At 35.1% G+C, this 42,413-nt stretch carries 39 protein-coding genes (1 of these 39 only partly in view); 13 read left to right on the plus strand and 26 right to left on the minus strand.

Annotation, left to right across the window (positions count from 1 at the left end; genetic code table 11):
• From BLT22_RS07015 to BLT22_RS07025, 3 genes are all read left to right on the plus strand, one after another.
• A protein-coding gene (locus tag BLT22_RS07015) for a helix-turn-helix domain-containing protein (RefSeq protein ID WP_091761963.1) crosses the window boundary here: on the plus strand, positions 1 to 187 show its 3' portion. It extends 113 nt beyond the left edge of the window; 187 of the gene's 300 nt are visible here — the last part of the coding sequence; its start codon lies off the left edge, out of view; the stop codon is at positions 185 to 187.
• Between the two features lie 256 nt (positions 188 to 443).
• Positions 444 to 3,089: a cation-translocating P-type ATPase gene (locus tag BLT22_RS07020; protein ID WP_091761965.1), complete on the plus strand. Its 2,646-nt coding sequence runs from the start codon at positions 444 to 446 to the stop codon at positions 3,087 to 3,089.
• 185 nt (positions 3,090 to 3,274) lie between these two features.
• Positions 3,275 to 3,889: a lysozyme inhibitor LprI family protein gene (locus tag BLT22_RS07025; RefSeq protein ID WP_091761967.1), complete on the plus strand. Its 615-nt coding sequence runs from the start codon at positions 3,275 to 3,277 to the stop codon at positions 3,887 to 3,889.
• Positions 3,890 to 3,952: 63 nt separating this feature from the next.
• Here BLT22_RS07025 and BLT22_RS07030 read toward each other — a convergent pair whose 3' ends face one another.
• Positions 3,953 to 5,368: a 6-phospho-beta-glucosidase gene (locus BLT22_RS07030; protein ID WP_087060268.1), complete on the minus strand. Its 1,416-nt coding sequence runs from the start codon at positions 5,366 to 5,368 to the stop codon at positions 3,953 to 3,955.
• A 206-nt stretch (positions 5,369 to 5,574) separates the two neighbouring features.
• Positions 5,575 to 6,798: a serine hydroxymethyltransferase gene (gene glyA / locus BLT22_RS07035; protein WP_371861793.1), complete on the minus strand. Its 1,224-nt coding sequence runs from the start codon at positions 6,796 to 6,798 to the stop codon at positions 5,575 to 5,577.
• A gap of 272 nt (positions 6,799 to 7,070) precedes the next feature.
• On the opposite strand from glyA, the gene BLT22_RS07040 reads away from it, so the two are divergent.
• On the plus strand, positions 7,071 to 7,601 hold the full coding sequence (locus BLT22_RS07040) for a 3'-5' exonuclease (RefSeq protein WP_091761971.1): 531 nt from the start codon (positions 7,071 to 7,073) through the stop codon (positions 7,599 to 7,601).
• A 288-nt stretch (positions 7,602 to 7,889) separates the two neighbouring features.
• Here BLT22_RS07040 and BLT22_RS07045 read toward each other — a convergent pair whose 3' ends face one another.
• Both BLT22_RS07045 and tsaE read right to left on the minus strand, forming a co-directional pair.
• A complete protein-coding gene (locus BLT22_RS07045) occupies positions 7,890 to 8,408 on the minus strand; it encodes a GNAT family N-acetyltransferase (protein ID WP_087060274.1) in 519 nt (172 codons plus the stop codon).
• A complete protein-coding gene (gene tsaE, locus BLT22_RS07050) occupies positions 8,392 to 8,868 on the minus strand; it encodes a tRNA (adenosine(37)-N6)-threonylcarbamoyltransferase complex ATPase subunit type 1 TsaE (protein WP_091761973.1) in 477 nt (158 codons plus the stop codon). Before tsaE ends, BLT22_RS07045 begins: the two co-directional genes overlap by 17 nt.
• A gap of 391 nt (positions 8,869 to 9,259) precedes the next feature.
• On the opposite strand from tsaE, the gene BLT22_RS07055 reads away from it, so the two are divergent.
• Positions 9,260 to 10,726: an amidase gene (locus tag BLT22_RS07055; RefSeq protein ID WP_091761975.1), complete on the plus strand. Its 1,467-nt coding sequence runs from the start codon at positions 9,260 to 9,262 to the stop codon at positions 10,724 to 10,726.
• Between the two features lie 73 nt (positions 10,727 to 10,799).
• On the opposite strand, the gene BLT22_RS07060 is transcribed toward BLT22_RS07055, so the two are convergent.
• Entirely contained in the window at positions 10,800 to 11,270 is a 471-nt protein-coding gene (locus BLT22_RS07060) for a Dps family protein (protein ID WP_087057827.1), read from the minus strand.
• Between the two features lie 174 nt (positions 11,271 to 11,444).
• On the opposite strand from BLT22_RS07060, the gene BLT22_RS07065 reads away from it, so the two are divergent.
• Together BLT22_RS07065 and BLT22_RS07070 are read left to right on the plus strand one after the other, a co-directional pair.
• Positions 11,445 to 12,065: an MBL fold metallo-hydrolase gene (locus tag BLT22_RS07065; protein WP_236048800.1), complete on the plus strand. Its 621-nt coding sequence runs from the start codon at positions 11,445 to 11,447 to the stop codon at positions 12,063 to 12,065.
• A gap of 15 nt (positions 12,066 to 12,080) precedes the next feature.
• Positions 12,081 to 13,055, plus strand: coding sequence for an asparaginase (locus BLT22_RS07070; protein ID WP_087057821.1), 975 nt, complete (start codon positions 12,081 to 12,083; stop codon positions 13,053 to 13,055).
• Positions 13,056 to 13,112: 57 nt separating this feature from the next.
• On the opposite strand, the gene BLT22_RS07075 is transcribed toward BLT22_RS07070, so the two are convergent.
• The 4 genes from BLT22_RS07075 to BLT22_RS07090 form a co-directional block, all read right to left on the minus strand.
• Positions 13,113 to 14,567 carry a glycoside hydrolase family 32 protein gene (locus BLT22_RS07075; RefSeq protein ID WP_091761979.1) on the minus strand — a complete coding sequence of 485 codons (1,455 nt, stop codon included), beginning with the start codon at positions 14,565 to 14,567 and terminating at the stop codon, positions 13,113 to 13,115.
• Between the two features lie 40 nt (positions 14,568 to 14,607).
• The gene (locus BLT22_RS07080) at positions 14,608 to 15,987 is read right to left on the minus strand and encodes a PTS transporter subunit EIIC (RefSeq protein ID WP_091761981.1); all 1,380 of its coding nucleotides are present in this window, start codon (positions 15,985 to 15,987) and stop codon (positions 14,608 to 14,610) included.
• A gap of 168 nt (positions 15,988 to 16,155) precedes the next feature.
• Positions 16,156 to 17,136 (minus strand): LacI family DNA-binding transcriptional regulator, encoded by a 981-nt coding sequence (locus BLT22_RS07085; protein ID WP_091761983.1) that lies wholly within the window; start codon positions 17,134 to 17,136, stop codon positions 16,156 to 16,158.
• Positions 17,137 to 17,155: 19 nt separating this feature from the next.
• The gene (locus tag BLT22_RS07090; protein WP_236048795.1) at positions 17,156 to 17,953 is read right to left on the minus strand and encodes an acyl-[acyl-carrier-protein] thioesterase; all 798 of its coding nucleotides are present in this window, start codon (positions 17,951 to 17,953) and stop codon (positions 17,156 to 17,158) included.
• Between the two features lie 244 nt (positions 17,954 to 18,197).
• Between BLT22_RS07090 and BLT22_RS07095 the strand changes: the two genes are divergently transcribed.
• Positions 18,198 to 19,733 carry an AbgT family transporter gene (locus tag BLT22_RS07095; RefSeq protein WP_091761985.1) on the plus strand — a complete coding sequence of 512 codons (1,536 nt, stop codon included), beginning with the start codon at positions 18,198 to 18,200 and terminating at the stop codon, positions 19,731 to 19,733.
• A gap of 51 nt (positions 19,734 to 19,784) precedes the next feature.
• Here the strand turns inward: BLT22_RS07095 and BLT22_RS07100 are convergent, their stop codons facing one another.
• The 6 genes from BLT22_RS07100 to BLT22_RS07120 all read right to left on the minus strand — a co-directional run bounded on the left by BLT22_RS07100 (position 19,785) and on the right by BLT22_RS07120 (position 25,350).
• A complete protein-coding gene (locus tag BLT22_RS07100; protein ID WP_091761987.1) occupies positions 19,785 to 21,266 on the minus strand; it encodes a DUF1538 domain-containing protein in 1,482 nt (493 codons plus the stop codon).
• 20 nt (positions 21,267 to 21,286) lie between these two features.
• On the minus strand, positions 21,287 to 21,955 hold the full coding sequence (locus tag BLT22_RS07105; RefSeq protein ID WP_176935375.1) for a P-II family nitrogen regulator: 669 nt from the start codon (positions 21,953 to 21,955) through the stop codon (positions 21,287 to 21,289).
• Positions 21,956 to 22,392: 437 nt separating this feature from the next.
• A complete protein-coding gene (abc-f, locus tag BLT22_RS07110; RefSeq protein WP_087057808.1) occupies positions 22,393 to 23,940 on the minus strand; it encodes a ribosomal protection-like ABC-F family protein in 1,548 nt (515 codons plus the stop codon).
• 350 nt (positions 23,941 to 24,290) lie between these two features.
• Positions 24,291 to 24,446 carry a hypothetical protein gene (locus BLT22_RS12345; protein ID WP_171034301.1) on the minus strand — a complete coding sequence of 52 codons (156 nt, stop codon included), beginning with the start codon at positions 24,444 to 24,446 and terminating at the stop codon, positions 24,291 to 24,293.
• Entirely contained in the window at positions 24,443 to 25,039 is a 597-nt protein-coding gene (locus tag BLT22_RS07115) for a DUF1700 domain-containing protein (protein WP_091761992.1), read from the minus strand. Before BLT22_RS07115 ends, BLT22_RS12345 begins: the two co-directional genes overlap by 4 nt.
• Positions 25,036 to 25,350 (minus strand): PadR family transcriptional regulator, encoded by a 315-nt coding sequence (locus tag BLT22_RS07120; RefSeq protein WP_091761994.1) that lies wholly within the window; start codon positions 25,348 to 25,350, stop codon positions 25,036 to 25,038. The genes BLT22_RS07115 and BLT22_RS07120 overlap by 4 nt, the downstream gene beginning before the upstream one ends.
• Positions 25,351 to 25,488: 138 nt before the next feature.
• On the opposite strand from BLT22_RS07120, the gene BLT22_RS07125 reads away from it, so the two are divergent.
• Positions 25,489 to 25,761 carry a hypothetical protein gene (locus BLT22_RS07125; protein WP_091761996.1) on the plus strand — a complete coding sequence of 91 codons (273 nt, stop codon included), beginning with the start codon at positions 25,489 to 25,491 and terminating at the stop codon, positions 25,759 to 25,761.
• Between the two features lie 1,130 nt (positions 25,762 to 26,891).
• On the opposite strand, the gene BLT22_RS07135 is transcribed toward BLT22_RS07125, so the two are convergent.
• Together BLT22_RS07135 and BLT22_RS07140 are read right to left on the minus strand one after the other, a co-directional pair.
• Positions 26,892 to 28,229, minus strand: coding sequence for a C1 family peptidase (locus BLT22_RS07135; RefSeq protein WP_087057982.1), 1,338 nt, complete (start codon positions 28,227 to 28,229; stop codon positions 26,892 to 26,894).
• A 114-nt stretch (positions 28,230 to 28,343) separates the two neighbouring features.
• Complete coding sequence (locus BLT22_RS07140; RefSeq protein WP_091762000.1) at positions 28,344 to 28,901, minus strand: hypothetical protein; 558 nt, start codon at positions 28,899 to 28,901, stop codon at positions 28,344 to 28,346.
• 146 nt (positions 28,902 to 29,047) lie between these two features.
• Here BLT22_RS07140 and alr point away from each other — a divergent pair, with 146 nt between their 5' ends.
• Positions 29,048 to 30,217 (plus strand): alanine racemase, encoded by a 1,170-nt coding sequence (gene alr / locus BLT22_RS07145; protein ID WP_091762002.1) that lies wholly within the window; start codon positions 29,048 to 29,050, stop codon positions 30,215 to 30,217.
• A 204-nt stretch (positions 30,218 to 30,421) separates the two neighbouring features.
• On the opposite strand, the gene BLT22_RS07150 is transcribed toward alr, so the two are convergent.
• From BLT22_RS07150 to BLT22_RS07180, 7 genes are all read right to left on the minus strand, one after another.
• Positions 30,422 to 31,252 carry a 3D domain-containing protein gene (locus BLT22_RS07150; RefSeq protein WP_087057989.1) on the minus strand — a complete coding sequence of 277 codons (831 nt, stop codon included), beginning with the start codon at positions 31,250 to 31,252 and terminating at the stop codon, positions 30,422 to 30,424.
• Positions 31,253 to 31,695: 443 nt separating this feature from the next.
• Positions 31,696 to 32,460, minus strand: a complete 765-nt coding sequence (locus BLT22_RS07155; protein ID WP_091762004.1) for an ABC transporter permease — start codon at positions 32,458 to 32,460, stop codon at positions 31,696 to 31,698.
• On the minus strand, positions 32,450 to 33,109 hold the full coding sequence (locus BLT22_RS07160; protein ID WP_091762006.1) for an ABC transporter ATP-binding protein: 660 nt from the start codon (positions 33,107 to 33,109) through the stop codon (positions 32,450 to 32,452). Before BLT22_RS07160 ends, BLT22_RS07155 begins: the two co-directional genes overlap by 11 nt.
• Positions 33,110 to 33,145: 36 nt before the next feature.
• Positions 33,146 to 34,045: a YitT family protein gene (locus tag BLT22_RS07165; protein ID WP_091762008.1), complete on the minus strand. Its 900-nt coding sequence runs from the start codon at positions 34,043 to 34,045 to the stop codon at positions 33,146 to 33,148.
• On the minus strand, positions 34,026 to 35,654 hold the full coding sequence (locus BLT22_RS07170; RefSeq protein WP_091762010.1) for an amidohydrolase: 1,629 nt from the start codon (positions 35,652 to 35,654) through the stop codon (positions 34,026 to 34,028). The genes BLT22_RS07165 and BLT22_RS07170 overlap by 20 nt, the downstream gene beginning before the upstream one ends.
• Positions 35,655 to 35,870: 216 nt before the next feature.
• Positions 35,871 to 36,497, minus strand: a complete 627-nt coding sequence (locus BLT22_RS07175) for a glycosyltransferase family 32 protein (protein WP_091762012.1) — start codon at positions 36,495 to 36,497, stop codon at positions 35,871 to 35,873.
• A gap of 166 nt (positions 36,498 to 36,663) precedes the next feature.
• On the minus strand, positions 36,664 to 38,061 hold the full coding sequence (locus BLT22_RS07180) for an MATE family efflux transporter (protein WP_091762014.1): 1,398 nt from the start codon (positions 38,059 to 38,061) through the stop codon (positions 36,664 to 36,666).
• 231 nt (positions 38,062 to 38,292) lie between these two features.
• On the opposite strand from BLT22_RS07180, the gene BLT22_RS07185 reads away from it, so the two are divergent.
• Positions 38,293 to 38,964: a CAP domain-containing protein gene (locus tag BLT22_RS07185; protein WP_091762016.1), complete on the plus strand. Its 672-nt coding sequence runs from the start codon at positions 38,293 to 38,295 to the stop codon at positions 38,962 to 38,964.
• A 122-nt stretch (positions 38,965 to 39,086) separates the two neighbouring features.
• On the opposite strand, the gene BLT22_RS07190 is transcribed toward BLT22_RS07185, so the two are convergent.
• Positions 39,087 to 39,890 (minus strand): carbon-nitrogen family hydrolase, encoded by an 804-nt coding sequence (locus BLT22_RS07190; RefSeq protein WP_218127251.1) that lies wholly within the window; start codon positions 39,888 to 39,890, stop codon positions 39,087 to 39,089.
• 595 nt (positions 39,891 to 40,485) lie between these two features.
• Between BLT22_RS07190 and BLT22_RS07195 the strand changes: the two genes are divergently transcribed.
• Positions 40,486 to 40,803, plus strand: coding sequence for a PTS sugar transporter subunit IIB (locus tag BLT22_RS07195; RefSeq protein WP_091762018.1), 318 nt, complete (start codon positions 40,486 to 40,488; stop codon positions 40,801 to 40,803).
• A 47-nt stretch (positions 40,804 to 40,850) separates the two neighbouring features.
• The gene (locus BLT22_RS07200; RefSeq protein ID WP_087058005.1) at positions 40,851 to 41,177 is read left to right on the plus strand and encodes a PTS sugar transporter subunit IIA; all 327 of its coding nucleotides are present in this window, start codon (positions 40,851 to 40,853) and stop codon (positions 41,175 to 41,177) included.
• Between the two features lie 53 nt (positions 41,178 to 41,230).
• On the opposite strand, the gene BLT22_RS07205 is transcribed toward BLT22_RS07200, so the two are convergent.
• Complete coding sequence (locus BLT22_RS07205) at positions 41,231 to 42,145, minus strand: ketopantoate reductase family protein (RefSeq protein ID WP_091762020.1); 915 nt, start codon at positions 42,143 to 42,145, stop codon at positions 41,231 to 41,233.
• Between the last annotated feature and the right edge of the window lie 268 nt (positions 42,146 to 42,413).

Here is a 42,413-nt window from a genome sequence, read left to right on the forward strand (position 1 = left end):
CTCTACTAAACTATCTTTAAAGACTCTAGAACATCTTTGTGAAGCATTAGATGTCAGTTTATCAGAATTTTTCAATGATGAAGTCAGCCCCATCGAGAAGAAATTAATTTCTTTAATTCAATCTTTACCAGAAGAGAAACAGTATGATCTATTGAAATTTTTAGATGGCTTAGTGATAAAAAAATAAATTTGTTTCATTTTAAAATATGTGTAACTTAAATACCTTGCTTTTAAACTTATACTTTTATATAATGAGTTCGACAATAAAATATGCTTACGGGAGTAACTTGCAGTGCAAACTGTTACAGTGCCACCAACCGTAGATATTTCATATCTGCTGGTGCTGTATTAAATAGTGAGACGTATGCGGAGAATTTCTAACTCCGCATACGTCTTTTTCTATCTATTAGAGACCCTGAAACATAAGAGAAAGGATTAAATGAATGAATTTTTATCAGCAATCCCCCGAAGATGTCTTATCTTCTTTAAACACGACCGACAAAGGTTTAACATCTGAAGAGGTCAAGAAGAAACAAGAGGAACATGGCTATAACGAATTAGAACAAAAAGATCGTCAATCCTTATTTTCTTTATTTATTGACAGCTTCAAAGATCCTATGGTTATCGTTTTACTGATTGTTGCCATTATACAAATCGTTTTAGGAGAGACAATCGAATCTATTATTATTCTTACGGTTCTGATTATCAATTCTATTTTAAGTGTCGTTCAAACTCGAAAAGCAGAGGATTCTTTAGCTTCACTGAGAGACATGGCAGCACCTTCAGCTACAGTGGTTCGTAACAATAGCACACAGAGTGTTCCTTCTAAGGAGATCGTAGTAGGTGATATCGTAATATTAGAGGCCGGAAACAATATTCCAGCTGACGGTCGTCTACTAGAAGCTGAATCCTTACAAGTTGAAGAAGGTGCTTTAACTGGTGAGTCTGTTCCTTCTGATAAAGAAGCGACTATACTTCAGGAAGAAACTGCTTTAGCTGATCGAAAAAATATGGTTTACAGTGGAACACTTGTAACTTATGGGCGTGCTCGTTACGTCGTTACTGGCATTGGTAAAGAGACCGAAATGGGAAAAGTTGCTGAACTAATACAAAACGTTTCTGCTAAGCAAACCCCACTCCAACGTAAGTTAGAATCCTTTAGCAAAAAGTTAGGATTTGTAATTCTCGGTTTATCCGTATTGATTTTTGCAATCCAAGCATTCAGGATTTTTTCTGGCAATGGTCCTCAAGATCTTCAAATTGAGTTGCTCAATGCTTTCATGTTTGCTATTGCTGTAGCTGTTGCCGCTATTCCAGAAGCATTACAATCTATCGTAACCATTGTATTATCTGTCGGAACTAACAAAATGGCTAAAAAACATGCCATTATACGTAAACTTCCTGCGGTAGAAACATTGGGATCAACAGGAGTCATTTGTACAGATAAAACGGGTACATTAACTCAGAATAAAATGACTGTGGTGGAAGCCTACCTTCCCAAACACGAACAGGAACTCTATTCATCTGAGCCAGCTGCTTGGTCTATTGGTGAAAATAGATTAAATCAGATTGCTGTCCTAGCTAATGACTCTTCTTTAAATGAAGAAGGTGAAGCAAGTGGTGATCCAACTGAAGTTGCTCTAATTAATTACAGTAATAAAATTGGACTGCCATTTTCTGATTTACGTAATAAATTTCCTAGAATTGAAGAACTTCCTTTTGATTCCAGCCGTAAATTGATGTCTACTTTACATGAAATTGATGGTGAGAAGCTTTTACTAACTAAAGGTGGCCCGGATGTCTTATTCAAACGCTGCTCAAAAATCTTAATCAATGGCGAAGTTGTAGAAATGACAGACGAGTATTCCAAAATACTTTATGAAAAAAATGAAGAGTATTCTAATCAAGCTTACCGCGTATTAGCGTTTGCCTATAAACCATTATCTAAAGAAACGTTAGATTTAGAAGATGAAAATGATCTTATTTTCGTAGGGCTGCTAGCTATGATTGATCCACCAAGAGAAGAAGTTGCTCAGGCAATTAAAGAAGCCGCAGAAGCTGGTATTCGTACAGTTATGATTACTGGTGACCACAAAACAACGGCTCGTGCCATTGCGCTTAATTTGAACTTATTCAAAGAGGATGATATTGCTCTAACTGGGCAAGAACTAGATGCTTTATCTGAAGAAGAGCTAATGGAAAAGTTAGAACATATTAGTGTCTATGCACGGGTTACACCAGAAAATAAAATCAGAATTGTTCAAGCTTGGCAAAACAAAGATCAAATTACTGCAATGACAGGAGATGGGGTAAATGATGCTCCTGCCCTTAAACAAGCAGACATCGGAATTGCAATGGGAAGCGGAACAGATGTGTCAAAAGATGCTTCTGCTATGATTTTGACAGATGATAACTTCGTTTCTATCGTTAGTGCTGTTGCTGTTGGTCGAAATGTTTTCAGTAATATCAAAAAAGCCATTGCTTACCTGTTCTCTGGTAACTTAGGGGCTGTTGTTGCGATCATTGCCGCTTTACTCATGAATTGGATCAACCCATTCACAGCTTTGCAATTATTGTTTATCAACTTGGTGAACGACTCCATTCCAGCTATTGCTTTAGGAATGGAAAAAGAAGAACCACATATTATGAAACAAAACCCAAGAGATCCTAACGAAGGGATTTTTACTGGTCAGACCTTACAGTCGGTTATCCTAAGAGGATTTACCATTGGTATTGCAGTTATCATATCTCAAGCTCTTGGAATTTACTATTTTGGTTCACCTGAAATCAGTGTTGCCATGGCCTTTACAACATTGATTTTATCAAGAACTTTACAAGTATTCCCAGCTCGTTCGAATACTCAGACTTCATTCCAAGCAGGGTTCTTCTCAAATAAATATGTAGTGGGCGCTTTTGCAGTCTGTATGACCCTTTACGGGATCACCATGCTGCCGGTTGTTCGTCCAATCTTTAATATACCAAATGCTTTTGGACTAACAGAATGGTCAATCGCTGCCGGTCTTGCATTAGCAACTACGATTATTCTAGAATTAAAAAAACTTGTCTTTCCATCAAAATTAGCTGATTAATTCTAACTATTAGCTACTACAGTTACTTTTAATAGCTATTGGAGAAATCACATTCTGATTTCTTCAATAGCTTTTTTTATTATACATCCTAGTAAAATGGACAGTACATGTTAAACTGTTAATAGAGACAATATTATATACATATAAACTCGTTAATAATAGATTACATACCTGGGAGAGAGTATATGAAACATTCTAAAGCATTTTTATTAAGTGTAGCAGTCCCCGCTTCCTTATTCCTTTCAGCTTGTCAACAGGATACCCAAACGATTGATTCCAAGAATCAGACAGACGAGACCCAACAGAAGGAGGAAAAAGACACAGTTGAACGAAAGCTTAATGCGACTGAAGCAGAAGCTATAAGTTCAAAAACATCTGATAATACAAAAAACAAATCAAGTTCGACGTCTCACGATGTAGCAGCTGATTCTAACCAAACTACTAGACTAAAAGATGATTATATGGCAAAACTTGAAGAGGAAAAAGAAAATACAAAAGAACTAAGGGCAAATCCTTCTGACTCTTCTACATATGCTATGAAAGGAATTGAAGGAACCCTTTTCGATACTTGGAACGGACTTTTGAATGAAATTTACGGTATCTTAGAAAATCAGCTTTCTACTGAAGCTATGGAATCCTTAAGAGTGGAACAGCGTGAATGGATTAAATATCGTGATCAAACTTCAAAAGAAGCTTCTTTAAAATACAAAGGGAGTACTCAAGAACAGCTTGAATACGTAGCTGTTGAAAATAACTTAACAATGGATAGATGCTTTGAATTAGTAAAAAAATATATGTAGTATTTTACTTGAAAACAACGAAAAGCCTGAAGATTTTAAAATCTTCAGGCTTTTCACAATTTTTTATACTTTTTCTTTAACGTTTGTTTTCATTAATTCATCAACATACTGAACTGTTTCAGGTTGATTTTCTTCAATATCTCTAATTTTTTCAGCGAATTGTGGAAGGTATTCTTTATGTGCGTAAAGCATTTCATCGAGAACCGTTTTAGCAATTGTTCCGCCTGGAATCAACGGATTGACAGTGAAGGCTTGCAGAGCAGCACCGTAGTTCCCTTCAATCGCAGCTCTAATGACTGTTTCTTCCATTCCTTTCATATTCTGGATGATCCCTCGTGCTCCAGCGTTAGGGAATTCACCCCAGTTGTATGGTTCAAATCCGTGAGCCGTTACAACACCTGATACTTCAACTGCACAGTCATATGGCAAATCAGTAATTGTTCCATTATTCTTAGTTGAAACAACCATCTCAGTATGTTTATCATTTTGGATTGAAGCAATAATTTCACATGCTGCATCACTATAATGAGTTCCGCCACGTTGGGATAGTTCTTCTGGTTTATGATCTAGTTTCGGATCTTTGTATAATTCAAACAAGCGAGCTTCTGTTTCCTTAACAACTTGTGCTCTTGTTTCTCCATTTTTAAATTCTTCAATTGAATGTTCCAACATTTCATCTTCAATATAATAGTAACGATGGTATCCACAAGGTAGCATATGCAAATCTTGAATTTGTTCATAGTGGAATAATGCACTGTGAATATTTTTCAAATGATTGTCATCTTCATTCTGATTCGGTCCATAAATCAAGTCAATCAATTCATCTGTACGCTCTTTCCCCGATTTATCCCAGACTTTATGCCAGTGGAAGTGGTTAATTCCTGCAAACTTGAAGAATAGATCTTCTTTTGGTAATCCTAATTTTTCTGAAGCTGTTTTAACATGACCGATCGGTACATTGCATAATCCGACTGTTTTTTCCCAACCACCTTGTTTAATAGCGGCTTCCGTTACCATACCAGCAGGATTCGTAAAATTGACTAGCCATGCATCCGGACACTGTACTTTCATATCTTCAATAATGTCCAGAATAACTGGAATAGTACGGAATGCTTTGAAAATTCCCCCAGCTCCATTTGTTTCTTGGCCTAAAATCCCGTGAGACAGTGGAATTCTTTCATCTTTCACACGCGCATTCAGCAAACCTACGCGAAATTGAGTTGTAACAAAGTCAGCATCTTTTAAAGCTGTCTTACGGTCTAATGTTAAGGTTACAGTCCAGTCAAGACCTGCCGCTTCTACCATTCGCTTAGCCATAGCCCCAACGATTTCAAGTTTTTCTTTACCATCTTCAATGTCTACCAGAACAATTTCTTTAATTGGAAGTTCTTCTTTACGTAAAATATATCCTTCAATTAATTCGGGTGTGTAACTTGATCCTCCACCAATTGTAACGATTTTTAATCCATCTTTTGCCATTTGAACTTTCCTCCCTAAAATATACAACGTTTTAGAAACGCTTTCAATTATTTACATCTATACTGTATTCTATGTAATGGTTTACATGCAAGCTTCTAAGAAAAATTTATTTATTTTTTCTTTTTACATATAAGACCTTCCTAATGAATAGATAAAAAGAACAAGCACAGTTTAAGTTCTACCAGCTTGTTCTTAATAGTCTTGAGTTATTTATATAGTGAGAATTGTTTAGTTAATTTACGTACAGCTGTTTTAATTTCGACTAATACTTCATCATTATCTTTATTTTCCAAGGTTTCGACTATTAATTCAGCAACTTTTCTACTTGCGGCTTCATCAAATCCTCTTGTAGTAATTGCTGGGGTTCCAATACGAATCCCACTGGTCTTGAATGGACTTAACGTTTCAAATGGTATTGTATTTTTATTAACGGTAATTCCTACTTTATCTAGTAATGTCTCTGCTTGTTTTCCATTCATATCAAAGTTAGTTACTTCTAATAAGAGCAAGTGATTATCTGTTCCACCACTGATTACGCGACCTTTAGACTCATTGAATACTTCAGCCATAGCTTTAGCATTTTTAATAATTTGTTGCGCGTATGTTTTAAATCCAGGTTGTAATGCTTCTTTGAACGCAACTGCCTTTGCGGCAATCACATGTTCAAGTGGGCCACCTTGGATACCTGGGAATATGGCACTGTTCAAGCGTTTAGCATATTCTTCTTTAGCCAAAATCAAGCCGCCTCGTGGACCTCTTAGTGTCTTATGCGTTGTACTTGTTACAACATCGGCATAAGGAACTGGATTTGGGTGTTCTCCAGTAGCCACTAATCCTGCTATATGAGCCATATCGACCATTAAAATTGCCCCTACTTCATCTGCAATTTCTCTGAATTTCTGGAAATTAATTTCTCTAGGATAAGCACTATAGCCTGTAATGATCAATTTCGGTTTGTGCTCCAAAGCCAGTTCACGAACTTGTTCGAAATCAATAGTTTCCGTTTCTTTATCCACACCATATGCCACAACGTTGTATAACTTTCCACTGAAATTCACTTTTGATCCATGGGTCAAGTGCCCACCGTGATTCAAGTCCATCCCCATATAAGTATCTCCAGGTTCTAAGAAAGTCTGGAAAATAGCCATATTTGCTTGAGATCCTGAATGTGGTTGGACATTTGCATATTCAGCACCAAACAACTCTTTTACTCGTTCAATAGCTAAGTTCTCAACGATATCTACAAATTCACATCCACCATAATATCTTTTACCTGGATATCCTTCTGCATACTTATTGGTCAATACGCTTCCTTGTGCCTTCATTACTTCTTCTGATACAAAGTTCTCGGAAGCAATCAGCTCAATATTTTCTTCTTGTCTCTTTTTTTCTTGTTCTATAGCGTCAAATATCTCTTGGTCAAAATTCAATGTACACAACTCCTTCTTGTGATATAAAAAGAGTATAGCATAGGTGAAACGATTCAGACTTATAATCTTGAAAATTTCTCATTGAAAAAACAAAATTATTCGGGTATAGAAATTAGAATTCCTATTTAAAAACAGAACCTTTAGTAGAATATTTTAAATTGTTTAACTATTGAAACCTGTCAAATTCATGGTATACTTTATAGGAATGCACGTTCGTTTAATTAAATATTTGAAAAACCTTAGCCCCTCATTCTAGAAAAGGTAGTGAACTCATGAATTTTACGGCAATTGATTTTGAAACAGCAAACCGACAGACTCACAGTGCTTGCTCCGTAGCCCTTACTATTGTTAGGAACAATCAAATCGTGGATGAATATTATTCCTTAATTAAACCTGATACGTGGTTTGATGCAACAAATATTCGCATACATGGTATTCGAGAACAAGATGTACTGCACTCTCCGTATTTTCCAGAAATTTGGGAAGACATGTCTTCCTACTTCACAGCAGAACAACTCGTGATTGCACATAATATGCCGTTTGATAAAAGAATCCTACAGGGAACCTTGAACTATTATGGTGTTGAACAACCAACTTTCCAAACACTATGTACGGTTCAATCATCAAGAAGATTATTGAAGCAGCTGCCTAATCATAAATTAAATACTGTTGCCGCTCATTATGGGATTCCATTAAATCACCATCATGCACTAGATGACGCCAGAGCTTGTGCTAAAATTTTAATCAATCAGGAAAAAGAATACGGTACAAAAGCATTGAAAAGTTTAGTGAAATATTCATGAAAATACCCCTCAATGAGATTCAGGATAATCTCATTGAGGGGTATTTTAAATCCTCTTTAAATATAATCTTCATACATACTGTGATTGTTTGTCAGCCTATTCTTTTATAGTATAAGAATATGGGGATATAGCTCAGGACTGGTTCTACTTGCGAGTGTGATGCAACCTGGATTTCCGTCTTGCTCATGGCGGGGTTCTACTTGCGAGTTCGATGCAACCTGGATTTTCGTATAGCTCACAAACTCAAGTGGGCTCGAATTACTATAAAATCCTCATTTCAAGGCTAAATCAAATTAATTTCGACATCATACAAACCGGCAAGAATTCTCCATCGTCTCTAACCCCTCTTTGCATGACACCCTCTAGTTCAAACCCATATTTTTCATATAAATGGATCGCCCGTTCATTTCTTTGCTGGACTTTTAATTCAATTCGATTAATTGTCTCTGAATCTTCAGCCCATCTTAGAACTTCCTCAAGCAGTTCTGTACCGATTTTAAATCCCCAGTACTCTTTATCCACTACTATACCCAGTTCTCCTATATGATTGATCTTAGGTTTATCTGATGCATGGATCGATGCCATTCCAATAATTTTATCATCTAATAAGGCAACAATTAGGCAATTATTTGGAGAATCATAGAGTTTAGCAATATAGCGACTTTCTTCCTCTACAGTTAATCCTGATCCTTCTTCTCCCATTGTCATAAATCCCGTTTGCAAAGCTGTTTTTTCTAGACAATTCAGTAAAGCTTTTGCATCTGTTGGAATAGCTTCTCTAATACCAATCTCAATCTTTTCTCTCATCTTCTAACTCCTTCAATACTTTTTCATAAACTTCTCCTACAGCAGACATTGTCAATGTCCGCTGATTAATATCTATTAAAGAGGTATCCATTTGAATCAATAGGTGATTTTGTGGTAATTCCTCTTCCACTACAGATCCCCATTCAACTATACAAATGCCTTCACCATCAAAGTATTCATCCAATCCCATTTCTTCCGCTCCAGTATTTTCCAGACGATATAAATCCATATGATAAAGTGGCAACCGGCCTTGTGTATACTCTCTAATAAGCGTATAAGTGGGGCTCTTAATAATTCTTTCAATTCCAAGGCCTTCAGCAAACCCTTTAGTAAAGGTAGTTTTTCCAGCACCCAATTCCCCTTCCAATAGAATGGTCATACCGGATTTTACAAGCTGAGCCAATCTAGAAGCTAATGCTTTTGTTTCAGCTTCTCCATTTGTTTCAAATACCTTAGTCATACGAATTCTTCCTTTACCTAATTTGAAATTATTTTACCATATCTGTATTTGAAATCCTATTACCTATGCATAACATCACTTATTCCAATATATATTAATCTATTTTATTCATAAACTTTATTTTATACTGTTAAAGTAAAAAAAAAATGAATAATCTTAGTTAAATTCTCAAACCTTATTATTGAAAAATCGAATAGTGAAATAGTAGACCCTTAAACAATTCTTTTAAAGAGGCACTACATCCCAAATACAATATTGTTTTTAAATAATGCTTTTTACTCTATAATTATTTTCTTTGTTAGAAAAAAGGAGGAATTTCAATATATTTCTTCTTATTTTCTCTTCTGCACAGTATCATAAAGTTATTATTATTCTAGAAAGAAGATGACTTATGCCGACATTATTCAATCGAAAGCATGATGGTTTATATTATGCCGAACTCATAAAAAACAAAGAAGCTTCTCCAGAAGAATTAATCACAGAAAGCTTTAAACAAATCGAAAAACATAATCCAACTTTAAACGCTGTAACCTCTACTAGAAAAACGGAGGCCTTGTATGAAGCAAACACTCGCCACTTTGATTCTCTTCCTTTCGGGGGAGTTCCTATACTTTTAAAAGGACTAGGTCAGAACCTAAAAGATGAGCCAGCAACTTCTGGCTCTCGTATCCTCAAAAACGTAAAGGCAAAACATACAGCACATTTTGTGAAGACTTTAGAACTGGCTGGCTTTATTCCGATCGGTCATACTAATGTACCAGAATTTGGATTTACCAATATTACCAATCCCGAATTATATGGTCCAGCTAAAAACCCTTGGAATAACCATTACAGTCCGGGAGGATCAAGCGGAGGAGCTGCTGCAGCCGTTGCCTCTAATATGGTCCCTCTAGCCGGTGCAAGTGATGGCGGAGGATCCATTCGAATCCCAGCTTCTTTTACAGGATTGATTGGCTTAAAACCGACTCGTGGACGAACACCTATAGGGCCGGGAAGTGGAAGAAACTGGCAAGGCGCAGCAATTAGCTTTGCATTGACTAAATCCATTCGTGATACGGCTGCGTTATTAGATGTCCTTCAAGTTGTCCAACCACAAGCTGCTTTTCAAACCCCCTTATTTAATCTCGGTTATCAAAATGTTTTTGCTAACCCATTAAACAGACCTTTAAAAATTGCATTTAATTTAAAGTCTCCTAGTCTCCATTCTATTTCAACAGATGCAATTCAATCTGTAAAACAAGCCGCTTCTTGGTTTGAGTCAAATGGTCATCACGTTGAGGAAGCTAAACCAAATATTGATACAATAAAGCTTATGGAAAGCTATTATGCAATGAACGCTGGAGAAACAGCAGCGCTTTTTGAGAATCTTGAACAAAGTTATAACAGACCGTTTACAATTGATGACATGGAATTATTGACCTGGACATTACTCCAAGCTGGGAAAAAACTACCAGCTGCAGCTTATTCTAACGCGCTTGCCAATTGGGATCATGCAGCTGAAGAGTATCATGCTTTCCACCAAGAGTATGACTTATTATTAGAACCTGCCACAGCAGACACCGCACCCGATTTAAACCGTAAATATTGGTCTAATAATCTTAAAGATAAAATGCGCCATACACAAGATTATACATCGAACGAAGCGCAAAACATTATCTGGGATATGTTCTCAAAAAGTTGGGATATTACGCCTTTCTCCCAACATGCCAATTTAACTGGACAACCTGCCATCAGCTTACCTACTTATTTGACTGAACAAGGATTACCCCTTGGTATACAGCTTACAGCACCTAAAGGACAAGAAGACCTTTTACTACAAATTGGTTATCAGATGGAACAAGACAACTTATTTATTTAGAATCCCTCGCTAAAAAAAGAACATTTCAAGGACTTATACCCTTGAAATGTTCTTTCTTATTACTTATTTATTTCTACTTTTTGTCTTCTAAGGCTGCATGTCCCATATATGCCTGTAGCATCCAAATCGTTTTATCTACTTCTGTTTTTTGGGAAATCAACATATCGTTTGATACACCATCATGTTCTTCGTCTGTTAATTTTATGCCACTTGAAAGCTCATCTCTCAATATTTCAAAGTCGGCAATTACACTATGAATCATTTCTTTTTCAGATAAGTTTTTATCATCAATAGATTCTTTAATCAATGAATGATCTATAAATTCTTTTAAGGTTGAATAAGGCTCTCCACCAATAGAAAGAAGTCTTTCTGCCATATCATCCATTTGAACAGTTAAATCATCATATAGTTCTTCTAGTTTAGGATGCAATGAGAAAAAATTTGGACCCTTAATATACCAATGAGCTTGATGAAGCTTCACATAAAACAATCCTTGAGTAGCGACTAATGTATTGAGATATTCTTTTACTTTTTCATTTGCCATTGTACTTCCTCCTATAAATATATTCTATTATTACTATATGCTTTATTAATCACAAAGTCTAATATTTTGTCTTCCTTCGACAGCTCAATCATTATTCGATATAATGTAAAGGATCAAAGAGATCACTTGGTCTTTTCTAACCCTTAAACTGTCTTTGTGGAGGAATTCTAAATGATACAAGTACGACAAATCGTTACTGGAACAATTGAAGAAAATTGTTATATCGTATATAAAGATACTATCGCACTCATTATCGACCCTGGCGATGAAACAAGTAAAATAAAAAATGAAATTGAAGAGTTAGGTGTACGGCCAATCGCTATCTTGTTAACACATGCACATTTTGATCATATCGGTTCTCTTGAGGATATTCGTGTCGACTATGATGTACCCGTGTATATTAGTCCTAAAGAAAAAGACTGGCTAGGGGATCCCGTTAAAAACTTATCTTTTAGCAATCCCTTTAGTGTAACTGCAAATCCTGCTGAAGAATTTTTTACCCCAAGTGAAAAATTGACGATCAACGGATTTACTTTTGAAGTTGTCCCTACTCCGGGGCATTCTCCAGGTGGTGTGAGCTTTATTTTTCATGATGATAGATTTGTTATCTCAGGAGATGCCTTATTCAAAGGGAGCGTGGGTAGAACAGACCTTCCCGGAAGTCAGCCTGAGATTTTACTGGATGGTATAAGAGAACACTTATTTTCTTTACCTGATGATTACGCCGTTTACCCTGGTCACGGGCGAGATACGACGATTGGTTATGAGAAACATACAAATCCTTATTTTAAATGATTGTGAGTGAGTAAATTGAAACACATTTTAATATTGCATACTGGCGGAACAATATCTATGAGTACAGATCAAAGTACTGGCGTTGTTAAACCTAGTTCAGAACACCCTTTAAATGAATATAGTTATATGTTCGATAAAGAAGTTCGTTTAACTGAAGAAGACATACTACAGCTTCCTTCTCCTCATATGACCCCAGAACATATGCTGATCGTAAAAAATCGAATTGATGAAGCCATTCAGTCGAAAGAAATTGATGGGGTTGTCATTACTCATGGTACTGATACGTTGGAAGAAACGGCTTATTTTTTAGATTTAACTGTTGCATCAGTGATTCCCATCGTATTAACAGGGGCAATGAGACCAACTAATGAAATTGGTTCTGATGGTGTTAGAAATCTTCAGAGTGCAGTTTGGACAGCTATGTCAGATGCTGCTGCTGAAAAGGGCGTATTAGTGGTAATGAATGAAGAAATTCATGCTGCTAGATATGTGACGAAAACCCATACCACTAATGTTGCTACTTTTAGAACGCCCACTTTTGGACCGATTGGAATTGTTTCAAAAAAAGAGGTCATGTTCTTCCAAAAACTGATTAAAACAGAATATTTCCCGATTAAAAAAGCTTCGAAAACTGTCCCGCTTTTAAAAGCATACGCTGGAATGGATGGCTCCTTTCTTAAAGCTTTAGCTCAGACTTCTATTGATGGTTTAGTCATTGAAGCTCTAGGTGCAGGAAATCTTCCTCCTGCTACTTTAAAGGGTATCCAGTCGCTCTTAGATAAGAAGATCCCTATCGTTTTAACTTCTCGTGCTTTTAATGGTATTGCACAAGATATTTATGATTATGAAGGTGGCGGGAAACAATTGAAAAATGCTGGAGTAATTTTTGCTCCTGGTTTGAGCGGACCAAAAGCACGATTAAAGTTGCTTATTGTATTAGAAAAGTCCTCTAGCTATGATTATATAACAGAAGTTTTCGAAATTATGTAACCATGTAAAAATCCCCACAGCAATCAGGTTTGCTACTCTGATTGCTGTGGGGTGCTTTTATTGTGTAGTCTTTAAATCCCATTTACGAACTTGAAACATTGATTTACCTTCAAATCGAATTTCTCTTAGATTACTAGTAGGATACATTCGACTTGTCATAACAAACTCTCCATCATTAATGAATATTTCCAGAGAAGATGAGTCAACAAATAATTGGATACTAGTCAAAGTGGATAATTCGATAGACCTGGTTTTCCTTCCGTATCCTGATTCTCCTAACTCAAGTGTGAATAAATCCCCATCAAAACTAACCTTTACATCCTGAGATAAGAAAATTTCCAGAGGTTCAGTCGGTTGTTTTATCTCAACGATCATTTCGTAGGCATCACTTGTTTCTGATACAGTATAATTCTTTTCTTTTAAATCAACATTTTGTGTCCATTCATTTTTTCTAAGAATACGATATTCTTCCAATGGCCTTTGTTTCAACTTGCCATTTTCGATATTTAATTCTCTTGGCATCGTCATAGCATGTTGCCATCCTCTTTCAATTGTCGGATTTGAATATTCAGGTTCAATATCCGGCAATCCCATCCATCCCCATAAAATTCTACGACCCTGTTCATCTTCAAATGTTTGAGGAGCATAAAAGTCAAATCCTCTATCTAATTCTTCAAAATCTTTACTCGGTAAAAATTTCAATGTGGTCCAATCTGTTTTACCCATTAAAAATCCGGATTGATAGACATTTTCAAACTTATAACCTTCTTTTAAGAGTCCTTGAGGAGACATCAAGAGAATATCTTGTCCGTCCAATATGAAAAAGTCCGGACACTCCCACATATACCCTAAGCCTGACTGATCTTCTAATAAATTTCCTTTATAGTTCCATTCATTTAAATTTTTTGATTCATATAATAAAATGGCACCTTTATCCTCGTTGGTACGTCCACCTAATACCATATAATACAAGTCATCTTTCATAATGATCTTGGGATCTCTGATATGTTGTGTAAATCCTTCAGGATATTCTTTTGCATCAATTGCAACTTCTCGGGTATCAATTGAAAACCCGTCTCTACTCGTCATGTGGACCGTGTTCTGTTCTCTGCCACTCGATATATAATCATATTGCTTTCCGGAAAGTTTAACATTTCCAGTATAAAAGAAATGAATAACACCTGACTCTTCAAAAGCACTTCCAGAATAGACTCCATGACAGTCAAATTTTTGATCAGGATAGAGGAAAATCTCCTCTTCTTTAAAATGTACTAGATCCTTCGAAGTTTTATGCCCCCAATATTTTAATCCACCAGAAGCATCTAAAGGCGAATATTGATAATATAAATGGTATATCCCGTCCTTTTGGTGGACACCGTTGGGATCATTTAACCATCCTGTTGGTGCTTGTTGGTGGTATTTTAGTCTCCATGGGTCTGCTTCCACTTGTTTTAGTAATTCTTTTTGTCTAGCTAGGATTCCATTCTGTAAATCTTTTTTTAATAACGACATTGTCTCATTCCTTTTTTTAAACATAAATTCACTGAATTATTTAGGCATTCAATTCAGCCTTGATTGCACGACTTTGAATTTTCACAAAAACAAATCCAATTACAAACGTTACAGCAGTAACTAAAATATATTGGAATAGCGCAGTCATATTTCCTGTGTATAATAGCATACCTGGAATAAAAGTTATCCCCATACCTGTAGCTGCAAGTCCAATGATATAAGTCAATAATCCACCGATAGCTCCTGCTGCTATCCCAGATCCAAATACTCTCATCGCTCTTAAGTTTACCCCAAAAAGCAATGGCTCAGTAATTCCAAATAATGTAGAAGCACTCGCACTTAATGCATTGGCACGTTTTACTTTATCTCTCATTAATAGTGCTGCACTCACTGCTGCACCAAATTGTCCAGCCATACTTACTGTAGTTAAAGTTTGAATGACATTTCTACCAGTATCGTTTAACAAACTAATCTCAATGATTCCAATAGAATGGTGTAATCCTGTAATTGTAATAACTTGCTGTAACCCTCCAAATAAAATGTATCCAATTCCTAATGGTGCTTCTAATAGATAGACAATTCCATTGATAACTCCAGACTCGGCAAATTGTAGAATCGGCCCCAATAAGAATAGCATGGTTGAAATCGTAATAACAATAGTAAGGAATGGTGTAACAATCAGATCCATCATTTGCGGCACAAAGCTTCTCAACCATCTTTCAAGCTTGGAGATCATCCAACCAACTATAATAGCTGGTATAACAGATCCTTGATATCCAACGATGTCTATACCAAATATCGTAAGCGGTTGAATATCCCCACTAGATACTGCATAAGCATTGGGGATCTGAGGAGCAACCATCATTAGCCCAACCACTATACCCAAAAGTGGATTTCCTCCGAATTTCTTAGTTGCGCTATAAGCAATTAAAACCGGTAAAAAAGCAAAAGCAGTATCTGTCAGCATCTCAAAGAGTGAAAGGACATCACCAGTCATATTAACGCCTAATTCAATAACTAATCCTCTAATTCCCATTAACAGACCAGTTGTTACAAGAGCAGGAATCAAAGGAACTAAAATATCCGCTAATGTTCTAACAACTTTCTGTACCGGACTCAAGTTTTGATACACATCATCTTTAAAATTACCTGAAGAGTCGCTTGAATTGCCGTCTCCTATTTTTTGTTCCATTTCGCTATATACGGCATTCACTTTTCCAGTTCCGAATATAAATTGATGTTGTCCAGTATTGAAAAAATATCCTTTACTTTCTGGAACTTCATCTACCCGTTCTTTATCTAATTTACTATCGTCTTTTAAAATAATACGAAGTCTCGTTGCGCAATGTTCAAAGTTTTTAATATTTTCTTTTCCACCGACGACCTCTAATATAGTATCAATCGTTTTATCGTATTTCATAAGTTAATCAAACTCCTTTTCTATATTTTTAGCAACCGGTTCCATTATAAAATAAAAAAATTTGCTTTAAGAAGAACCGGTTCCTTTAAAGTGCTTTCATTTTATCAGGAACCGGTTCTGTTTGCAACCCCTCCCATAAAAAAACAATATTTTTTAGCTTTTTCTTTTTCACCTTTTAATTGTAGAGTTTTTGACTATTAACTCATTCGGAAGCAACGTTTCATATGGAATATCAATACCATTCACTAATTTTGTTAAATTCTCAACAGCTTGAATCCCCATCTCTTTATAAGGGTAACTCATGGTAGTAATAGTGGGTTGAACATAATCTGTTTCTTCGTATCCACCAAAACCACTGATGGAAAATTTTTCTGGAACAGAATATTTTAATTCAACTGCTGCTTTCAATACAGCTATTGCAATATTGTCCGTTGCACAAACTACGTATGAAGCTTTGGAATTTGGAAGAGCATCAATAGCGTCTTGATAAGCAATTTTTTTAGAAAAACTTGTCTCAATAATCTTAACGGTAGTATCCGTGGTATCTTTAAGGCTCTCTAAGAACCCGTTTTTTCTTTCTAGCCCAACAGCCTTATCTTGTTCAGAAACCCCAAAGAAAAGAAAGTCTCGATGCCCTAACTCAATTGCATATTGACCAATTTTATACCCTGCTTCATAATCTGAATAAGCCATCGAATGTATTGCTTCTGCTTTTTGTCCAAGTACTAGAAAAGGAATATTTGCGTCATTAATTAATTTTCTATGACTTTCTGTAATTTCTCGTGCCAGTAAAATAATTCCTTCGACTTTTTGATTGATCAAAGTTTGGATATTTCCAAGTTCTCTTTCCCTATCTTGATTCGAATTTGTAATAATCAAATCATACTCGCTTTCCCGGGCTTTTTGATCAATTCCACTTAACACCTCGTTAGTAGAAGCTGAATTTAATCGCGGAATAATCACACCAATCATATTCGTTTTTGTAGCTTTCAAACTTCTAGCAAATGTATTGGGTGTATAACCAGTCTCTTTAACAATCTTATCAAGTTTTTCCCTTGTAGCAAGACTAACTGATCCATTATTCAAGTATCTAGATACTGTACTTTTGGCAACCCCTGCTTGCCGAGCAATATCATTGATGGTAACCACTATTATTTCCTACTTTCTCTCACTGTTCTATATTTTCCCATTTAAAGCTCGCACTGCAATTCGTCAAACCTTGTGTTCTAATTTTATGAGCAGATATACTAGATTCTTTGTTCTCTGTTATACTTACATAACTTTCAATCATTTGCCCCTCATAAACTTCTTTATCGAATTTTACGTTTGCATAAATTAACTTATGTTTCTTTAAGAACTCTCCCCCCAATGTATTCAACGTCCAATCAAGATACTTAGAATTATTTACATGCTGATTTGTATCAATATCAAAGTAACGAACGTAAAATGGTTGGAAATAAGCTTTTTCTTCATCAATGTCTAATGGTTTAGGTGTTCTTTTTACCCTTTTATTGAATATAGCTTTATAAGGTGTAACAATTTCTTCCGGTAGTCTTGCCATTTTTCTTTTAGTAAAATCAAATAATGCAAAAGTGGAGTGAATCGTAATGAGTACATTCCCTTGTAAATCCCGAATGATAAAATCACGGTAACAGAACAATTTATTATATTCAGTAGCATACGTCTCAATTTCAATTGTCTCTTTGTTTCTGGGAAAGCGATCAATTTCGAATTCATACTGTAATATGATCCAAGAATATCCTTTTTCCTGCATAATCTCTTCGCCTAGTCCTAACGCTTCTGACTGTTCACCAGAGACTTCCAATGTTAAGTTCACCAGCATGGGTAAGGTCAGTGTATGTGTGCGGTCACACATGTAGTAACTAATATCTTTTGTATTTCTATATTTTTTCACTGTCATTTTTTTCCCTACTTTCATTTCAATCTCCACTTGTAATTTTATCACATATTCAGTAACTCCAGATATTAAATTATAAGTTTTGACTATTCATCGTTATTAAATAAGAAATTCATGAGATTGTTATCGCTTACTATTTAAAAATATAACCAATTTTATGATAATTGTTGAAGCTTTTTCATCGTTTGTATTAAAATTAGCAAAGCACTTTATATCTATAGTAAATAGTTTATTCAATAAACTTTGTAATTTGTAAGATGTAAGGTTCGAAATTATTAAGGAGGATTTATTTATGAGTGATTCTGAAAAGAACACAAATAAAGGGTTATTAGGGATGATTGAACGAGTGGGTAATAAACTTCCCCATCCTGTTATTATTTTCATTATTTTTGCAATTGGTATTATTTTTATATCTGAAATTTCAGTTCGTTTAGGGCTAAGCGCTCCTATGACTAATCCTGAAACAGGAGAAAAGGGGGTTATTGAAGCTGTATCCTTGATGAACAGCGAAGGAATTGCTCATATATTCAACAGTGCTGTTTCAAATTTCACTGGGTTTGCTCCTTTAGGAACAGTTCTAGTGGCTATGCTAGGTGTTGGGGTAGCGGAGTGGACAGGCTTGATTTCTTCTTCTTTAAAGAAACTATTAAGTAATGTACCAGCATGGTTATTGACTGCTATGGTAGTATTTGCTGGTATTATCTCTAATATTGCATCAGATGCTGGGTATGTAGTAGTCGTTCCGCTTGGCGCTATTATGTTTGCTGCTGCGGGTCGCCATCCGATTGCGGGCTTAGCTGCTGCTTTTGCTGGAGTCTCTGCTGGATTTTCTGCAAATCTGATTTTTGGTCCTACTGATGCTCTATTAGCTGGAATCACAAACGATGCTTTAAGTTCTGCAAATATCGGATATGAAGTAGAAACTACAGGTAACTGGTACTTTATATTTGTCTCCACTTTTGTATTGACGGGTGTAGGAGCTTTCGTCACTGAAAGATTTGTAGAACCTAGATTAGGGACTTATGATGGGGACTACAAGCCTACTCAAGATCCTTTGAAGTCTACTGAAAATAAAGGATTATTATATGCTTTACTTACTTTGATTGCCTTTTTAATTATTATGGGCTTATTAATGATTCCCCAAAATGCGCCGCTTCGAGCACTTGATGAGACTACTGGTCAAATGACCTTAAGCAATTTCTTGTCTAGTGGTTTACTATTTATGATTTTCTTACTTTTTGCTCTTCCCGGTTTAGCATACGGTATAACAACTGGCAAGATTAAATCTTCTCATGATTTTGTACAAGGTATGTCTGAATCAATGAGTTCAATGGGTGGATATCTAGTATTAGCATTTTTTGCCGCTCAATTCATTGACTATTTTGCTTATACGAATTTAGGTTCTATTCTTGCAAGTAATGGGGCCACTTTATTAGAAAATATAGGATTTATCGGTCTACCTTTAATTTTAGCTTTTATTCTATTCACTTCCTTTATCAATCTATTCATGGGTTCTGCGAGTGCTAAGTGGGCTATCATGGCTCCAATATTTGCACCAATGATGTATAACCTTAATATTGCTCCGGAAATGACTTTAATGGCTTATCGTATTGCTGATTCTTCTTCTAATGTAGTTTCTCCTTTAATGAGTTATTTTGCTATGATATTAGTATTTGCGCAAAGATATGATAAAAAAAGCGGACTTGGGACGATTATTTCCACTATGATTTACTATACAGTTGCTTTCCTTATAGCATGGTCAGTCTTATTGATCATCTGGTATTCATTCGGATTGCCGTTAGGACCTGGAGCTCCCGCCACATTATAATATATATAAACAAAAACTCACTACGACCGATAAAAGTCTGTAGTGAGTTTTTTAACTCTTGTTTAATTTAACTGATCTCAAATGATAAATAAGACCGAATATTTGCAAACTCAATATTGGCATCAAAGCTACTAATGCAATCATTCCAAAGCCATCTATTAAAATATCAGCTGATGGTGTCCCTTGTGCTGCACCTTGAATAAAAGCCAGTATGAAAGTAGCGGTCATAGGACCAGAAGCTACTCCTCCTGCATCAAAAGCCATTCCTACAAACACTCTTGGTACAACAAAACTCAATCCAATGGCCAGTAGATACCCTGGAAGTAAAAAGTGCCATAATTCTAAACCTTCAATAACTATTCTCATGGTTGAGAACAAAATTGCTGATCCAACTCCGATAGACAATGTTGATAAGATCGCTGCCGGTTTAATTGATCCAGATGTTACATCGCCGATTTGCTTTGTCAGAACACTTACCGCAGGTTCAGCTAAAATGCTAACGAACCCTAGTGAAAATCCAACAATAAACAACATAATAATTGAATTTTGTTCAGCCAATGCAAATCCTATCAAACTACCCACATTCATAAATCCAGCATTAACGCCTGCTAAAAACACAATTAGTCCTAAAAATACATATCCTAATCCTTTCCAGATACGTTTTAGCTGTCTTCGAGGAAGTTTCAACTTAAATTTCTGGAAAAGACTAAAAATAATGACTATAGGAGCAATTGCAATAAACACATCAAGCGTTTGACTAATTAGCTCTCTACCAAAATCAGCAAAAAATCCACTTCCACTTCCTACGCTGATCTCTAACGATCCTGTTAACTCCCCCATTGGCGAGAAAATATTAACGATCATAACGGATAAAATCGCCCCTGTAGAAGCAATTGCAACCAGGCCAAAGCTATCCTCTTCTGAGGTTTTACTATTTTTCTTAAGCCCTGCAATACCAGTTGATAAAGCTAATAAAAATGGAACGGTTACCGACCCTGTCGTAGCACCTGAAGCATCGAAAGCAATTGATAAGAATTCAGACGATGTAAAAAATGAAAGGATAAAAATAATTCCGTATGCTATGGTTAATACGTAAATCAATGAGAGACTATAAACAATCCGTAATAATCCAATAACTACCATAATAGCAATCCCTATTGAAACAACCCCTACGATGAACATACTCGAAACAGCATTTCCGGTGACTGTTCCAATCTGGTTTCCGAGAACAGTTAGACTCGGCTCTGCTGCAGAAATAAAGAAGCCTAAAACCAAACCAGCAATCACAACTACAATTACTTTATTGGAGAATGCAATTCCCTTTCCCATATTAGTTCCGATCGGGGTAATAGCAATATCAATCCCTACTAGAAAAATTGTCATACCGATAATAATGGCAACTGCTCCCATTAAAAATCCAAATAGAGCCGAACTTGGTAACGGTACAACCATAAAATGAATCAGCACGACTAAAATTACTATAGGAAGCACTGCTCTCAGGACTTCAAAAAATCTTTCTTTGAGTGCATTCACTATTAATCACCTTCCTATATTTATTGTATTCCTCGTGTTTCGTTAAGATCAACTACGAATACAATCCCTTTGTTCGGTTCATTAATATCCTGTTCTCGGCTGATTTTTTGTACGATCTGCTCTACTTGACTCTCCTCAGAGATAATCAGGATCATTTCTTTTTCAGGCACAATATCCATATTGAATATCCTCTTAGCTTCTTTAGAACCAGAACCGCGTGCTTGAATGATTGTTCCGCCTTGGGCACCCGCTTCTTGAGCAAGGTCCATCACATCTTCGGCCTCGCCTTTATTGACTATTGCAAATATCCCCTGATACATTCTTTTATACTCCCTTTCTTCAATTTGCTGTGTCTTTTCTTGAATAGAACCAGTATAAATCCCTAGTACTTGGCTCAGTGAGAGACGAAAGCCAATTCCTTTATTCTTGACATGCATTTTCTTTTTAAATGCAATATAATCCAATGCCTCTGTTGCTTGTTTTTCAGGAGCAATTAGTAGAACGACTTCCTTTCTGACTGTATCTAATCCTAATGCTGCTAATACGCCTTTACTTGACGTTCCTTCGCCATAAAAGACCGTCCCGCCTTCTATCCCTTTTTTTCTTGCTAATTCAATTACTCGATCTGCTTCGTTTGGATTTACTATACAAACGACTAATTCCATTGAATGATTCGTTAATTGCTGCATTTTTTTTTGACTCCTTTCACCCATATATCTCATTTAACTAAAAATAACTGATCTATATTACCTATGATACCTAGCCAACTTTTTCCTTCCCACCATCAACAACAAGCGGTCTTGAAAAAAATTCAGTCTGCTAAATAAACTGAATATGTAGTATTGAATTGAGAAGGATAATGAATTTTAACCTATGACTATTTTATCCGAATGGGTTATTCTAGGGTATTTGCTTAGCTGAGTGTGGGGAAATATCTTATCATTAAAAGGTAAGAACTGTATCAAACATATAAAATAAAAAGTGTTACTTAACAAGCTTACCATATTCATAGCGAGTTTCTAAAGTAAAAAGCAGCATAACACCAATAATCTTTTAGGATAGTTGAAATAGTATAAAAATACGAGAATCTTGAACAATACCAAGATTCTCGCATTTAAATGCTATTCTAATTATGATTAGCTCTTTTGTTCAATTCTTTTTTCTTCAAAATTAATTTTTCAAACTGACTTTCCAGTTCCTGAGAAGGTTCAATACTTATTTTTCCTAGAACTGTGGCAATTTCATTTTCAGTTCTCATCAAATCTTCTTCAATTGAGGTCATTTTTTCTGAATGACCCGAAAGCTGATATTCTCGATAAGTTCCTTCAAATAATTTGATTTGCTTATTATCTATGATTAAAAGTCTGTCAGCGATCTGGTTCATAAATCTTCGGTCGTGCGTAACAAAAAGAACGCTTCCTTCGTAAGCTGATAATAAGGTCTCTAACGCCTCAATTGCTTTGATATCAAGAAAATTCGTCGGTTCATCTAATACCAGCGTATTGTAATCCCCTACAATTAATTTTGCCAGAGCTACTTTTACTCGCTCTCCTCCACTTAAAACATGGACGGGTTTATATACCTCTTCTTGCTTAAATAAGAGCTGTGCTAATACAATACGGATCAATGTCTCTGTTTGCACAGATCCTTCAGCAACATTTTCTAGAATGGTTTTTTTCTCTTTTAAATTACTTAAGTTCTGTGCAAAATAGCCTATTTTCATAGCAGGGGTCTTTTCTATTCCTTCTGAGCCATGTATTATGTGCTGAACCAGTGTTGTCTTTCCGCTACCATTCTGTCCAACGATCGCTATTTTTTCTCCACCTTTAATAAAAAAGGTTGTTGGTCTCCATAACGTTTTTTTGGGAACCTGTACACTAAAGTCAGTTACACGCATTATATATTTATTTATAAACTCTCTAGAATTAGGGATTGTCATTTTGATCGTTTCTGGTTCTTCTGGTTTATCTACTTTTTCTAATTGATCAATTCTCATATCAATTGATTTAGCAGTTTTATAAAGTTTTTGTGCTTTTTTCCGAAAGTAGAAATGCTTAGATTCATCTGTTATTTTATCTGCTTTATTTTTCTTTTTCTCTACTGCTTCCAGCAACTGTTTTTCCTTTTTCTTGTAAGCATCAAAAGAAACCTGTTGCTGTCTGCGTTCTTTTTGCTTTTCTTCTTTATACGTTGAATAGTTTCCAGCATATTCTGTAATTCGTTCATGGCTGATTTCCCATATCTGGTTACAAGTTTTATCCAAAAAGTCACGGTCGTGAGATACAATAATATATGCCCCTTGATATGCAAGAATTTCTTTTTCAAGCCAATCTACGTGCTCTATATCTAAATGTGTTGTTGGTTCATCTGCCAATAAAATTCCAGATTTCTCATTTAACACGGAAATAATCGTGCTTGCTGTGACTTCACCGCCGCTTTTTGTTCCTATTGCTTCCTTGATTTGAGGAAGGAGCGATATCGATTTCTGACGGTTTACTGTACCCGATTCTGGTTGGGTATTGCCTTTTATAATATTCAGTAAAGTCGTCTTGCCACTACCATTAGTTCCTACCAAACCAATCCTATCTCCTGGTTCAATTGTTAAATGATCAGCTTCAAATAATGTTCTTTCTCTGACTGAGTGTTTGATCTGATTTAATTCTAGCCACGCCATATTTATCTTGTCCCTTCTTGTATAAGTGTTTAAACAACAGGATTTTAAGACATCATAAAAGCCTCCTATTCTATCTTTTGATAGAACAAGAGGCAAGTAACTTGGCATATTTATACTAAAAAAGCATTAGATCTTTTGGTCGCTCTCTAGCTTTATTATGCGTCACTGCAATCCTGTACTATCTTGTTTAAGGCATCAAAAATAAAAGTTCTGATTCGAACGTTTTTGCCCTTTCACATTCTGATAATAGGATTAGTTACGCATTGGCTTAGAAAACACTCCATTCTTTTAAAGTTGAATTTATAATACCGCAGGAATGAAGGCTTGTCAACAATCATATGGTAATCAATTTAGTCAAAGTGTACAATTCTATACCAATTGTCCTGATTCGGCTTATAACTGTCTAGATCAAATCCTGATAATGCAAATCCTAGGAAGCTAACTGTAATGCCCAATATAATAAACGATAGACTCAATTTGACTAAGAATTTTCTCCCAATTTTCATCTCTTTTCACTCCTTTTGAATAATAATTGATTTTTAAGATGATTGGTCAGATTCTGACTTTTGACGATAACTTTTTTACTGATACTAACCGTAAATAAGGTAGCAAGCATCCCTATCCCAAACAAGAGCAATCCTAATCCGAATTGTGTAATCCCTATGTGAAAGCCATCCATAAGGGCTAATGGACTAAATACCGTACCCACTAGTCCACCAACTAGTCCTGCAAAGCCGATCGTACCTGTTGTAAGAGGGACACACCAGATAACGATATAGATGCTCAATATAATCAAAGCTAAAGCTAATAATAAACTTCCCCATAAAGGAAATCCCAAAATTAACAAAGCCATTAAATAGGGACTGAATTTTTTGGATATTGGTAAGTTGATTTCTAAAGGCGTTCCTTTAATGGATTCTTTGATCTTTTCTGGACTATCTAATCTACTCACCGCTTCTTCTTCACTTAATCCTTCTTCCATTAAGTCTAATATCATTTCATCATAGTAATCCACTAACTCCTTAACTTCATTCGGCTTCATAATATAAGATAATTGATTACTAAGCTCTTTAATAAACTCTATTCTATTTCTACTCATTCTTCTACACTCCTTTTAATATAGTCATGTATTGCTTCTACTTTTTCCCAAGATTCTAAAAAATTCCGAATACTTTCTAGTCCATTCGGCTGTATTTTATAATATTTTCTAAGTCGACCATTATGCTCGTTAGAATAGGTCTTGACCTTCCCTTGCGTTTCTAGCCTTTTCAAAATAGGATACAAAGTAGATTCCGTTATTGGCAAATGAGATGATACGGTTCTAACAATTTCATATCCATATGAGTCACCATAATTCAGGTTTGCTAAAACATAATATTCAATTAATCCTTTTTTTAATTGTGTATCCACACACCCACACCTCCTTATACACAATACTATATATTACATAGTATTAAATAGCAACTATTTCTTCTTTAAATTTATTCACTCTATTTTTCCTTCATTTATGTGATACAATTTATGGACAAAGTTAAACAAGGAGGGATTATGATTCCCAAAACGAAGCGTAGATTACTACAATTATTAGGGTTTATTATTGGGTTACTATTCGGTTTATGGAGACCACAACAAGTACAGCTAATGTTACCGGTACTAGGAATCAGTGTAGGAATTGGTTATTTTCTACTTTCTAAAGTCACTACTAATAAGCACAAAGATTTAAGTGAAATCAGATGGTTTATCCCTATTCAAATGATCATGTATTTCATAATCGGCGGTGCAATCGGCTCTTCTATTTATCTGTATATGGAACTATACTAAAAAAGCTATCTGACTTGGTTCATTTACCTCTGTCAGATAGCCTTTATCTTGTGGTTAATAACTGCACCATTGCTAAAGCACTTATTAGCTGCCAGGGATACAGACTACTTTCGTTATTTATTAAAAGTAAAGAATGGTTAAAATCATTGGTATATAAGTAATCATTGCGCTTGTTGCTTATTAATGAATCTATCAAACATGACCTTACGTTTATTCCATATGTTCCTTTCAATTTACTATACTGATTCATTATCACTCACAAATCTCTGATTTTTCGAAAACTAAAATACAAGTACACCATAACTTATCGAGTTACGATATACTTGCATCTTATTGAACTATTCTATTTCTGACGTTTAGACTGAATGAATCTCAACAGATATCCTAACGTTGTAATAGCTAATCCGATAAATCCTATATATAGAAGAAATCTTCCTAAAGGGTAATTTAAAGCAGCTTCTCTTTGTGCTGCTCGCAACTGCTCATCAGTCGATAAGTTATAATCTTGGGTAGGTATAAAAATAGCCCACAGAATATAGCCAATTGTATAACCAATTATTATACTTAAAACTGAAGTGATTAAGCCTATAATTAACCATTTATCGAAATTGATTTTCCTCGTTTTTACCTTCTTTTTGTATCCTATTATTTGCAGATTTAAGAGCTGTTATCTCATAACATATGAAATATAAATATTGTAAGGTCTATTGTAACCATTCGTTTCCATAGCCTTTGCATAATTTGCGGCAAATCCAGCAAAACCATCATATTTGCCCCACTCAAAGTCATATACATCAGAAATAAAATAAGCAGTCCTAACCCCAGTACTGGTTTTAGTAAATGTAACAGAATACTTTACATTATGCAAAGCATAATAAGCATCACCGGAATTATAAGCATAAGATCCAGACGCTTTAGGTATAATTTAACCTGAGTCCGCATTTTTCTTAACAATTGAAAGTGATTTTCCGTTTAATCCATCATTCATTTGTTAATAAATCTTTTATTCAAAAATATACATGTTACAAAAACAGAAAAAGGAACGATCTGATAAGTTAGATTCATTCTAGACTTATCAGATCGTTCCTTTTTTACTCTCTAATTTAAAATCTATGACAACAAATGTGGATTTACTGCACCATTGCTAAAGCACCCATTGGGTCCCATGGTTCTAATTCAGTAATTGGTTCTTCAAGTGCTTTCAACCATTTCTCATCAACATACTTTTTACTTACAGTGATTTGATAGTTGTATTCTTCAAACCATTTATTACTCATTGAGTAGATCCCTTTATCCCCAGATTTATCTCCCCAGCTATTTTCAACTTTCCACTTGATTGGGTTACCTTCTTCATCTAAGTCTACGCCGACAAAAACCATAGCATGCGTTAATAAACTTTCACCATAGTCTAATCTTTGGGCTTTAGTTAATTCGATGGCTTCTCCTAATGTTGCTTCATAATCGTATGCATGATGATCCATGATTCCTGCTTTACGATCCAGCATCTTACCAACATCACAACCGAACCAGACTGGTTCTCCATCTTTAATAGCAGCAACGGCAGCATCTTTCAAAACATCAATCGGTACATTGATATAAGTAACTGGTTTTGCTTCTTTTACAGTTCCCAAATATTTCACAGTATAAGCTTTGCCATAAGGTTTATCTTCAGTAGGTGCATTTATAAGACTAACTCTATCTTCTAGGTCCCATGCTACATATTCTTTAAAGAAATCTTGTGGAGTGATATCTTTAATCCGGTGGAACTTATCTTCTTTATCCTTATATTCATAAGTGAAAGTTGTGGGAACTTCTCCTAAAGTTTTGACTAAAAGATTGTAAACAAAGTACAAATACTCATCTTTTTGAGCAAGTAATTCTTCTTTTGTTTTGCCTTCTTTATATGCATCACGGAGTTTAGCAGCAAAATCTCTTAATTTTCCAGTGAGTAAACTATTCAACTCACGTGTGTTTGATGAATGATAGGTTTCTGGCATTACTGATTTAGGTACAGCGCCATATTTTTCTAATAACCCAGAAAACATATCCCATTGTCCACCATCTTGGATAGGATCAAATAATAAATGTTGGACTAGACGCGAATTCAATGGTTCTTCAACAGTATCAATAATATTTTCTAAAAAGTAATTAGACTTTTCAAGTTTGTCCCAGAAAAGCGTATAATTTTGAGAAAACTCAAACGTCTTTATATCAAGTTTTTTCATTGTATCTACTCTTGCTGTATTTAATGCAGCAAACATCCAGCAGCGTCCACTAGATTTCTGATTCGTAATGTCTCCTCTATTTGTTTCATCTGAAAAAACAAATGAATGGCGTCTAAACATATTATTGTCAATTGAGGCATCTGCTATACCTACTTTAGCAATCGCTTGTTTAACCGCATGATTGGCTGAATTTGAATCGAATTTCTTTTGGTACGATGTTAAAAGATTTTCATTGATCGTCATCTGAACTTCCCCTTCTTTGTTGAATTAGTACTATCATACCGAAGAGTTTTGGAAATGACAAGGTGTCATATAAAAAATGACTTATTCATTGAAGAATAAGTCATTTTTCTATAATTATTGTGGAGGAAAAATGACTCCACCAATTATTCTATTATCTGATGCTGTATCCCCTGTTTTGCTGTGAATAATAATGGAAGTTCCATTCTCAGTAGCGAGCGTCCCCTCTTCTTTAGGTAGGATGGATACATTCTCCAGTACAAAGGTTTGATCAACAACACCGTTCTCAGAAACTTCTATTTCTGGTGTATCTGAAAATGAAATCTCCTCTCCAGCATCCTCAAAACTTGGTGGCGTCGCCGATCCATTATCATGAAATTGTACCCTTAATTGTCCGGAATTCACCTTTTCAAGATTCAACGTTAATGACAAGCCTTCTTCACCTTCATCTAATATAGCAGTTCCGACAATTTTAGAATTAGTATTATATAGATCCACCTTAAGTACCGCCATCTGAGCATCTGTTTCAGCAAGGTCGCTCTCTTCTGTTGTAGAACTGTCATTATTCTCTTCTTGGTTTGTTCCTGGGGCAATTTTTGGAGCATCCACATCGGTACAGGCTGTAAGAATAACACTAGCCATTAAAAGCAAGCCACCCTTAGTCCACTTTTTCATTATATTAGCTCCTTCAGTTTAATCCATTTCTTCTTTATTGTACCAATATCGAATCAACATCACGAGAATTATGTATTTTCGACTTATTGTCTTACTGTTTTCGTGATAAAATAAACCACAACAAACGATAAGGATGATGATTAAAAATGAATTATGGTAGTTACCGATTTACACGTGCAGAAATCAACCTAGATCATATTGAATATAATTACAAAAAGATGAAAGATTTTCTTTCTCCTAAAACAAAATTTATGTCTGTAGTCAAAGCCGATGCTTACGGTCATGGGGCAGTTGAAGTTAGTAGAAAATTGGAGAGCTTAGGAACTGATTATCTAGCAGTAGCTGTTTTAGATGAAGCGTTGGAACTAAGAGATGCTGGTATCAAAACACCCATTTTAATGTTTAGCCCTATTGAAGAAGAAACCATTGCTACTGCTATTATAAATGAGATCGCCATCACCGTATTTACCAAAGAAATCGCCCATCTTATCCGCTTAAAAGCTGAAGAATTAAAAAAGACGGCATTAATCCATTTAAAAATAGATTCAGGAATGTCGCGTATTGGTGTTCGCTCTTCTGAAGAAGCCCTAGAAGTAATGAAAGAATTAGACTCTCTTTATATTAAAAATGCCGGAATCTTTACCCACTTTTCCGATGCTGAAAATTTAACTGATCCTTCTTTCACTAAAGAACAATTTCATAAATTTATGACTATTGCCGATTATTTAGAAAGAAAGCATATTCATTTTGAGATTAAGCATTGCTGTAATACCGCTGCAACTCTGGCTTTTCCTGAGTTCCATTTGGATATGATCCGGACAGGGATATCCCTATATGGCTATCATCCAGATAAAAAGATGGAAGAGTTTATTAATTTGAGACCTGTTATGAAATTAACCACACACGCTGCTTTTATTAAAACCATACATCCCGGAGACACCGTTGGATATGGTCGAACCTTTACCGCTGAAAAAGAAATGCAAATTGCCACTATCCTTTTAGGCTATGCTGATGGTATTCCCCGACAATTATCCAATCGATGGTATTTAACTGTAAATAAAGCAAAAGCTCCAATCGTGGGGAGAATTTGCATGGATCAGATCATGTTGGACGTGAGCGAAGTTGATTCTATCTCAAAAGATGACGAAATTGTATTTTTCGGCGATCCTCATCATCAATATCCTTCATTATATACAATGGCTGAATTGACGAACGGATTTCATTATGAACTCTTATGTGGAATTGGAAAAAGAATTCCTCGTGTTTATAAAAAACAAGGCAAGGTAGTTGTTCGAAATAATACATTACTGGATTAATCAATCATTTTGAAATTCAACTATAGAATAACTTGCCAATTTATTAATAAGGTATTATTGCATTATAATTAGTAGTTGACTATTTTTCTATCGTTATGATATGTAACAATACCCTCTAAGAATATTCCATAACTAAATAAGATAAATAAAAAAAGTCAAAGTGCTTAAACAAGCACTTTGACTTTTTCATATCTACTATTAAAATTAATTTAAAATTTGTACTTCCATTGAGCGACGCCCAAATTGAAGTGCTTGTTGAAGATCTGTCATATGGATATCAATACGGTTCCCATTGATTGCCCCACCAGTATCTCCAGCAACAAATTCTCCATATCCTGGGATATAAACTGTAGAACCTAATGGTATAACACTTGGATCAACAGCAATCACATTTGGATTTTCTCTTAAATCAATACCTGAATAGGTAATATTTCCAAGATTAGATTGGTTTCTTGAATAAGCAGTTGCTTCAACCGTAACCGTTCTACCAGCAACTGGCGCAGCTTCTTCTGTTGCGGATGAAGAAGTATTTACCTCAGTTTCTTGAGGTGCTTCGGTAGCTGGTTTACTTTCTTCTTCAACTACTTCTTCCTCTTTAACTGATTCTTCTACTTCATTTGGTGTTTCAGTTTCAACTACTTCTTCTTCAGAAACGTCATAACTAACAACTTCGTCATCGTTTTCAACAGAAATAATTGAAGAATCTCCACTCAAATAGATTGTTGTTCCAACATGAATCATGCTGCGATTATCAATGTCATTAACTTTAGCTAATTTATCTACTGATAAGTCAGTAGCTTCAGAAATACCCCAAAGAGTATCTCCCCATTGGAAAGTATAACTTACTGATTCTTGATCATTCTGGTCCGCTTTCTGTTCTTCAATTTCAGATGTAATTTCTGCAACTGTTCTTGGTTCCCAGTTTTTAGCTGACATCTCTTCTGCACTTGCTTCGTTTGTTGCTCCAAAAGTTATCATTGATGCGAACGCAATCGTCGCTCCTGCTTTAATTAAATATTTCTGCACTGTAGACATAAGTTGTCGTGCTCCTTTTCATTTAGTCGATATCATATGATTGATCATCTGTCGCAAATGCTTGAATGTATAATAGATTAATTGTCAAAATTTCTAATCTATCTGCGACCAGAAGTAATCTTACCACGTTATCTAAAAAATAAAAGGGGGATATGCCTGTTGTTACGCCTTTTTAGTGTTTCTGTATTATTGTACTTACTTTTTTACAGTTGTGTTGCAGAACATTACTAATAACACTATTTAGTAAAATCAAGAAATTATGTTTGGTTTATACATAATAATATACATTTAGCATTGAATGATTGTATATTAATACTTTAACAATCAGTTTGTCTGTCATAGTGTTTACATTTCTTTCGCTTCACTTTCAAAAGGATCCGTTTTCACCAGTATTTGCTGTAATATTCCGTACACCTAAAATTATTTGTCAATTGACTACATTTCTATTGAATCAGTTGTTTCTGATCATTGTAAAATCGTTTATAAGCTAAAAAACTTGCGATTACACTAGAAATACTCGTAACTGCAATAAGCATAAACATTACGACAATCTGATACCGAATTGCTTCCGTAGGTTCTACTCCTGCAAATATCAACCCTGACATCATCCCGGGTAAACTAACCAGTCCTACTGTTTTTGTACTATCTATTGAAGGAGTCATACCTGTTTTAACGCTCTCTCTAATAATACTCATTGAAGCTTGCTTCTCATTTGCTCCTAATGCTAATTTTTCTAATACTTGTTGTCTCTGATCTTGGAATTTCTGATTAAGGGCACGATAAGTCAATCCCATCGCCACCATAGCATTACTAGCTATCATTCCTGTGATAGGTACAATCTGTGAAGGCACCCACTCAATAGCTCCAGTGAAAACTAACAACCCTAACGTAATTGCTGTACCTGTTCCTAAAGAAAATATAGAAATTTTAAACGAATCAGGTATGCCTTCACTTCTTTTATGAGCATTATAAGCAGCATTGAACACAATAAATAATACCATTGCTAATGTCACCAACACATTATCTAACTGGAAAATATAACTTAATACATATCCTATGATAAAGAGCTGAATGACTGCTCTCAATCCTGCTATAAAGATTTCATTTCCAAGCCCTAATTTCTGCTTGTAGTCGATAAAGATTGCGATCATTAAAAGTCCTGTAGAAAATATTAATGACAGATTATTGATTTCAAGATTATTTCCCATCATTTTCCTCCAAACGGCCGTTTACAATATGCAGAAGTCTAGTTGAATCTGCAAGTTCGGTTTCATCATGTGTAATCTTTACAATAGTAACTTGTTTCTCTTTATTCAAATCCGAAAGGACTGAATGTATAATGGCTTTGTTATTAGCATCTAAAGAACTTGTTACTTCATCTAATAACAATACTTCTGGCTGAAATAAAAGATTCCGAACCAGTGCCACTCGCTGCTTTTCTCCACCAGATAATTCTGCAACTGGTTTATTATAATAGGATTCAGGAATCTTCACTTTTTCTAAATATGACTTAATGTATCTTTCATCAGCTACCTTATCTCTTATGAAATAAGGGAAAACCAAGTTATCTTTCACGGTTTGATCGAATAAAGAAGCATTCTGAAAAAAATAAGAAACTTCTTTTCGATAAATTTCCGGATCAATCTTCTTTAATTCTTTCCCTTTATAAACAATTGTTCCCTCAGTGGGACTGAATAAACTTCCGATAAGTTTGAGTAACGTACTTTTCCCGCTACCAGAAGGGCCCGTAATGGTCAAGACTTCTCCTTTTTGAATATCGAAAGTAATATCTTCTAAAATCATTTCTTGAGCAATCTTAAAACTAATCTGCTTTAGAGATATAATTGGTGTATCCATTTTATCACTCCATGTATGTTATTTCTGTATTAGTGGTCACTGTAACCCTTGTTCTTCGGCTTCTGTTATTCTTTCAGCCTGTTCTTCCTGTGGTAAATAGGTAAATCCTTCTCCAGTAACTTCTTGTACATCTGAAATAGTCACAAATGCATTGGGATCGATGGCTTCAACAATTCTTTTTATTGATAATACTTCACGACGGCTAATAATAATATATAAAACTTGTTTTTTATTACCCGTATAGTGACCACTTCCATCCAGCAGAGTAATTCCTCGCCCAATCTGTGTTTCAATCTGTTTAGCGATCGCATCATATTTTTCTGAAATAATAAAAATAGATTTCCTTGGATTTAATCCTTCCAAAACAAAGTCAATCATCTTAGTTTGAATATATAAATTGACTAATGTAAGAAAGACATTCTCTGTTCCAATAATAAACACACTTGGTAAGACAATAAATATATCAATTAATAGTAATGAAGTTGGAATGTTTATTCCAAGGTATTTTTGCATAATCTTTGCTAAAATATCACTTCCCGCTGTAGTTCCGTGACCCAGCATAATCAACCCGATTCCGGCACCCATAAAAATCCCTGACCCAATAGGCGCAAGTAATGTTGTTTCAGGAATAAATTCCCATTTTGTTACAACTAAAAGCAATACTGATATAATTCCATTAGCTACAAGAGTATAATTCAATGTTTTTTTATCAAGAAATTTATATCCAATTGCAATAATCACGATATTACAAATGAAAATGGTATAGGATGGCTCTATTTTTGTAAGATAAAAAAGAATCAAGGAGAATCCAGTTAGTCCCCCTTCTGCTAAATCATTTGGAACAGTAAACACGTTAACACTGATGGCATACAAAAAAGAACCGATAATAATTAACATCATGTTCTTAGCTGTTTCTTTATTTGCGATTGATTTCATTATTGTTCTCCCTTCTAAATACTTCTTTCCCCCCTACTATTGTAGAAAGAACTTGTACTTCTTTGAGTTCATGTGGTTCACAAGTAAAGATATTTCGGTCTAACAGAACAAAATCTGCTAAGTATCCAGGTTTAATTCTTCCTTTAATATTTTCCTCAAAACTCGCATAGGCACTTTCATAAGTATAAGCGTCTATTGCAGCAAAAATATCCATTGCTTCTTCTGGTAAAAAAGCATATCCCGCCTGTTCGTCTAATCGTTTACGCGTGACAGCGCAATATAGGTTAGCCCACGGATTAAACGTTACTATAGGGGCATCCGTACTAAGTGATTGATGTACTCCTGCTTCTCTTAACGTTTCAAATGCATAAGACCCATGTGCACGTGTTCCCCCAATTCTCTCATACAGGATGGGAATGTCATCATTTAAGAAAATAGGCTGTACATAAGTCAGATACCCTTTATCAATCACACGCTCCAGTAAATCCTTACCCGTTATTTGAATATGGTTAATACCTAATCGCAGGTCATTTGGCTTACCTGCTAAAGCATAATCAAAAGCATCTAGGATTCTCTCAACACCTTTATCTCCAATACCATGTATAATAACTTGGAAATCATTATCTACTGCAACCTGTACTTCATGGTTCAATTGCTCTTGTGTTTTCGTTTCAACGCCATAGTTTCCCGGATCATCAGAGTAAGCTTCTCTAAGTGCTGCTGTTCTTGCTCCCAATGTACCGTCTGAAAATAACTTTACAGGCCCGATTTGATTATAGAGACTACCTTGTCCAAGTTTATAGCCTTTATCAAAGAATGGCTGCATATAGGCATCGTCATTGAACCAGATTTGATGGTAAAACCGCAGACTCAATTTCTTTTCAGCTTCTAACTCTTGATACAAAGACAACGTATCTGCGATTTTATCATCCTTTGCATCATTCACATGCATGGAGGTAAGCCCATAACTATTTGCCAATTTCATAGCTTGATTCAATAACTTTTTCTTTTCTTCTCTGCTGGATTCTGGAAGAAATGGCCGTACCAAATCAATAGCTCCTTCTGTTAATACTCCGGTAGGTTCACCATTAGCATCTTTTTTAACTTCTCCACCATTTTTTGGAAAAGAATACTTGGTAATATTCAGTTGTTCGATAGCTTTTGAATTTAAACTCATGATATGACGATCGACTCGCACCATTGCAATAGGGATTGTTGTAGAAATCTTATCTAGGTCTGTTCGATCAGGAATTTTCTGAATATCTGTAAAGTAATTCTGATTCCAACCTTCCGTATACAAGAAGTCTTCTTCGGTATACTTTTTTTCTTTGATATAATTTCTAGAACGTTCAATCAATTCCTGCATAGAGGTTACATCAGTTAATTTTAGCATTTCTAAATATTCTGCTGTCATAAGAAAGTGAAGATGAGCGTCATTCAAACCTGGAATAACTGTAGTCCCTTTTAAATCAATTACTTCTGCTTCATCTTTATACTTGTTATACAGTTCACGTCCTCCAACAGCTTTTATGTACTCATCATCTACTAACATTGCTGTAGCAAACTGTTCTCTTTCTATGTAGATTGTTCCATTTATATACAATTCCAACCAACTTCGCCTCCTAAATTCAATTCCTATTGTATCACGAGAATGAGCTGTGAATACAGTTTTTAAAATTAACTATAATTAATCCAGGTCAAAAAAATAGTCCTATTTAACTTAGCTTAACGTCTAAAGAAATGAAAAATTTTTATTACCTGAAAACAAAAAAATTCTGCCTGATTAATTAATCGGGCAGAAATTTGTTTTCCAATCTATACCAATTTACAGCCAACTACCTGTAAATTGATGTATTCCATATGTGTTATCTGTTGCATCAACTTCTCTAGTCCAATAATCTTTTGGAGAGAAATACTCTAGCGGGAATATATGACAGTTTTCAACTACTTGTTTAGTATTATCTGGTTTCAATCCGCGTTCTGTCATAATCTCCGTGATTCTAATGACATTTGTTTTGCGGTCATGAGAACCATCTTCTTGTATAAATGTACGTCCATCATAATCGTTGTACAATTCTTCAATAAACGGATGATGCGGTTCTGCTCCGATTATCCCTGTTGAAATCTCTGTTTCAATTTCAAAGCTGAAGAATGCTGGGAGATCTCTAAAATCATCAATTGGTTTTATTAATTCCATGTCTGTATCTACATAAACGCCTCCATATTCTTTCAAAGCGTATAATCTAGCTACATCTGATACAAAAGCCCACTGTTTTTCATCGTAAGCCTGTTTAGTATAAATCCCATGATCTTCTGGTTTGAAATTTGATTCATCCCACACCATGATTTCCCAGTCTGGACAATATTTTTTCCAACTTGCTAAACATTTTTTTTCTAGTTCTCCTAGTTCATTTCCACCAAACCAAGCATAATGTATAATTTTAGGTATCATTTCTCTCTCTCCTTAGTTAATTAGATAGTTATCATGAAATTTTCCTGAAAACTTTAATCTAATTGTAACAAAGAGATCCCTATAAAATCGAATAAAAGGCTTGAGTAGTTAAAAATTCATTTCATATTAGCTATATTCATGTTTTTAAATCATTATCTATTCTTATTTAAGAATCTTCTGCAAAACGTTCACGATTAATTTCCATATTATCTGACATTGGTTTTATTTTTTGTTTATACACATATCGCATAGCGATAGCAGAAAAGACAACGGCAACGGCTTCAGATATGACAATTGCCCACCACACTGCATGGACATTTCCTGTGAGCGATAATAAATATGCTGCAGGAATTAACACAACCAGCTGTCTAATGACATTTACCCATAAACTAAGCATGCCATTTCCCAAAGCTTGGAATACAGTCCCCATAATTATACTGAAACCTGCTAATATAAAACTGATACTAATTGTTCTAAGTGCAGACACTCCAATTGCTGTCATTTCTTCTGAAGCACTAAAGAGACCTAGCAGTTGCGTGGGAAAGAGTTGAAATAATATTGTTCCTGTTAACATTAAACTAATTGCATAAATGAGGCAAATTTGAATTGCTTGAATCATCCGTTTTTTGTTTCTAGCTCCATAATTAAATGAAACAATAGGAATCATTCCATTGTTCAAGCCAAAAACCGGCATAAAAGCAAATCCTTGTAGACGAATATAAACCCCATATACAGCTGTAGCAGTTGAAGTAAATTGTAGTAAAATATTGTTTAATAAGAATGTAACTAATGATGTTATTGAGGTCATTATCATAGAGGGTATTCCTACAGAATAGATTCGTTTGATCACTGTCCAATTCGGTCGGAAACCTTTGTATTTCATATCTACATCATCATTAAATTTAGCGTTAAAAGTGAAGGCCATCAATGCTGAAACAATTTGAGCGAATACCGTGGCAATAGCCGCTCCATAAACACCCATAGCAGGAAATCCAAATAGTCCAAAAATCAGAATAGGATCCAATGCTATATTTAAAATTGCGCCTGTTCCCTGAGTGATCATCGTGTACATTGTCCTACCAGTCGCCTGAAGTGTACGTTCATAGACGAACTGCATGAATTTCCCAATAGAAAAGGTTGTTATAATCATCGTATATTCTATTCCATACTGAATAATAACTGGATTATCTGTTTGAGCTTGAAAAAAAGGACGAATTAATAATAATCCTAATATCAAAAATATTGCATAATGAATGAATCCTAAAAAGACCCCATTATTGGCAGTTTCACTTGCTAAATCTCTTCTGTCTTCTCCCAATCTTTTCGATAGCTCTGCATTCATCCCTACTCCTGAACCCACTTGTATAGCGAGCATTAACATTTGAACAGGATAGGCAAGAGAAAGAGCAGCCAATGCCTCTTCGCTGATCTGTGCCACAAACATACTATCTACTACATTGTATAGCGATTGAATCAGCATTGAAATCATCATTGGTAATGATAAATTTAATACAAGTCTGTTCATTGGCATTGTTCCTAATTTGTTTGATTTCATATTTTTCATAGATTACACACCTATTCTACCTATCTGAAAATTTATTTTTAATCTTACCTAATATTTTAGTTAACTTTGCTATTATACCCAAATCATAAACCGAATAAAAGCAGAACCTTTTTTTCTTCAATTTTACCTGTAACAATGAGTTAAATAGATACCTCCCAAACTGAAATCTAGCATTTTTTTATTTTTCTGATACAATATTGTAGAGATAAAAATAAGGAGCTGGAATATCGTATGAAAGTTATTAGAAAATTAATCACTTTACTTCTTGCCATAGTTTTCGGTTTCTGGTTAGCAACGACGGGGATTCTACATGGTACTGTTGTTGGAGAGTGGTTGGAAACAGTTGTAAATATCATTCCTTCTCCAAGCGAGTGGACAGACTTTAGTCGCTCAACTAATAGATCCCTCCATATGAATACTCAAGGAGACTCGCTAGACATAAGTAAAGAATCCGACCAATCGGTTTCCACACCTCCATTAAAAACTTCTGAAGTAGATTACCAAGTAGTTGAAGAGCGTATTTTTGTTCTATTAAATAATTTAAGACAAGAACAGGGATTAAATAACTTGAAAAAAAATGACATACTAAAAAAAGCTGCAGACCTTAGAGCTAAGGAGACAGAAACCTCTTTCTCACATACTCGTCCTAACGGGAAAAATCCATTTACTGTTTTTGAAGAAAATGGGTTAGCTTATCCTTATCGTGTTGTCGGAGAGAATCTAGGAATGGCTACGTATTATTTAGATGAAAAAGAAATGGCTGAACTATTATTTAATGGCTGGGTCGAAAGTGAAGGTCACTACGAAAACATGGTGCGCCCTGAGTATGAAGAAATTGGAATTGGTGTCCATTATGATGGTGAGTTTTTATATGCTACTCAAATGTTTGGAACCCCTATTTAATAAAAAATTAGCAATCATAAAAATCCTATAAACAGCTAGTGCTTACTCACCATAAAAGCACTAGCTGTTTTATATATTTTCCTATTTCAACTTACATCTAATAGAAATAGCTCTAACCTCATTTACATTCGGTACTGCTTATACAAATCTGGTCGTCGATCCTGAAATACATTGATTTGTTCTTTAGTAACTTTGCGTTTCTTTAAATCTAAGGTTGCATTTAAAATAACTTCTTCGTTTTTTGAAGTAGCTAATTTTTCCCCAAAAGGATCCACTATAAGGGAATGCCCACAAAAGGTGAGCTTATCTGTCGTTCCTACGCTATTTACTCCTACTACAAATAACTGATTTTCAATTGCTCTTGCTTGCAGCAAAATCTCCCAATGGGACGCTCGAGGATTTGGCCATGCCGCAGGAATAAACAAAATTTCAATATCTGCTAATGCCAGTAACCTTATCCATTCTACAAATCTCAAATCATAGCAGGTGGCTATCCCTACCTTTACTCCGTCTAATTCGAATATCCCTAATTGATGACCTGACGTAAATTTATTCTGTTCTTTAGACGGAGAAAACAAGTGTACTTTATGATAAGTGTGGACTAGCTTTCCTTCTCGATCAAATTGGTAACTTGAATTATAGTACTGGTCATCATAAACAGCCGCTACTGTTCCTCCTACGATATTCACTTGATACATTTTACTCAAACGGCTAAGAAAAGCTCTAGATCGTTTACCTTCCTGGTCTGCATTCTTTTGAATATCATCTGGAAAGAAAGATACATTCCACATTTCAGGTAATACAATCGTATCTGGTTGAAAAGTTTCCATTGTTTTCTTTATCTTTTTTTCAATCTTATTCTCATTCTGATCCGGATTATCAAATGCCAAGTTTAACTGGATTGCACTAACTTTCATTTTGTTCATCACCATTCTCTATTTTAATGATCAAATAAAAAACCTTCTATTAATAAAATGATACAAATTTCTATTCTTTAAATCAATTTTACCATCAACACTCTATACTTGTAATACACTTGATTTTCCAAACTAGTCTACCATAATTTATTGTACTACTTTTAATTAATCAGCCTGATTAATTAAATCGTTATTCATGTTATAAGCTAAGAAATATTTTTATTTGACTATATTTTGTATAACATCTATTTGAATTTTTTCTCGAACTTATCTTCATCAAAATCCAGAAGTTACAATTGCAAATAAACTAAATACCATTCGCACAAATCGCTCTTAAGAACGCTTATAAACGTTAATATAGTTTTATCTAAATTTATAACTATTGAATTCACATCATAATTAGTGTATAAATAGTATATAGTAGTAAACGATTTCAACGTAGGATTTATGGCGCTGCTAATTTTTTATCAAGTATATGAAAATGTTCGTTCTTTTGAGAAATAAATGTAAACGCGTTCAGACTTGCTGATAATTAGAATGCCTGCCGAGTAGCCTACAGCTATCGTATACGTATTAAAATTGTTTCAAAAAAGGGGAAATTACTATGTCAACGAAAACTATTATGTTAGTATGTGCTGCCGGAATGAGTACTAGTATGCTCGTTACAAAAATGCAAAAAGCTGCTGAAGCAGATGGAATAGAAACTGACATCTTTGCAGTTTCAGCAAATGAAGCAGATAGCTATCTAGAATCTAAACCTGTAGATGTATTAATGTTAGGCCCTCAAGTGAAATTCTTAAAAAAACAAATGGAAACAAAAGTTGAAGGAAAAGGCATCCCTGTAGAAGTAATCGACATGAGAGATTACGGTATGATGAATGGGAAAAAAGTTCTAGACAAAGCTTTAGAATTAAGCAACTAATTTCTTTAACAATTATTCATGAAAATGCCTTAAGAAAGGAAGTTAATATGTCAGAAAAATCACAAGAACAAGAAGAAATGCTGCAAACTATCATGGGATTAATTATGCATGGTGGTGACGCTAAAGGTAACGCAATGGAAGCCATTCAATCAGCTAAAGAAAATGATTTCGAAGCTGCTGAAGCGAGCTTGAAATTAGCAGATGAAGCTTTAACACGTGCACACCATTCTCAGACTGGATTATTGACAAGAGAAGCCTCAGGAGATAGTGTAGAACTCTCTTTATTGATGGTACATGGTCAAGACCACTTGATGAATGCTATTACATTTAAAGACTTAGCTGTAGAAATCGTAGATTTATATAAAACACGTTGATAACTTTATTAAAAAGGGACCTTAGAAAAATCTAAGGTCCCTTTTGTTTACCCTTAAAATAACTGCTCCATTTCTTTTACTTTTGTATATAATGCTTTATTGACAGGTGTTGGAATATTATGTTCTTTAGACTTGGCTAAAATGGTTCCTGCAAACAGTTCTACTTCAGTTGGTCTTTTGGCTAGACCATCTTGTCGCATTGAAGGCATACCGTCTGGATCTACTGTATCAATAATATCAAATGCATTTTGAATATGTTCTTCCTGCAATGGAATTCCTTCTGCTTTTGCTATCAATACAACTTCTGCCATCGCTGCCCAAGCCTGTTGATGAAAGTTTCCTCCTGTCTGAATATCTTTATAAGTTGTTTCGTTTACCATCACAACTTGATTTACCCCTACATTCATAATAAATTTCTGCCAGATTTTCAACAGAATATCTTCTTCTATAGTATATGGAAATTGGGCTTCATCGAATAATTCTTTCACCTTCATCAGTCTTTGCACTTTTTCTGGTACATCGGCTCCAATCTGAAGCCATCCCTTTACTTTAGAGCGTACGTTTTGTCCTTCTCTTGTCGCATCCATTCCGATTGCAACCGTAGGAATTACTTTTTCATATCCAAATCTGGCTCCTAGAATTTGTTCACTGGAAATTCCGTTGATTAGTGAAAGTATAGTGGTATGTTCTCCAACCTGATTTTTCATTGATTCCATGCCGCTATCTAGTGTTAGAGATTTGGTACAGACAATGATCAAATCAGCCGGAATTCCCTTATCAGTCTCTAATACATAATTGAAATCGCAAGCTTTCCCATTTAGTGAAACGCCTTCATTCTCATATCTTGCTTTCCTTTCTTCATTTACTATTATTTTTACGCGATTTTTTCCTAATGCTTCTGATAAGTGCTGTCCATATAAAATACCTAGTGCACCTAAGCCAACGATTGCGATTATTTGTTTAGTCATTTCTACTTCACCATTCTTTCGATTATCATTTATGTATTTATCATAGAACCTATCTTACCATATTCATGATTCATGGGTATATTTTCAGTTTTGATTTGTAGCTCAAGATTGAAATGATTGACGAGTTAGATGTAATCGGATTTCTCTTCTTACTTACTGCGACTTGTTGCTCGCGAGTTAGACGTAATTGACTTTCTCTTCTTACTCACTATCATTAGTTGCTCACGAGTTAGACGTAATTGATTTGCTCTTCTTACTTACTACCATT

The sequence above is a fragment of the Marinilactibacillus psychrotolerans genome (assembly GCF_900101525.1).
Lineage (GTDB): Bacteria > Bacillota > Bacilli > Lactobacillales > Carnobacteriaceae_A > Marinilactibacillus > Marinilactibacillus psychrotolerans.

Excerpts from the sequence above, each read along its gene's own strand:
- alr (WP_091762002.1), top strand. The coding sequence starts at position 29,048 with ATGAATTATGGTAGTTACCGATTTACACGTGCAGAAATCAACCTAGAT.
- BLT22_RS07105 (WP_176935375.1), bottom strand. The coding sequence starts at position 21,955 with ATGCAGCAATTAACGAATCATTCAATGGAATTAGTCGTTTGTATAGTA.
- BLT22_RS07025 (WP_091761967.1), top strand. The coding sequence starts at position 3,275 with ATGAAACATTCTAAAGCATTTTTATTAAGTGTAGCAGTCCCCGCTTCC.
- BLT22_RS07055 (WP_091761975.1), top strand. The coding sequence starts at position 9,260 with ATGCCGACATTATTCAATCGAAAGCATGATGGTTTATATTATGCCGAA.
- BLT22_RS07190 (WP_218127251.1), bottom strand. The coding sequence starts at position 39,890 with ATGAACAAAATGAAAGTTAGTGCAATCCAGTTAAACTTGGCATTTGAT.
- BLT22_RS07200 (WP_087058005.1), top strand. The coding sequence starts at position 40,851 with ATGTCAGAAAAATCACAAGAACAAGAAGAAATGCTGCAAACTATCATG.
- BLT22_RS07135 (WP_087057982.1), bottom strand. The coding sequence starts at position 28,229 with ATGACGATCAATGAAAATCTTTTAACATCGTACCAAAAGAAATTCGAT.
- BLT22_RS07155 (WP_091762004.1), bottom strand. The coding sequence starts at position 32,460 with ATGGGAAATAATCTTGAAATCAATAATCTGTCATTAATATTTTCTACA.
- BLT22_RS07160 (WP_091762006.1), bottom strand. The coding sequence starts at position 33,109 with ATGGATACACCAATTATATCTCTAAAGCAGATTAGTTTTAAGATTGCT.
- BLT22_RS07175 (WP_091762012.1), bottom strand. The coding sequence starts at position 36,497 with ATGATACCTAAAATTATACATTATGCTTGGTTTGGTGGAAATGAACTA.
- BLT22_RS07115 (WP_091761992.1), bottom strand. The coding sequence starts at position 25,039 with ATGAGTAGAAATAGAATAGAGTTTATTAAAGAGCTTAGTAATCAATTA.
- BLT22_RS07125 (WP_091761996.1), top strand. The coding sequence starts at position 25,489 with ATGATTCCCAAAACGAAGCGTAGATTACTACAATTATTAGGGTTTATT.
- BLT22_RS07045 (WP_087060274.1), bottom strand. The coding sequence starts at position 8,408 with ATGAGAGAAAAGATTGAGATTGGTATTAGAGAAGCTATTCCAACAGAT.
- BLT22_RS07095 (WP_091761985.1), top strand. The coding sequence starts at position 18,198 with ATGAGTGATTCTGAAAAGAACACAAATAAAGGGTTATTAGGGATGATT.
- tsaE (WP_091761973.1), bottom strand. The coding sequence starts at position 8,868 with ATGACTAAGGTATTTGAAACAAATGGAGAAGCTGAAACAAAAGCATTA.
- BLT22_RS07140 (WP_091762000.1), bottom strand. The coding sequence starts at position 28,901 with ATGAAAAAGTGGACTAAGGGTGGCTTGCTTTTAATGGCTAGTGTTATT.
- BLT22_RS12345 (WP_171034301.1), bottom strand. The coding sequence starts at position 24,446 with ATGAAAATTGGGAGAAAATTCTTAGTCAAATTGAGTCTATCGTTTATT.
- abc-f (WP_087057808.1), bottom strand. The coding sequence starts at position 23,940 with ATGGCGTGGCTAGAATTAAATCAGATCAAACACTCAGTCAGAGAAAGA.
- BLT22_RS07150 (WP_087057989.1), bottom strand. The coding sequence starts at position 31,252 with ATGTCTACAGTGCAGAAATATTTAATTAAAGCAGGAGCGACGATTGCG.
- BLT22_RS07075 (WP_091761979.1), bottom strand. The coding sequence starts at position 14,567 with ATGTCGTTATTAAAAAAAGATTTACAGAATGGAATCCTAGCTAGACAA.
- BLT22_RS07040 (WP_091761971.1), top strand. The coding sequence starts at position 7,071 with ATGAATTTTACGGCAATTGATTTTGAAACAGCAAACCGACAGACTCAC.
- BLT22_RS07080 (WP_091761981.1), bottom strand. The coding sequence starts at position 15,987 with ATGAAATACGATAAAACGATTGATACTATATTAGAGGTCGTCGGTGGA.
- BLT22_RS07030 (WP_087060268.1), bottom strand. The coding sequence starts at position 5,368 with ATGGCAAAAGATGGATTAAAAATCGTTACAATTGGTGGAGGATCAAGT.
- BLT22_RS07205 (WP_091762020.1), bottom strand. The coding sequence starts at position 42,145 with ATGACTAAACAAATAATCGCAATCGTTGGCTTAGGTGCACTAGGTATT.
- BLT22_RS07195 (WP_091762018.1), top strand. The coding sequence starts at position 40,486 with ATGTCAACGAAAACTATTATGTTAGTATGTGCTGCCGGAATGAGTACT.
- BLT22_RS07185 (WP_091762016.1), top strand. The coding sequence starts at position 38,293 with ATGAAAGTTATTAGAAAATTAATCACTTTACTTCTTGCCATAGTTTTC.
- BLT22_RS07060 (WP_087057827.1), bottom strand. The coding sequence starts at position 11,270 with ATGGCAAATGAAAAAGTAAAAGAATATCTCAATACATTAGTCGCTACT.
- BLT22_RS07020 (WP_091761965.1), top strand. The coding sequence starts at position 444 with ATGAATTTTTATCAGCAATCCCCCGAAGATGTCTTATCTTCTTTAAAC.
- BLT22_RS07180 (WP_091762014.1), bottom strand. The coding sequence starts at position 38,061 with ATGAAAAATATGAAATCAAACAAATTAGGAACAATGCCAATGAACAGA.
- BLT22_RS07165 (WP_091762008.1), bottom strand. The coding sequence starts at position 34,045 with ATGAAATCAATCGCAAATAAAGAAACAGCTAAGAACATGATGTTAATT.